Origin of the sequence: Sphingomonas sp. PvP055 (assembly GCF_040546365.1) — a bacterium.
In the GTDB taxonomy this organism is placed as follows: domain Bacteria; phylum Pseudomonadota; class Alphaproteobacteria; order Sphingomonadales; family Sphingomonadaceae; genus Sphingomonas; species Sphingomonas echinoides_A.
Genome location: NZ_JBEPNS010000002.1, coordinates 112474 through 168929, shown reverse-complemented (window position 1 = coordinate 168929; position 56456 = coordinate 112474). Strand labels below are relative to the sequence as shown.

Here is a 56456-nt window from a genome sequence, read left to right as displayed (position 1 = left end):
GCGGCTCCACGACGGCGGCATCCGCGGCGTCCGCTTCAACTTCCTCAAGCGGCTCGTCGACGATGCGCCCAAGGACAGGTTCCTCGACATCGCGCGCCGTGTCGCGCCGCTCGGCTGGCATGTCGTCGTCTATTTCGAAGCGGACATCCTAGAGGAGCTCGAACCCTTCCTCGCCGCGATCCCGACGACGATCGTGATCGACCACCTCGGCCGCCCCGACATCGCGCAAGGCCCCGGCGGCGCCGACATCACCCGCTTCGTAAAGCTGCTCGACGATCACCCCAATATCTGGACCAAGGTGTCGGGCGCCGAACGCCTCTCGCCACAGGGCCCGCCGTTCGACGATTTCGTCGCGGTGATCCGCCCGGTAGTCGAGCGTTTCCCCGATCGCGTGCTGTGGGGCACCGACTGGCCGCATCCCAATATGGAGCACCGCATCCCCGACGACGGCACGCTGGTCGATATCATCCCGCGGATCGCGCCGACCGCCGAATTGCAGCGCAAGCTGCTGGTCGACAACCCGATGCGGCTGTACTGGCCCGAGCAACGGGGTTGAACGCCGTTTGACCTCGGAGCTGCCATGACCCTGCCGACCCGCGCGCTAGGCCCCTTCACCGTCTCGGCGATCGGGCTCGGCGGCATGAACCTCAGCCACGCCTACGGATCCCCGCCGAGTGCGGCGGATGGCGGACGGCTGCTCAACCAGGCACTCGATCTCGGCTATACGCTGCTCGACACGGCCGCGCTCTACGGTGCCGGCGAGAACGAGCGGCTGATCGGCCGGGCGGTGATGTACCGCCGCGCCGAGTTCACTTTGGCGTCGAAATGCGTGCTCGACATGATCGACGGAAAGCGCGGTCTCGACGGATCGCCCGCGGCGATCGCGCGCACGCTGGACGGCGCACTCGAGCGGCTCGGCACCGATCATATCGATCTTTATTACATGCACCGGCTCGATCGCCAGGTGCCCGTCGAGGACTCGATCGGCGCGCTCGTCCGCGCCAAGGAGGCGGGCAAGATCGGCGCGATCGGCCTGTCGGAAATGTCCGCCACGACGATCCGTCGTGCCCATGCCGTCCATCCGATCGCCGCGGTGCAGTCCGAATATTCGCCCGCGGTACGCAACCCCGAAGTGGCGGTGCTCGATGCCTGCGCCGAGCTCGGCATCGCGCTGGTCGCCTTCTCGCCGGTCGCGCGCGGGCTGCTTGCCGGTGCGATCCGCGACGACGCCTATGCCGAGGGCGATATCCGCCGCGCGATGCCGCGATTCGTCGCGCCGCTGCTGACGCACAATGTCGCGATCGTCGCGGAATTCGACGCGATTGCCGTACAGGCTGGCCTCACACCGGCGCAGCTCGCGCTCGGCTGGGTTCTGGCGCAACGCCCGTTCATCATCCCCATCCCGGGCACTGCCAATCCGGCACACCTGATTGAAAACCTGGCCGCCGCCGAGCGCCCGCTCGCGCCGGATCTCGTCGCGGCGGTGGATCGTCTGCTTCCACCCGGCGCGCTCAAGGGGGCGCGCTACACGGCATCGATGCAGGCGCAGATCGACACCGAACTGCTCCCCGACGAGGAGCTGGCCTAAGGCTGACCCCTTTGGTCGGGCGGCGCGCAGACATAGGAAGCGCTGCGCGTGGTGTCCCCGCCGCGATAGCGCGCGCGGCTCGGCCATGCGCACAGCGCACGGCTGAACAGCAGGCGCCCGTCCTGACGCTTCTCGGCCTCGATCCGCTCGGGCGCGCGGGCCTGCTCGACCCAGGCGATCACCGCCCACAGCATGTCGCGCGACGGATCGGCCGAGGGATCGCCATGCCCTGATCCGCCGAAACTGTCGGCACCGGGGCCACCCGCGCAGTGATACATGCCGGGCACCATGAACAGGCGAACCGCGTGCGCCAGTTCGGCCGCCCCGCCATTGGCCGCAGCCAGCCGATGGTAATAATCGATCGTCGGCCCGGCGATCACCGAGGGATCCTGCCAGCCCTGATAAACGATCGCCTTCCCGCCGCGCGCCCGGAAGGGCGTGATCGCGACGCTGTCGGCGCGAAGCTCGGGCATGGTCTTGTCGACCAGCGCCAGATCGCGCGACCGCTGGAAGCCGGACTCGTCCCAGTCGGGTTTGTCGTACACGGCATCCGCCCACATCGCGCGGAGCAGCGGCGACGGCGGACCGGGCCGCGTGCGCACGCCGGGGAGCAGCCCGCGGTCCATCGGATGGCCGCGCTCATCCGGCATCGGTGCGACGATTGCCGCGAGCATCCCGAGCTTGGCTGCGTTTAGGCAATCGTCCGTTTGGCCAGCCTTGCACGCCAGCGCGCGCGGGCGAAAGCGGCAACCGCGCGGATCTTCCATGATCCCGTCCACCACGCCATCGCGCGCATCGCACGCCGCGATCGTCCGGCGTTCGTACAGCGCCCAGTCGCGATCGGTCAGCGCAGCAGCAGGATAGCGCTTCTGCAGCAGCGAGAAATACAGCATCCGGACAGAGATCAGCGGCATGTACGGCCCCGGCGCACCGGCGACGATCCCGTCATAGTCGGCGGGATAGTCCTGCAGTTCCTTGAGCGCCTGCCGGCCGCCGCCCGAGCAGCCGAGGAAGTAGCTGTGCGCCGGGGCCCTGGCGTAATAGGTCGTCGCCAGCAGCTTCGCCGCGAGCGCGGTCAGATGCACCGCGCGATGCTCGTAATCGACACGCGCCTTGGCGTCGCGCATCCAGTGCGCCTGGCTTGCCTTATGCCCCGAATCGGTCGTGACGGTTGCAAAACCCTGCGCAATCCGCCGGCTCATGTCGGCATAGTTGAACACGCCGGCATCGCCGCCGACCCCCGCGCCGAGCAGACGTTGATTCCACCCCGCCGGGTCCGGCAGCCACAATTCGAAGCCGATCGTGCCTTCTATCGTCCCTTCGACGCGGCAGAGCGGACGGTACACCGGCACCGGCCGGTAAACACTGGTCGTTTCCGGGACCCAACCCGCGGCGGCGGGGACCACGCGCGTCGCCTGGGCGACGTGCACCGCGCCCGCGTGGTCACCGACCAGCACGCCGCACACGGCCGCCCGGGCAGGTGTCCCGCAAACGCTGGTCAACGCAAGTGCGGCGACGACCAGCCAGCGCATCAGAATTTTACCCCCGCCGTCACCGCGAGCAGCCGCGGCACCGGATTGACCGACTGCGGATCGTAGCCGAACGTCGTGTCGACGAACGGCGGGCTGGCGTCGAGCAGGTTGCGGACGTCGAACGAGAGCGTGAAACGCTTCGACACGTCGAACCCGATCAGAAAGTCGACCGTGTCATAGGCGGCGACATGCTGGACCGGCGTGACGGTCGTGTTGCGATAGCCCGACAGGTGATTGACCGTCACCCGCGCGTGCAGCTTGCCCGTCGCGACGCCGACGTCTCCCTGAAGGCGGAATTTCTGCGGGAAATTGATCGTGTTGATCACCTCGCTGAAGCCCGCGCCCGGCACGGCCTGGAACTTGTACTGGGTGAAATATGTCCCCTGCACGCCGCCATCGATTCGCCAGTCGCCCGTGGTCCAATGATAGTTCGCACCGAAATCGATCCCCGCCACGCGCGAACGCCCGAGGTTCTGTCGGCGTCCGTCGACGATGAAGGATACCGCCGAACTGTTGATCGGGCTGTTGATCGGCAGCCCGGACGTCACCAGCGCGGCGACCTGCGCCGCGCTGGGCGAAAGATTGACGAAGCTTGCGTAGAGCGGGTTGGTCAGGATGCCGGGGGTGCCGCGCAGCGCCTGGATCTGGTTGCGATAGTCGATGTGGAAATATGTCGCGTTGAGCACCAGCCCCTTGAGGATCCCCGCCGGTGCGAATTCGCCGCCGCCAGACCAGGTGCGTGCGGTCTCGGGCTGAAGATTGGGGTTGCCCCCGGCCAGCCCGATCCCGGTCAGATTGCCGTTCGCGCCGGGCAGCGTGTCGTAATACAGCCCCGCCCCGCCCGCGAGCTGCGACGTCTCGACGAACGTCGGCGCACGGAACGACGTGCCATAGCTGCCGCGCAGCGTCAGCGCGGAAAGCGGTTTCCAAGTAATGCCGAACTTGGGATTGGTCGTGTCGCCGAAGTCGCTGTAATGCTCGTACCGACCGGCCAGCGACAACGAAAGCTGTTCGAAGCCGGGAATGGCGTTGCCGGTGCCGAAGATCGGCACGAACAGTTCGCCGAACACCGCCTTCACGTCACGCGAACCGCCTGCCGCGGTATGGATCTGCGCCGCGCGCGTTCCGGTGGTGAGATCGGTGAAGGTATATTCCTTGCGATACTCGCCCCCCGCCGCGATGCGGACGTTGCCGCCGGGCAGCGCGAGCAACGACCCGTCGAGCTGCACATTGGCGACGTCGAGCCGGGTCGCGCCCGCGATCACGAAGTAATTGTCGCGAATGCGCGCAAGCGTCGCCGGATTGTTCGCGCCCCCGAACAGGTTGAGCGCGGTCGCAGGGTTGGGGTCGGCGAGCGCCGCGTTGAGCGCGGCGGTATTGACCCCCAGCCGGCGGTCCGCGACGTCGGTGGATTCCCCATGCTGGTAATAGAAAGTGCCCTTGAAATCGGCGAACAGCTTGGCCTCGACTCCTCCGCGCACGCTCCAGGACGTCGCATGATAGGGATTGAGATCGGGTCCCAGCTCGGGGAGCAGCGAATAGGGCGCCGTTACCGACGTCGCGCCCGCAACCGGGCTGACGAAGAACGGATTGACCGGGCGTACCGTCGCGGTGAAGGTATCGCCCGTACCCGGGATGATGCCGTCGCGATACGAATAGAAGCCGTCGCCGAACAGCCGTAGCGGCCCCAGATCCTGCGACACCTGGCCGACCACGCTGACGCGCTGCTGCTGCGGGATCACCGCATCCTGACCGTTGTAGAAACATCGGTTCGACGTACCCGCGACGAGCGCCCCCGCCGTCGCGGGCGTCACCCCGCCAACCGGGATCGCAAAGTTCTGCCCGCCGACGGTGATCGTCCCCGGGTTGCAGTTGGTCGTGCGCAGGTCGCGCCCGCCGCGATAGCGATTGTCGTTCTGGTAATAAGGCAACTGGCTGCCATACAGCGCCGCATTGCTGGTATATTCCCCGGCGAGCATCGCCGACCCGCCGTTCCAGTGCGTTCCGGCGATGGCAGCGACCTGCTGCTCCGCATACCCCCCATGGGTGAAGGCGGAGCGCGCGCGCACCTCGACGCCGTCGAGATCCTTGCGCAAGATGAAGTTTACCACCCCGGTGATCGCGTCCGAACCATAAATTGCCGAAGCGCCGTCGGCGACGATCTCGATCCGGCTGAGCGCGATCGAGGGCAGGACCGACGGATCGGTGAACTGTCCCTGCGTTCCCTGTGGAGGAAAGCGCTCGCCATTGAACAGCAGCAGCGTGGCATTGGTGCTGATGCCGCGCAGGTTGATCCCGGCACCGCGCGTCGCATTGGCCTGGCCGTTCTGCGCGCTGCCCCCGTTGCGGTTGGCGCCCAGGCCCACGACCTGCGGCACGCGGCGCAGGATATCGCTGACCGACGTCACCGGTTCCTGCGCGATCTTGCTCTGATCCAACGCGATGACGTTGGAACCGACCGCGGGCACCCCGCGGATCCGCGATCCGGTGACGACGATGTCCTGCGCGGCCGAACCGGCGGCATCCGGCTCGTCGGGCGTGGCTTGCGTCGGCTGCGGCCGCGGCTCGGCGGTCTGCGCAAGAAGGGGACTGGTGGTGGCGGCGGCGAGCGCGGCGAGGCCCACCCGGGTGGCGCGGGCACGGGTATGCAATGTCATCGTTTTCCCTCTCCTTTGCCGATCCGGCCGTCTGGCGGGCCGTGACCGGGATTGACGTGAACTAGGGTACTTGCGGTTCTGGCGCGGCCCTCGCCCGCAGCCGCGGCGCGATCGACAACACCGCGATCGCGGCAATCAGCAGCAGCGCGCCGACGAGTTCGGCTGGCGTCAGCGCGCGCAGCCCCCACCCGGCGGCGAGGATCAGCGATCCGGCGATCCCCGCGAGCAGGCTCGATGCACGCTCGAGCGGCACGCAATAGGCATTCTCGCGCGGGTTGAGCAGGATCAGCACCGAAAAGATCGAGACGACGGTGAGCGTCAGCGCGATCAGCGCGAGCCAGCCGAGGACGCTGTCACCCCATATCCCGACGAAGCCGAAGCTCAGTTCGCCCGCCTGGCCGCCCCACCCCGTCGCCGAGATCAGCGCGAGGAACAGGACCGAAGCGGGCAAGGCGAAGATCTTCTCCTCGACGAAATAGCCGCGCACCTTGGCGTCATCGCCATCCTTCGACACGCGGGTCATTACGGTCAGGCGAATGAAGTAGCCGAGCGTGTACAGCAGCACGACGAGGATCGCGAGCGGCGGCAGGCCGAGTCCGCCCCGGCTGGTCAGCGTGATCGCGAGTGCGAGCGCGACGAGCGCAAGCGCCACCCAGCTCCACCAGCGCACGCGCCGCCCGAACAGCAGATCCACCAGCGGCGCGATAATCAGGATGTCGCCGCGCATCAGCAACTGGATGAACGGTATGCTGACCCCCTCGAAGGTGAAGGACAGCGGTACGGTGAAGACGATCAGCGCGGTCCCGAGCCCCGACAGCAGCGTGTAGCGCGTCGGCATCGGCACGCGCAGCCCGGCGATCCGTACCGCATGGGCATCGCGGTGCCAGCCCGACGCCCAGATGAAGCCGTAGGTCAGCAGCGTATTGAGGATCAGCGACGCGGGGAGCGTCTCGAGCCCGGTCAACGGACGCCCGAGGCTGCCGTGCGGCAGGCTGGTGATCAGCTTGGTGAGGATGACGTTGGGCAGATAGAAGAGGAAATAGAGGCCGACATAGCCCTCGAGCGGAAAGGCGCGGCGGCCGGTCACGCCGCCAGCTCCAGTTCGACCATGTCGACGCCGATGCGGTAGCGGGCGTTGAGTCCGGCCTCGCCGGTGACCGCCGTCATGTAATTGACCACCGCGGCATGGCGCGGATCGTCCGGCGCGACGAAGCGCGGCACCGCGTCGCGACCGATGTGCAGCGGGAGGAACCCCGCGCGCGTCACCCGCCCGCGCTCGATCTCGAGCCGCGCGACGATCGACATCCGCGAGGCCGTCGGAAAATTGTACAGGCTGTCGAAATCGGGCTCCCACGCTTCGGCGAGGACGCGGATTTCGTTGAAGCTGCGCGACGCGGCATGCGCCGGGTCCATCCTCAGATCGGTCGCAAAATTGCACAGCGAGTGGAAGACGGGCTTCCCGTCGATGATCTCGCAGCCCTTCAGGATATGCGCATGCCCGCCAAGGATCGCATCGGCGCCGGCAGCGATCGTCGCCCGGGCGACGTCGCGCTGATAGTCGGCGATCGTCGCGCGGACGAAATGAATACCCCAATGATGCGATACGATCACGACATCGGCCTCGTCTTTGGCGGCGCGGATATCGGCCTCCATCGCGGCCAGATCCTCGCGATGCGGATAGGTGTGGATCCGCGCGGGCGTACCGGGCTGATCGTGCTCGATCTGCTCGTACAGCGTATGCGCGCGCATCGGCGCGCACCCCGGACGGCGCTCGTCCGCCCAATAGGCTTGCGGCAGGATGCTCGAATACGCGAGGAATGCGACACGCGTGCCGTCGGGCAGCGTAAAGCGCTGCGGCCGCCTCGCCTCGCCGATCGTCGCTCCGGCACCGACGACCCGTATCCCCGCCGCCTCCAGATGTGTCCGCGTTTCGAAGAAGGCGGCATTGCCCCAGTCTAGCACATGATTGCCCGCCATCGAGATCACGTCGAACCCCGCGCGGCCGAGCGCGGCGGCGCCGTCGGGCCGCGCGAGCACGGCGTGGCGTGCCTGCGGCAGACGGACGCCGCTCTCGGCAAAGCTCGTTTCGAGCTGCCCGAAGACGATGTCCGCCGCGCGCAGCACGTCGCCGGTCGCCGCGAAGCTTTCGTCGTAGACGTCGCGATCCATCGCGAGGTCGCCCGTCGCGAGGATCACCGCGCTCATGCGGCGGTCTCGAATCGCACCGGAACGCTCAGCGCGCCGATCTCCGGGAAACGCGTCGGCTTGGGCTCGCCGTCGAGGACAAAACCGGGCGCACCAGCAAGCAGTTCCTCGAGCGCGACTTCGAGTTCGAGCCTCCCCAGCGCCGCGCCGACGCACATGTGCGGCCCGCGCCCGAAGGCGAGCGAATCCTTCATATTGGGCCGGTCGATCCGGAAGCTGTCGGGATCGTCGAATACGTCGCCATCGCGGTTGGCCGAGGCATAGACCAACGCGATCGGTTCGCCTGCCGGGATCGTCCGCCCGCGGATCGTCACGTCGCGCACCGCGGTGCGCGCAAAGCCGCGATACGGCGTATAGAGCCGCAGAAATTCGTCGATCGCCGCCGGGATCAGGGCAGGATCCGCGCGCAATTGCTGCTGCAGCGCGCGGTCGCGTCCCAGATGGACCGCAATCGACCCGATCACCACCGTCGGCGCAATCAGGCCGACCACCAGGACCTGGCGGATGGTGCCGACGATCATCTCCTCGGGCAGGGCTTCCCCATCGACGCGCACCGCGAGCAGCGCGCTGGTGGCATCCTCATCGACCGGCAGCGGATCGGCGCGGCGTGCCGCAACGACGCCGCGCGCCATCTCGTACAGCAGCAGGCTCGATTCCTTGGTTGCCGCGACGTCGTTCGACTGGACCGCAATATTGTAGCGCCGCCCGACCTCGGTCAGCGCCGCAACCGAGTCCGCCGGGAGGTTCATCCAGTGCGCGAAGACCGCGATCGGCATGTGCGCCGAATAATCGGCGCATACGTCGCCCGCGCCCCGCGCCGCCATCTTCGCCACCAGATCGCGGCAGATCTCGCGTATCACCGGCGCCAGCCGCTCGATCCGCTTCTGCGACAGCAGCGGCGCAAGCGCGCGACGATAGGCGGTGTGCTCGGGCGGATCGAGGTGCAGCGGCGGCCGCCGCCCGGTGAAGGCGACCTTGGGGATGACATTCTGCTGCGAGGTGATGAACGTCGAGAAATCGGCCGCCGCCGCTGCGACGTCGTCGTGCTTCAGCAGTGCCCAGAAACCGTCCCATGTGTCGCTGTGCGCCACCGGACAGCGCGCCCGCAATTCCGCATATTCGGCATTGGCGCTATCGAAGGTTTCAGGCAGCAGCGGATTGAAGTCATGAGTCATAGCGATTTGCTACACGCCAATGTAAGCGCTTGCAAGAATGTTTTCATAACGGCAAATTTTCGCGTAAGATGCGGGCGATGTCGAACCGCACTCCCCGTCTCGAGGACGTCGCCAGCCAGGCCGGCGTCTCCTCCGCCACCGTCTCGCGCTTCCTCAACGCGCCCGACCGAGTCGCCGAGAAGACCGCGGAGCGGATCCGGGCGGCGGTGGCGGCGACCGGCTACCTCCCCAACCTCAACGCTGGCGCGCTCGCCGGCAGCCGCTCGCGGCTGATCGCCGCGCTCGTCCCCGACATCGCGCAATCGATCTTCAACGACACGATCGAGGCGATGATCGAGGAACTCTCGGCGGCCGGGAACAGCGTGGTGCTGTCGCTGACCGGCGCGGACAACAGCCGTCTTACCGCGCAGATCGACGCCGCGCTGTCGCGCCAGGTCGATGCGATCATCCTCACCGGCATCGTCGCCGACCCGGAGACGCGCGAGCGGCTGCGCGGACATCCGGTGACCGTGATCGAGACTTGGGGCCTGCCGCTCGACCCGATCGACGTCGCGATCGGCTTCTCGCACGAAGCGGTCGGCACCGAGATGGCGCGCTTCCTGCGCGGGCGCGGCTATCGCAGGCCCCATCTCGTCGTGCCGCGCTCGCCCCGCGCCGAGCGCCGCGCAAGCGGATTTGCGCAACGCTGGATGGAGGAGGGCGGCGAGGAACCGACGCGGCTCGAGGTCGCCATCCCGAGCCATTTCGGCCAGGGCCGGCTCAGCTACCGCGCGCTCGCCGATCTCGCCGAGCGTCCGGACGTCGTGGTGTGCGGTTCCGACTGGATCGCGCAGGGGTTGATCGTCGAGGCGCAGGCGGCGGGCGTGCGCGTGCCGGACCAGCTCGCCGTCACCGGTTTCGGCAATCTCCGCCTTGCCGGCGACATGCGGCCGACGATCACCTCGGTCGATGTCGACGGCGCCAGGATCGCGCGAGAAGTGCTGCGCGTATTGCGCACCATCTCCGCCGGTACGCTGCTGGCCGAGCGCCATATCGACGTCGGATTCCGCATCATCGCGCGCGAAAGCGCCTGACGCCCCCTTGCTCATCGTCTTAAGTTATAACAGTATTGTCTCATAACAATGGAGAGGATAGCATGAGGATCACCCTAGCCGCCGTATCCGCACTCGCGCTCGGCATCGCCAGCATCGCCTGGGGTCAGGCCGCGATGCCGCCCGAAGCGCTTGCCAAGATGCGTGCCGACAATGCGGCGTACGATGCCATGCCCGACACCACAGGCACGGGCCCCTACCCCGCCACGCGGATGGTCGAGGCGGGCCTGCCCGATCATATCGTCTATCGTCCGGCCGATCTCGGGGCGCTGGGCGCGCGCAAGCTCGGGGTGCTGGTGTGGGGAAATGGCGGTTGCAGCGACGATGCCGCCAGCGCGCGGCTTCATCTCGCCGAGATCGCCTCGCACGGTTATGTCGTGATCGCGCCAGGTCGGGCGATGACCGGTCCCGGTGCCCCCCCGCGCCCGGACACACCCCCGCCGCCCGGTCCGCTCGGCATCAAGACGACCTACACGCAAGTCGCCGCGGGACTCGACTGGGCGCTTGCCGAGACCGTCCGCAAGGGCAGCCCGCTCTACGGTCGCATCGATCCCAAGCTGGTCGCGGTGTCGGGACATAGCTGCGGTGGGCTGCAGGCACTGCAGATCGCGCCCGATCCGCGCATCCACGCCGTGATCATCCACAACAGCGGCGTGTTCAAGGACAACACCAACCCGATCCAGGGCATCACCATCGCCAAGTCGGCGCTCAAGCAATTGCACACGCCCGTGCTCTACGTGATGGGTGGCCCGACCGATATCGCCTGGCCTAACGGCAACGACGATTTCGACCAGATCGACACGGTGCCGGCGATGATCGTGAGCCTTGGCGTCGGGCACGGCGGCACGTTCCACCAGCCCAATGGCGGGCGCGTTACGCCGGTCGATGTCGCCTGGCTTGACTGGCAGTTGCGCCACGACGCCGCTGCCGGGCGGTGGTTCAAGGGCAAGGACTGCACATTGTGCACCGATCCGCAATGGACCGTGCGCAAGAAGCGGATCGACTGAGCGACCACGCAGGACCGGACAAACCGCTTCCCCCGCGATCGTCGGGAGAAGCGGCCGTCCAAGCCTAGCGGCAAGCGCCCCCGCGAAGGCACGGCCGTAGCATCGGCGGCGGGGTATAAGCGACGAACCCGGCCGGCCGCGCTGGCCACCGCCCGCGGGCAACGCGCCGTTCGAGATGATCGAGCGCGGCAAGCATCGTCCCGGTCGCAAAGGTACAATGCCCCGCCCCGGCAACCCACAGCGCTTCCGCCGCCCCCGGCGCGCGACGCGCAGCGGCCTCGACATAGCTCCGCTGCAGCGACGGCGATGTCAGCCCGTCCCCGATATTCTGTACCGACAGGATCGGCACCAGAGGCCGCGCCGTGGGCGTGTAATGCGCCATCATATAGGCGACTGCGTCCGGTGCCGCCGCCACGCGTGGCCCTGCCGCCAACGTCGCGAGGTCGCGCCCCAGATCGAGCCCGGCCGTCCAGTACAGCCGCGCGACCAGCGCCCCGCGCCCGGACCGGGCGAGTTGCCTGCGATAGTCCACTCCGCTGTTCCACGAGAACCCGCCGCCGCCCCGCCGTTCCTGATCGACCCGGGGGAGGAACACGCCCATCGCAAAGGTCTTCGCCATCTCCGCTTCCTGCCCGACCGCGTCGTCTGCCGCGGGGGCGGGGGCGCCCGGCGTGGTCCAGCCCGGGAGCCCGGCGAGCACCCCGGCGAGCGCCAGCCGCGCCCGGCCTTGCGGCGTCCGCTGCGCCTCGGCCACGACCGCCGCGACCCGCGCGCCATTGGCGCGGTCGTCGTCGACCCCGGTCAGGCGGATCGCACTGCCAAGCGCAAGCAGCATTTTGAAGGCATAGGCCCCGTCGAGCGCCATGTTCATCATTCCCACCGCTCCGCCGATCGACGGGCACAACGCAAGGGCCCCGTCGATCCGCCGCGGCGCGGTCTCGGCGAGTGCGGTGGTGACGAGCCCGCCCATCGACATGCCCCAGGCAATCACCCGCTTGGGGCGGCCATGTACCTTCGCGAACGCCTCGATCGTCGCGAACTGGTCGGGCACGGCGGAGTCGAGTGCCCAGCCGGCATCCGCATAACTCGATCCCGCGAGCGCATAACCGCGCGCCAGCAGCGCATCGCGTACGCTCGCGGGTGCATCCTCGGGCGGATGCGGCACGGGGCTGTAGCCATGGCTCCACAGCAGCAGCGTCCCGTTCCAACGGGCCGGAACACTCGCCGTCCAGCGCGCGCCGTCGGCAAGCGTTGCCGGCGGGGCAGCAGGCGGGGCAGCGACCTGCGACTGCCCGGTGGCTCCGGCACCGAGCATCACTGCGCTCGCGAAAATCATCCAGGTCCGTCGCATCGCTTGCCACTCCCAACCGCTATACGCCATATCCGTAAGCGTTATGAAAGCGCTTGCAGGGATTCGCAACCATGTCGCTGACCGAGACTATCGCGCGGCATATTGCTGCTTATCCTCCGGCCGCCCTGCCGCACGCAACGCGCCACGCCACCGCGCGCGCATTGCTTGACGGTTGCGGCGTGATGCTTGCGGCGACCGCGCTCAGCGACGCCGCGACGCCATACCGCCGTCTCGCCGAGGCGAGCGGAGTCGGGCCGGCACGCCTGCTCGGCAGCCCGCTGCGCGCCTCGCCCGCAACCGCCGCGCTCGCCAACGGCGCGCTCGCGCACGCGCTCGATTTCGGCGACACCTTCGATGCCGGGCCGGCGCACCCGAACGCCGCGCTGATCCCGGCGCTGCTCGCGCTCGCCGATGCCGATCCGAAGATCGATGGCGCACGCTTCGTCACCGCAATGGCGCTCGGCGGCGATCTCGCCTGCCGTCTGTCGCTTGTCGCGGGCCCGGCGATCGAGCACCATGGCTGGTATCCGCCGCCCTTGTACGGGCTGATCGGCGCGGCGGCAGCCTGCGCCTATCTGCTCGGGCTCGACGCCGCCGGAGTGACGAGCGCGATCGGCCTCGCCTTCTGTGGTGCCACCTTCCCCGGCGAGATCAAGCACGACGCGCACGCCCCGCTGCGCGGGATCCGCGACGCTTTTGCCGCACAGGCGGCGGTGACCGCGGCGCTGCTCGCGCGCGCCGGCGCCCAGGCCTTTGCCGCGCCGCTCGAAGGCAAGTCGGGCTTCTTCGCAACCTACGGCGGCGGTACGGGCGACCCGGCTGCCATGCTTCAGGGCCTTGGCACGACCTTCCTCGGCGATCGGGTCAGCTTCAAGCCTTGGCCGAGTTGTCGCGGCACGCATGCCTATGTCGAGGCGGCGCTACGCTTGCGCGCCCGGCGCGGGTTCCGGCTCGACTGGATCGATGCGATTGAAGCCACGATCGGCCCGGTGCAGGAGATGCTGGTCGAGCCGTCCGCGCGCAAGGCCGCGCCAGCCACCGCGATCGACGCAAGGTTCAGCATCCCGTTCACGCTGGCGACCGCGCTGGTCGATGGCGCAGTGACGCTCGACTCGTTCGACGCCGCAGCGCTCCGCGCACCCGAGGTGCTCGCGCTCGCCAGCCGCGTGCGCTGGACACGCCATCCCGACTGGACCCGGGCGCACGCCGCCTCTGGCGCGGTCACGATCATCGATCGGGCGGGCGAGCGCGCGACGATCGAAATCCTCCAGGCGGCCGGTCACCCCGACCGTCCGCTCGACGATGCCGCGCTAATCGCCAAATTCGTCGATTGCGCCGGCCGTGCGGTCGCCCCGATCGCGCCTGCACCCGCCACGACGCTTGCGCACACTATTCTGTCAATCGCGTCGCTGCCCAGCGCTAGCGCGGTGCTGTAGCCGCGAGCGGTGCGATCGCCACCTCGACCCGCCGCTGCGACGCCGTGCGCAGCCCGTCAAAGGCTTCGTCGTCGCGCTCGCTCGGCGCGCCTGTCGCCACGGCAATCCGGTCGCGCGGGACGCCACGCAGCACCAGCGCTTCGACGACGAGATCGGCCCGTTGCTGCGCCAGCCCCACCGGCTCGGCAATCGCCTGCCCCGACACCCTGCTCGGCGTACTCGCGGCATAGCCCGTCACGCGCACCCGCGCCGGCTGGACGTCGAGCGCATAGTTGATCGCTTGGTCGATGTAATAATCCGACAGCTGATAGACGATGAAGCTCTTCCCGAAATCGAACGGGATCATCACCGTCCGCGCCGCAAAGGGCCGATCGGGCCGCTTGCGCTCCTCGTACAGCGGGCGGACGTTGCGCTTTGGCAGGGCGAATTTGCGGCCCGTGTATCCCTCGGCTGCGAGCACGAACCGCGTGCACGGCTGGTCGAGCACCGATGTCCGCACCGGGTCGAGCACGATCCCCCCGCACGGATTGGCCGTCTCGCCCCTCGGACGCCCCTCGACCAGGACCGCGGCATTCCAGTCGGGCTTGCTCGGTGCCCGGCTGACATCGTAGCGCATTCCGCTCGCGGGATCGTCGACCAGCCAGCACCCCGATTTCGCGCCTGCATCGGTATCGCGATAGATCGGGCAGGCGATGAAGCGCAGGTCGCCGGCGGTGTCGCTCGCCGCCCCGCCCAGCACTGCCGCCAGCGCGGAGACGGCCAGCGCCTTCACAGCGCCCTCATCAGATTGACCAGGTCCTGCTTCTCCTGCTCGCTGTACCCGATGCGGTAGCGGCGATCGTAGAAATCGACGATCCCGCGCAGGTCGCGTGCGGATCCGTTCGAGAAATAGGGCGCGCGTGCCGCCAGGCCGCGCATGCTCTGCAACGTGATGCGCCCGACATCGGCGCAACGCCCGGTGGTCAGCGCATAACCGGGATCGCTCGTCAGAATCGTACGACCATAATGCGGGTGCGGCACCCCGGTGCAGGTAATGCGGAACAGCGGCAGCCACGGCATCGGCTCCGCGAACGGGCGGTTGGTCGTGCCGAGATCGACCTGCCCCGGCGCGACATCCATCCCCATGAAGCTCATATTGTGACAGAATACGCAGGCATTGCGCACCGGATTGCCGAAGCCGATCGGCGAGTTGATTCCTGCCGAATCGCTGATGAGAAAGGTCTTGGTACGGAAGATCCTGGCCCCGCGCGCAACCGAGTCGCGGAACGCCACGACCTCGGGCGACAGTGTCGCGCGCTCGGCCGGCGCGGTCTTTTCCCATGCGGCGAACTCGCTCCACACCGGCGTGCCCTGGCTGCCGAGCCGCCCCGGCGGCGACACCTGCAGCTTGCGCGGCCCGCCTTCGGCACCCGCCGCATCGACCGCACCGCCCACGGCATCGCTTTGTTGCGCGACATAGAGCCGGCGTTCGAAATTGAGGATGTGCGCGATATCCCGGCGTGACAGATTCTTGAGGAAGGCAAGATGCGTGCTCGCGGCATCGCGCATCTGCGCGCTGAGGCTCGGCACGCGCGCATCCGCCATCAGGTTTCCGCTCACCGGCTTACCCGTCTCGGGGTCGAGCGACAGCGGCATCCCGGCCTTGGGATCATAAGCAAAGCCCATCGCCTCGATGAACTTGAAATTCGCCACCGGACGCGGCCGGCGATAGACCGAGACGTGCGGGTCGGCGGCAGGAAGCCCCCATTTCGGGTCGGTCTCGCATCCGGTCGGATCACGCACCACCTCGATCGTGAAGTCGGGTGCGATCGGCTGGCCGGACAGATCGCGCGGCGGCCACGGCCGGGCGATGCGGATCAGCCCGTGGTCGAGCAGCAGGGAATGCGACGCGCGTGCCTGCTGTGGCAGGCTGGGGCAGTTCGATCCGTCCGATGCGGCGAACAGCGGGTCGGCAGCGCCGCGCCGCTCCCATTGCCGCTGCACGTCCGCGACCGAGAGGCTCATCGCATCGGCGGGCTGATGGCACGTCACGCAGGCACGACCGCCGGGCCCGCGCGCGGTGAAAAAGGGGTGACCTCTGGTCGGCATCGGCCCGCGGTCGAGCAGCAGGCGGACGGTGCCGGTCGCGTCGCGATAGTCAAGCTGCGCCGGGAAGACGCGGCCCTCGTTCGGCTGCCACCAGCGGTCGGGCGGGGTCGCCCCGTGCGTCAGCCCGACCCCGGCGCAGCACGCCGCGGCGAGCGCGAACAGCGCGGTGCCGACGCTAGAAAGCGAAACGGATCGTGCCATAGATTTCTCGCGGCGCATCGGGAATGGCGACATACTGACCGGTCGGCGCGAGCGTCGCCTTGTAGAAGAAGTGCAGCTTGTCGGTAAGGTTGGTGCCGTCGATCGCCAGCTCGATCCCGCGCAGCGCTGCGGGCTTCCAGCTCAGCCGGGCGTTGACGAGCGCGAATGGCGATTGGTACGAGGTCGGGTCGGCCGCGGTCAGGAACTGGCTCCCCTTGTAGCTTACGTCGCCGCGCAACGCCCAGGCGCCGCCCGCGTTGAAGCGATACTCCGCACCGCCGTTGATCGACCAGTCGGGGATCTGCGGCACGCGGCTGTTCAGGGTGAAACCACTCGTTACTGCCGCCGCGGTCAGCGAATTGAACCTGGCGTCGACATAGCCCATCCCGAGGTTGAGGCTCACCCCGCGCGCCGGCCGTGCGGTCGCCTCGAGTTCAAAGCCCTTGATGTCCGACCCGCCGGCATTCTGCGTCGTGCGGATGTTGGCATTGGTGACGGCGTCGACTCCCTGTACCGTCAACTGGATGTTGCGATACTGGCTGTAGAAACCGGCGAGGTTGAAGGTCAGCCGGTCGTTAAGCCACGACGATTTGACGCCGAGCTCGTAGCTCGTCAGCTTCTCCGGATCATATTCGGGCGTCGGCGTCGAGGCAACCGTCGACGCGCCGAAGCCGCCCGACTTGAAGCCCTTCGAATAGCTCGCATACAGCAGTACGTCGCGCACCGGCTTCCAGTCGAGCCCGATCTTTGGGATGAACGAATTCCAATCCGCCACCGCGCTCGACAGCGGCACGACCGTCATATTGTTCTGTGGCCGGACCACCGAGGTAGCATAGCGCTTGCGGTCATGGTTGAAACGACCGCCGGCCGTCAGACTGACCGTCCTCGTAAGCTTGAGAGTCTCCTGCGTGAAGATCGCCTGACTGTCGGCCTGGGTGAAGAAAGTGGTGTAGGTGTTGCCCGCATCCGCTGCGGTGGGCGTCAGGCCGCGTGCGATCAGCGCCTCGTAAATCCCCTCGAACGACCGTGTGTAGACGCTCGAATTGCCCTTCTCGCGGAACAGATAGCCGCCGATCAGGAAATTGAGCCGGTCGCCGAACGCGGTACCGCCAAGCTGCGCCTCCTCGCTATACTGATTGTCGTACAGCTTGGTGCGCGATTGCTGGAGCGGGTATGGCGTCTGGTCGCCATCGACGTTGATCAGGGCGTCGACGCTGCGCCAGGCGGTGATCGATTTGAGCGTCACGTTGGGCGCGATTTGCGCGCTCAGGACACCCGAAACGCCGCCGATGTCCGAATCATCCTGCTGCAGCCCCAGCGAATAGATGTCGTACGGGCTTTTCGAGACCCAGCGCGCATCATAGACGCTACCCGTCGGAAGGCCGAGCGTACCGTTGAGATAGGGCGCCGCATATTGGTTGTACCGCGCGATCTTGGCGACCGTCGCACCGCTCGGCACGAACGCGATCTCATAGCCACTCGGCGGATTTTGCCGCTGGCGGGTGTAATCGGCATTGACCTTGAAGGTCACGTCGGGGCTGACCTGCCATTTCACGCCGGCGCGAACGATAAAGCGGTTCTCGCTCGCGTAATGGGCACCGTCGAGAATGCGCGTGCCATAGCCGCGGTCGGTCAGATAGCTGACCGACAGCTTCGCCCCGAGCGTGTCGTCGATCAGCGGAGCATTGATCACCGCGCTTCCGTCAACGCGGCCGTAACTGCCGACGCGGCCGCGCAGCTGCCCGGTCGGCCCGCCCGCCAGGATCGGCTCGGTGGTGATGACGTTGATCGCGCCGCCAATCGTGTTGCGACCATAGAGGGTGCCCTGCGGCCCCTTCAGCACCTCGACCCGCGCGATGTCCTCGAGGCTGAGCAGGCCGCCGACCGAACGGGCGAGATAGACGTCGTCGACATAGACGCCGATCCCCGGATCGGTCGGGAACTGGAAATCCCCCGTCCCGACACCTCGGATGTACCCTGCGAACGAGGATCCGCCCCCCGCCGGGCGGTTGGTCGGGTGCAATTCCAGGTTCGGTGCGAAATTGCTTACCCCGGCGAGATTGGTAATGCCGCGGGATGCGAGCGCGGTCGCCGACAGCGCGGTGATGGAAACCGGCGTATCCTGCAGCCGCTGCTCGCGGCGCTGCGCCGTAACGATGATGTCGCCCTCGCCCGGCGGAACGACCGGATCCGTCGCTGCGGGCGGAGGAACCTGCGTGGGGGATGCGGTGGTCGCCGGATTGACGGGACTGGCCTCGGTCGGCGCCCCCGTGCGATCCTGCGCCAGGGCAACGCCCGGTGCGATCAGTGCCAACCCCAGTGTGGACGTTCCCAACGCCGCGCCAATCGCCCGCATCTACCCTCTCCGTGGCCGCGGTCCTTGACGGCCGACGATCTGAGTCGATAGCTATATAGAAAAGCGAATATCGTCAACGATCCATGGTGCCGGCGACGCGGGCGCGGATCGCGGCGATGGCACCGACGGCACACAGCAGCAGCACGGCGAGCGCGAAAACAGGAATGTCGGGGGACCCGCTGCGCTGGATTGCCCAGCCGATCGCAGCCGGTGCCACGGCGCTGCTCGCATTGCCGCACAGATTGATCACGGCGACATTGCCGGGCCGGTCGCTCGGCAGATAACGCGTCGGGATCGTCCAGAACACCGATTGCGCGCCCCCCAGCCCGAGGCAGCCGACCACCAGCAGCGCAAGCGCCGGCGCGCCGCCACCACTGGCCGCCGCCAGCGCAAGCCCTGCCGCGGCAAGCAGCGCCCCGAACGCGACGTGGCGGAATCGCTCGCCGGTGCGATCCGAATGTCGCGCGTTGAGCGCCATGCCGAGCCCGATCGCGATCCAGGGCAAGGCCGCGATCACACCCACCATCACCGGCCGATGGACCCCGCTTGCGGCGATCACGCTCGGCAGCCAGAAGATCAGTGCGTTGGCCCCCGTCACCAGCGCCAACCATGCGAAGGCGCAGAGCCATAGCACCGGATCGCCCCATGCGACGGGCGCCCGCGCCGCGGCACCGTGCTGTTCCGCCGCCAGGCTCGTCGCGATCCAGCGGCGTTCGGCAGCGTCGAGCCAGCGCGCATCATCCGGCGAATCGGCAAACCATATCAGCGCGATCGCCCCCAGCAGCACGGTCACCCCGCCCTCTACCAGGAACATCAGCCGCCACCCCGCGATCCCGCCGAGGTCGAGCCCGACCAGCCCCCCGCACAACGGACCGCCGATCACCACCGACACCGGCACCGCTAGCAGCGTCAGCGCTATCGAACGGCTGCGATACGCCTGCGGCAACCAGCGACTGATGTACCACACCACCCCAGGCGCAAACCCGCTCTCGAACACGCCGAGCAGAACCCTCAGCAGGAAGAAGTGCCACGGCAGCGTGATCGCCGCCATCGCGATCGACACCAGCCCCCAACCGCCGACACTCAGTGCGATCCAGCGCCGCGCGCCCCAGCGCCGCAGCAGCGCGACGCTCGGCAATTGAAAGGCGAGATAGCCGACGAAGAACAACCCCGCGCCGACCCCATAAGCCGTCGGCGACAGGCCAACGCTGCGGTTCATCCGCAACGCGGCAAAGCTGATATTCACCCGGTCGATCGAACTCAGCACGATCAGCAGCGCCAGCACCGCGACCACGCGCACCATCACCTTGCGATATACGCGGTCTCCGATCGCCGCCATTGCATCCTCCGATTTTGTCCGGGCTTGCCAAGCGCAGCGCGCCACGTCAACGAGATCGTCAACGATCTTGATAGAGGCTTCGCGTCATGCAGGACTATGATCCCCTCGCCCACGAGACATTCGAGACGCCGCACCGCGTCTTCGCGGCGCTGCGCGCGACCTGCCCGGTCGCGCATAGCGACGCCTTCGGCGGCTTCTGGATGCTGACGCGCCATGCCGACGTGAAGCGCGTGCTCGATGATCCGATCGAGTTCACCACGCGCGTCCGTAACGTCGTTCCCGGCGCCTCGGCGACTGGACGGCGCCCACCGCTCCACCTCGATCCACCCGAGCATACCCCGTATCGGCGCGCGATCGACCGCGCGATCGGCCCGCGTCGTGTCGAGACGATCGCGCCGCTGATCGCAGACCATGCCCGCCGCCTGCTTGCCTCTTATGTAGCGCAGGGCGGCGGCGATCTGGTGGAGGACTATTCGAGCCCGCTGCCCGCACTGGTCTTCGCCGACTGGTTCGCGCTGAACCCCGCGCAGACCGATCTGCTATGGCGCACCGCGCAGGGCTTTGTGAAAGCATGGGAGGATTTCGACGTCGCGACGGTCAGTCGCACCAGCGCAATCCTCTACGATCTTGCCGGCAGCCTCGTCGCCGCCCGGCGCGCGACGCCGCTCGACCCCGAGCAGGATCCGGTCAGTTCGCTGCTTGCCGCACGCGACGCCGCAGATGCGCCGCTCCCCGACGAGATGCTGGTCGGCTGCGTCCGCCAGATCCTCGTCGTGGGTCTGGTCGCGCCGCCGGTGTTCCTCGGCAGCGTCGCGGTTCACCTCGCGCGCGATCCCGACCTCCAGCAGCGCCTTCGCGCCGACCCGTCGCTGATCCCCGCGGCGACCGAGGAGTTCCTGCGGCTCTACACCCCATATCGCGGCTTCGCCCGCACCAGCGTGTCGGGAGTCGAGATCGGCGGGCGGTCCATTGCCCCGGGCGAGCCGATCGCGCTGGCCTATGCCTCGGCCAATCGCGACGAGGCCGTGTTCGACGCGCCCGATACCTTCCGGCTCGGGCGGCCCAACATCGGCGAACACCTCGCGTTCGGTCGTGGCCCGCATCGCTGCGCCGGCATGGCGATGGCGCGTACCGAACTGCAGATCGCGATCCGCGAACTGCTCGCCGCGACCCGGACGATCGCGCTGGCGGGTGACGTGCGGATGAGCGGGATGCCCGAAGTCGGGCCGATCTACGTCCCGCTCCGCGTAGCCTAGACCGCGATGTCGCTTTCGAGCCGTACCGCCACTTCGAGTGCCTCGGCGATATGCGCGCGCATCAGCCGTTCGGCACGCGCCGCGTCGCCCGCCACGATCGCCACCGTGATCTTGCGATGACCGGCGTTGGCGTCGTCGATCCGCTCCGGGTTCGTAGAAGGTCGAGAACAGCAGGCGATAGAGCGGTACGCGCAGCCGATCGACGAAGGTCGCGACATAGGCGTTGCCGGCACCGGCGATGATCGCGTCGTGCCACGCGTCGTTCAACCGCGCGAACCGGGCATGATCGCCGGTATGCTCGCACCCGTTCATCTGCTCCTGCAGCGCGACGATTTCCCGCTTGACCGGTTCGGGGGCGAGGATCGCACAATCATGCGCGGCGAGTCCTTCGAGCGCCATGCGCGTGCGGTAGATCTGCCGCATCTCGGCCGGCGTGAAACTGCGGACGGAAGCGCCGCGAAACTCCTCCAGCAGCACCAATCCCTCGGTCTCGAGGCGTTGCAGTGCCTCGCGCACGCGGGCGCGCGGGCTGCCGGTCTCGCGAATCAGGTCGGGCTCGACCAGGCGCTGACCCGGCGCGAACCGTCCGGCGCGGATCCCGTCGCGTAGCCAGCCGACCAGTTCGGCGACGCTCATGGCGGGCGCGCGTTGCGGGGTTGGGGAGGCGGTCATCCCGGCCAGTTGGGGAACACCCCCTGTTTTTGTCAACGAGCCATATTGCCGACGGTTACGATTTCCGTTATTCGCCATAACAAATAAGGAGAGGTTCGATGGCTAGCGATGGTTCGATGCTCGCGCCCGACGATGTGGCGCAGGGTGCCCGGTTCGAGCGGCGTAATCCTGTTACCGGAGAGGTCGCCAGCAGCGCGCCCGCCGCGACCGTGGCCGACGCCGATGCCGTGGTCGAAGCCGCGGCGGCCGCCTTCCCCGGCTGGGCGGCGCTTGGCCCCAACGCGCGTCGCGCGGCGCTGATGCAGGCCGCGGTCGCGCTCGAAGCCCGTGCCGACGCCTTCGTCGAGGCAATGATGGGCGAGATCGGCGCGACCGAGGGCTGGGCGCGTTTCAACCTGATGCTCGCCGCCGGCATGGTGCGCGAGGCCGCCGCGCTGACCACGCAGATCAGCGGCGAGGTGATCCCCTCGGACAAGCCCGGCTGCATTTCGATGGCATTGCGCGAGCCGGTCGGCGTGCTGCTCGGCATCGCGCCGTGGAACGCGCCGATCATCCTCGGCGTCCGCGCGATCGCGGTGCCGCTGGCGTGTGGGAACACGGTGGTGCTCAAGGCGTCCGAGCAATGCCCCCGCACGCACGGCCTGATCGTCGAGGCGTTCGAGGAAGCGCTTCCCGCCGGCGTCGTCGGCGTCGTCACCAATGCCCCCGCCGATGCGGGCGCGATCGTCGGCGCGTTGATCGACCATAAGGCGGTCAAGCGGATCAACTTCACCGGCTCGACCGCGGTCGGCAAGATCATCGCCAAGCGCGCCGCCGAGCATCTCAAACCCGTGCTGCTCGAACTCGGCGGCAAGGCCCCGTTGATCGTGCTCGACGACGCCGATCTCGACGAGGCGGTCAAGGCCGCCGCGTTCGGCGCGTTCATGAACCAGGGCCAGATCTGCATGTCGACCGAGCGGATCATCGTGCTCGACAGAGTGGCCGACGCCTTCGTCGCTAAGTTCAAGGAGAAGGTCGGCAGCATGCCGGTCGGCGATCCGCGCGCGGGCAACACGCCGCTCGGCGCGGTGGTGGACCAGAAGACCGTCGATCATGTCCGCGAGCTGATCGACGACGCGCTGTCGCGCGGCGCCGAACAGCTCGTTGGCGGCACGGCGAACGGCGTGCTGATGCCCGCGCACGTGATCGACAAGGTCACCCTCGAGATGCGGCTGTTCCGCGACGAGAGCTTCGGCCCGGTCGTGGGCGTGATCCGCGCGAAGGACGAGGCCGAAGCGATCGCGCTTGCCAACGACACCGAATACGGTCTCTCCGCCGCGGTGTTCACCCGCGACACCGCGCGCGGCCTGCGCGTGGCGCGTCAGATCCAGTCGGGCATCTGCCACATCAACGGGCCGACCGTCCACGACGAGGCGCAGATGCCGTTCGGCGGGGTGAAGGGATCGGGTTACGGCCGTTTTGGCGGGAAGGCCGGGATCGACAGCTTTACCGAGCTGCGGTGGATCACGATCGAAACGCAGCCCGGCCACTTCCCGATCTGAATCGCGCGTGACGCTGCCCCCGCCCCCGCCCGGTCTCGACCATGTCTTCTCGCTGTTCGTCGAAGTCGCCGTCCCGCAGGAGCAGGGGATCATCGACGGTCGGCAGCTACGCTTCGTTGCGATCACCGGGGGCCGCGTCGCGGGGCCGCGGTTGAACGGCGTGGTGCTGCCGGGCGGCGGCGACTGGCAAGCGATCCATGCCGACGGCCTCGCGCTGCTCGAGACGCGCTACGCGATCCGCGCCGAGGACGGCGCGGTGATCGGCATCACCAACCCGGCCGTCCGCGTGGCCAGCGAAGCGGTGACGCACCGCCTCGCGCGCGACGAGCCGGTCGACCCGGCCGACTATTACTTCCGCAGCACGCCGCGCTTCACCGCGCCCGAGGGCAGGCACGGCTGGCTGCGCCGCACCATCTTCGTCGGGGTTGGCATCCGCCGCCCCACGCAAGTCGAGATCCACGTGTTCGCCGTCGCATGACGGCCAGTCTTTACAGGGAGTGATTACATGACACAGACCAGCAGCAACGGCGTCGTCGCTTATGAGATCGTCGACCGCATCGCCTGGGTGCGCTTCAACCGCCCCGACAAGCGTAACGCGATGTCGCCGACGCTCAACCGCGACATGATGGAAGTGCTCGACCTGCTCGAGTTCCACGAGGACGTCGGGGTGCTCGTATTGACGGGCGAAGGCTCGGCCTGGACCGCGGGTATGGACCTCAAGGAATATTTCCGCGAGACCGAAGCCAAGGGCCTCGCCGGCACGCGCAAGGCGCAGAGCGAGAGCTATGGCTGGTGGGCGCGGCTGCGCTGGTACCAGAAGCCGACGATCGCGATGGTCAACGGCTGGTGCTTCGGCGGCGGCTATGGCCCGCTGTTCGGCTGCGACCTCGCCTTCGCTGCCGAGGACGCCAAGTTCGGGCTTAGCGAAATCAACTGGGGCATCCTCCCCGGCGGCGGCGCGACCAAGGTCGCGACCGAGCTGATGCCGCTGCGCAAGGCGATGTATCACGCGATGACCGGCGAGAACATCAGCGGCACCACCGCCGCCGAATGGGGTCTGGTCAACGAAGCCGTCCCGCTCGACCGGCTCAAGGATCGCGTCACCGAAGTCGCGCACGTCCTGCTCGCCAAGAACCCGGTCGCGCTCAAGGCGACCAAGGACGCCGTCCGTCGCGTCGGCGAGATGACCTATGACAATGCGCAGGACTATCTGATCCGCGCGCAGGAAGCCGCCAACAGCTATGACGGCGAGGGCCGCAAGGAGGGCATCCGCCAGTTCATCGACGAGAAGAGCTACAAGCCCGGCCTCGGCACCTACGACACCAGCAAGACGCAGGGCTGAGGACGCCGTGGCCGCCCGCCCGCCCGTCACCGCGCTCGATCGTCTGCTGCGCCCACGCTCGGTCGCGATCGTCGGCGCGTCGGAGAAACCCGGCGCGCTCGGCAACCAGGTGCTCGCCAATCTCGAGCGCCACGGCTTTGCGGGGGAGATCCACCTGATCAACCCCAAGGCACCGGTGATCGGGGGGCGGCGGGCGTTGGCGAGTATCGCCGAGTTGCCCGACGGGGTGGATGCGGCGGTGCTGGCGATCCCGGGCGGCGCGGTGCTTGCCTCGGTCGAGGCGCTCGCAGCGCGCGGGGTGGGCGCTGCCATCATCTTCTCGGCGGGTTTTGCCGAGGGCGGTGCGGAGGGTATCGCAGCGCAACAGGCCGTCGCGCGGATCGCGGCGGAGAGCGGCATGGTGATCGAGGGGCCGAACTGCCTTGGGATGGTCAATTACGTCGACGGCGTGCCGCTCACCTTCGTGCAGACGCCGGCCTATCGGCTGGGCGACAAAAAGGGTGTCAGCATCGTCTCGCAATCGGGCGCGATGGCGGTGGTGCTCGGCACGACGCTGATGGCGAAGGACCTCGGCCTCTCGCTCTCGGTCTCGACCGGCAACGAGGCCGCCTCCGGGGTCGAGGACTATGTCGAACACCTCCTCGCGGACGCATCGACGCAGGTCATCGCGATGATCGTCGAGCAGTTCCGCCAGCCCGCGCGCTTCCTTGCGCTTGCCGCACGCGCGCGCGCCGCGGGCAAGCAGATCGTGCTGCTTCACCCGGGACAGTCGAGCGCCGCGCGCGAATCGGCGGCGACGCACACCGGCGCGATGGCGGGCGACTGGCAGGTGATGAAGACCAAGGTCGAGCGCGCCGGCGTGATCGTCGCGCAGACGCTCGAGGAACTGGGCGACCTCGTCGACATCCTCTACCGCGCCGGCATGCCGCACCCCGGCGGCGCGGCGGTGCTCACCGAATCGGGCGCGTTCAAGGCGCTGACGCTCGACCTGTGCGAAGCCGAAGGCCTGACGCTCCCCGCCCCCTCCGCCGACACGGCCGCAGCCTTGCGCGCCGCAGTGCCCGACTTCATCCCGGTCAGCAATCCGATGGACCTGACCGCACAGGCACTGGTCGATCCCGATCTCTATCGCCGCACGCTGGCGCCGCTGCTGGCGGACGATGCCTTCGCCGCGATCGTGCTCGGCATCATCCAGACCGACGAAGCGACTTGCCGTCTCAAGTTCGACCCGATCATCGCCGCGATCCGCGCGCTCGCCCCCGCCAAGCCGGTGATCTTCGCCGGCCTCGACGATGGCGCGCCGGTGCCTGCCGCCTACATCGCCGGGCTGCGCGATCTGGGCGTCCCCTATTTCCCGGCGCCCGACCGCGCGTATCGCGCGCTCGCCCGGCTGGCGGAGCGCGCCGCGCGGGATTTCGAGACGGTGCAGACCGAAGCAACCGCGCCGATCGTGGTGCCGGCCGGCGTCATCCCCGAATATCGGTCCAAGGCGCTGCTCGCGCCCTTCGGGGTCGCTTTCTCAGACGGCGGACTTGCCACCTCGGCGGAGGAAGCGCAGCGGATCGCGGGCGAAATCGGCTATCCCGTCGTGCTCAAGGCGCAGGCCAGCGCGCTCAGCCACAAGAGCGATGCGGGGGGCGTGATCCTCAACCTGGCCGATGCCGAAGCGTTGGCGCGCGGCTGGGCCGAGATGCATGACGCCATCGCCCGCCACGCCCCCGGCCTGACGCTCGACGGACTGCTGGTCGAAACGATGGGCGCGCGCGGCGTCGAGCTGATCGTCGGCGCGCGGAACGACCCCGACTGGGGCGCGGTGATCCTCGTCGGCTTTGGCGGGGTCCAGGCCGAGATCCTGCAGGACGTCCGCCTGTTACCGTCGGACCTCACGCCCGCCGCGATCATCGCCGAACTACGCAGGTTGAAGAGCGGCGCGCTGCTCGATGGCTGGCGCGGATCGCCTGCGCTTGATCTCGACGCCGTCGCCGGCATCATCGCTGCGGTGGGCAAGGCGCTCGCTGCCGCGCCGAACATCCGCGAGATCGATCTCAACCCGGTGGTCGTCTATCCGCGCGGTCAGGGCGCGATCGCGCTCGACGCGTTGATCCTCGCCGACTGAGCGGTCAGCCTGCGCGCGCCTCGATCCGGGCCAGCAGATCGATCAGCTGCTGTCGGTCGGCGACGCTGAGATCGCGCAGCACATTGGCCTCGTGCGCGCGGATCCGGGCCAGCGCGCGCCGGAACATCGCATGCCCCGCCTCGGTCAGCGACAGGATGAACGCGCGGCGGTCGCTCGGATCGACCTGACGGTCGATCCAGCCGCGCTCGGCCATCTCGTTGACCGGCGCGACCATGTTGGCGCGCTGAATGCCGAGCATCCGCCCGACCGTCCCCTGGTTGATCCCCGGATTGGCGTCGACGATCGATAGGATCCCGAACAGCACCTGGCGAATGCCGGTTCCCTCCAGCGCGCGCGAGAAATCACCCGCCATCACCGCGGAGGCGCGCCGCATGTGATAGCCGATCAGCTCTGCCAGCACGCCCAGGTTGACGGTATCTTCAGTCGGTGTCGGCGCGATTTCGGCCAAGGCTTGCTCCCGTTCAGTCGCGGCGACGCTAATCGACATTGCCGACCGGCTCAATGCCGCCCGACAACGCCGCGAACCGCGCCCGTGCGCCGAGCAGCGCGGCGGCCGCGATCAGCGACCCCGCGCCCATCAGCGCCGAAACCAGCGGAAGCCCATAGCCCGCCGCGAACAAGACCCCTGCCAACGCGGGGGCGAGCGCCGACCCACCACGTCCGACACCGATCACCAGCCCGGTCGCGCTCGCGCGCAAATGGGTCGGGTAAGCTTGCGCCAGCAGCGCATAGATGCCGACGACGCCGGCATTGGTCGCGAAGCCCACGACCGCACCGGTCAACGACAGCCAGCCGAGGCTGCCCCGTTGATAGCCAAACAGCAGGACGAGCGCGGTCGAGGCGAGCATCGCCGCTATCGTGAGCCAATAGACGCGCGCGCGCAGCGTGAGCAATCCGAGCGTCAGCGAGCCGAGCGCACCGCCGACGCTTGCCCAGACCAGCACGCCCGCCGCCATCGGGGGCGGGAAGCCGAAATCCACGACGATCTTGGGGATCCATTTCAGGATATAATAAAAGGTCATGATATGGGAGAGATAGGCAAGGGTGAGCAGCACGGACAGCATGCGATGGGGCGGCGATAGCAAGGCCGCCATGCTGACCCGCGCCGGCCGCGCCGCGGGCACCGGCAGCGCCGCGACGGGCGCATGTCCCATTCGCGCCAGCGTACGGTTCACCCGTGGCAGGGTGGTAGCGCCCGGCCGCTGGAGCAGGAACGCGATCGACTCCGGCACGCGCCACAGCACCAGGGGGACGAAGCACAACGTCACGATGCCCCCGAAGACGAACACCGCGCGCCAGCCATAATGGCCGAGCAGCACCGCCGCGATCATCCCCCCGATGATCGTGCCGACCGGATAGCCGCCCGCCATCAGGACCACCGCAAGGCTTCGCCTCTGCCCGTTTGCCGCTTCCGCCACCGCAGCATTGGTGGCAGCGAGCATTCCGCCGATCCCGAGCCCGGTCAGGACGCGCCACGCCGACAGCGCCATCACATGCTGCGCGGTCGCCGCGCCGAACATGCCGAGCGACATCGCGCCCAGACATCCGAGGATCGTCACGCGCCGACCGAAACGGTCGGCGACCCCCCCGAGCAGCAGCGACCCGACCGCCATCCCGATCAGCTCCATCGACAGGACGAGCCCGAGCGCGCTGCGGTCGATCTGCCAGTCCGCGGCGATCCCCGGCGCGGCAAAGCTGATCGAGAGCACGTCGAACCCGTCGAGCGCGTTGAGCCCGACCATCACCGCGACGACGATCCACTGAAAGCGCGACATCGGCGCACGCTCGATCGTCGTGCGGGGATCCTCGGTCATCATTCTCTCCTAGCCGCCGAGACTGTAGAATTTTGCTATGACACGCAACCGGTTTGCACGGGCTGGCGATCACCGCGTCGGAAGGACGGTCGGATCCGCTCCGCCTCGGTCGCGCGACGACGGGGTTACGGTTGCCGGAGGATGACCCAGTCGTCCGCCCAGACGCGATCGAGCGGTGGGAGGCCGGTCGCCTGTCCGATCCGATCGATATACGCCGCGATCGTCCCGGCCCTGGCGCCCCGCGCGCGTTGGGGGCGCCCCGGCGGCGCGAACCACATCGGCATGAACCCGGTCTCGATCGTACCGTCGGCGCCGATCCTGCAGCGCCCGATCATCCCGTTGACCGCTTCGGGATGGAACGGCGCGAGCACGTACGCCGGGTCGGGCTCGAACCCGAACATCGCCTTGCGCCGCTCGGCCCATGCGGCGCGCGCCGGATGGTCCTGTGCCGGACTGAGCGCATGGGTGACGACCACACCGTTGCCCAGGCCGTGGAAGATCGGCTTGCCGCGATACAGCTCGATCCCGCGGGCGATATGCGCGTGATGGCTGGCGACCACGTCCGCGCCGGCGTCGATAGCGGCCTGCGCGACCGGTCGCTCGTACGGCGCCAGCGTCGCCGGCCGGTGCGTGATCCCCTTGTGCAGCGCGACGATCACGATATCGGCACGCGACCGCACCGCGCTGATCTGACGCGCCATCAGCGCGAGCGACGCGGGATCGGCGTCGCGCAGATCCGCCTGCGGGCGCGCGGGGCCGCCATCGGCGGCGCGGATCACGATGTAATTCGCCCCCGCCGTGTCCGCACCGGCCCAACCGAGCGCAGGACCCACGCAATTGTAGCTCAGCAGCGCGATCCGCCGCCCTTCGCGCACGACGATCGCAGGCGATTGCGCCGCGGCGAGCGTCGCGCCGGCGCCGGCATGCGCGATCCCGAGCGCATCGAGCCCGGCGATCGTGTCGGCGATCCCTTGTGCCCCGCAATCCGCGATGTGATTGCCCGCGAGCGACACCAGACCGATTCCCGCGCGGGCCAGCGCGGCCAGATGCGCGGGCTCCGCGCCCGGTGCAGGCACGTCGCCGACCATTTCCTGCCTGTGGTGCGTATGCGGCACCTCGAGATGGCCGATCGCGAGGGTGGCGGCGCGGGTGACGGGCGCGATCCCGGCGAGCCAATGGTCGGGTTCGGGAACGTCGAGGATCAGGTCGCCGAGAAACAGCAGGTCGATCATGCGACGACGCCCGCCTCCCGCAGCGCGGCGATCGTCGCGGGGGTCAGCCCGAGCGAGGCGAGCACCGCATCGGTCTGTTCGCCGAGCCGCGGTACGCGTGGCATCGGGCCGCGCTCGGTCGCAAACCCCGCGCCGACCACGGCAAGCGGGCGATCCGCGCCGGGCAATGCGACCGGCTCGAGCGTAGCGCGCCATGCAACGTGCGGATCGGTGGCGATCTCGCCGACGGTACGCAGCTTCGCCGCAGGCACGCCGCGCGCAACCAGATCGCACTCCAGCGTCGCCGCATCGCAAGCCGCCACCCGCTCGACCAGCCAGTCGCGCATCGCAGCATAATGCGCCACGCGGGCACCATGCGTCGCAAAGCGCGGATCATCGAGCAGGGCGGGATGGCCGAGCACCGCGAACAGCGCGGCGACCTGCGCCTGTTCATTGGCGCCGAGCGCGATCCACCCGTCGCGCGTCGCATAGAATTCGGAAGTCGCGACCAGCCGGAAGCCGCGATTGCCCGTACCGCCCGGTGTCACGCCGCTGTACGAATGCACCGCGACCGTCGTATTGACGAGCTTGAGCGCGGCGTCGAGCATCGCGACGTCGAGATGCGCGCCCTCCCCCGTCGCGTCGCGCGTACGCAGCGCGGCGAGCAATGCGATCACCGCGAGATACCCCGTGAAGGAATCGATGATCGGGATGCCGATCTTGAGCGGCCCGTCGGCGGTCGCATTGAGCATCGCGATGCCCGACATCGCCTGCGCGATATGATCGTAGGCACCGTGCTGCGCGAGTGGACCGGTCTGCCCGAATCCGCTGATCGACACGACGATGAGACGCGGGTCGGCCGCGCGCAAGGCATCGGGCGCGAGATCGAGCCGCGCGAGCACACCGGGGCGGTAATTCTCCACCACCACGTCGGCGCGCGCGATCAGGTCGCGCGCGATCCGCTGCCCCTCCGCGCTCTTCAGATCGATCGCGATCGAGCGTTTGCCGGCGTTGATCGACGCGAAGGGAATGCTGAGCAACGCCGCTCCGCCATGTTCGGTGTAATGCCGAAAGCCGTCGCCGCGTCCGGGAGGCTCGATCTTGATCACCGTGGCGCCAAGCTGCGCGAGCATGTTGGTGCAGGTCGGCCCGGATATGGCATGGGTGAAGTCGATCACCACGAGACCGTCGAGCGCGGTCACGCCGCGCCCGTCGTGCTCGAGAACAGGCCGGCGCGTTCGAGCCGGGCGATCGCATCGGCATCGAGCCCGATCTCGCCCAGGATCGCATCGCGGTCGGCGCCCGGCGCGGCCGCGGCGCGGTGCAGGCCGGGCATGATCCCGCCGATCGCAAACGGCGTCCCGATCTGCTCGACCGCGCCACCGTCCGCTACCGGCAATATGACATGCATCCCGCGCGCCGTCGCATTGGGCTGCCGGAGCGCCTCGCCCGCCGTCAGCACCGGCATCGCCTGCGTATCGGCGGTTTCGAACAGCGCGAGCCATTCCGCGCGCGGGCGCGTCGCGAACAGGTCCGCGAGCTCGCGGGCGATCTGCGGATACGCCGCCACGTCGAACTGCCGCTCCACCAGATCGATCCGGTCGATCGCGGCGCAGAAACGCGCCCAATAGCGCGGTTCCATGTCGGTCGTGCACAGATATTGCGCGTCCGCGCATCGCCACACCCCGCCCTTGGGGTGCCACGCGCCGTCGGGCAGGCCGATCGTCGCGGGATCCTCGGCCCGGCCAAGCGCGACCATCAGTAACGGCATCGCCGCATCGATCATCGCGACATCGACATGCGCGCCCCGCCCGCTCGCCTCCCGCGCGGTCAGCGCGAGCAGGATCGCGATCGTCGCATGCGCCCCCGCCAGAACGTCCGCGACCGGCAGGCCCGGAAGCGTCGGCACCGGCTGGCCGTTCAGGCGGGAGAGAACCCCCGCTGCGGCAAGCGCCGCCGGATCGTGGCCGGCGCGGTGCGCGAGCGGACCGTCCTGCCCGGCAAAACTCACCGAGGCATAGACCAGTCGCTGGTTGATCGCCGCCGCCGCATCATAGCCGAACCCCATCGCCGCCATCGTGCCCGGGCGGAAATCCTCGACCAGCACGTCGGCGCGCGCGATCAGCGCATCCAGGATCGGCTTCGCGTCGGGATGCCCGGGATTGATCGCGAGGCTGCGTTTGTTGCGCGTTTCGGTCGGGCGCGCGCGGGCGCGCAGCCGCGCGGCCGGATCGGCCCGGCCGCCAAGCATCGTGTCGCGCTTGGCCAGTTCGCGCGGATGCTCGATCCGGATGACGTCCGCCCCCATGTCGCCCGCGATCCAACCGAAATAGGTGCCTGGCAGATAGCGCGAGAATTCGAGCACGCGACGGTTGGCGAGCGGACCGGTCATGCGAAGCGCCGCGCCGCATAAGCGCTGGCCGGACCTTCGATGAACGCCGTAATCCGCCCGTGCAAGCGATCGAGATCGTCGCCTTGCAGCCCGAAATTGTCGACCCCCAGTTCGAGCACCGGCACCCCCGCCGCGACCAGCGCGCGCACCACGAACGGATCGGCATCCGCCAGCGCCAGCGCACCGTCGATCTGATGCGTCTGCGCCTCATGGACATGCCATGGCCCGGCCCAGCTCGGCATGCGCAATTCATCGCCCATCGTCAGGAAGCGCGCCGCAAGCGAGCGCAGCGGATCGCGCCCGCGGTCGAAATGCCGGATATATCCGTCGGCGGCGAGGGCGAGATACATCGACCAGACGAACACTGCGCCATGGCTCTCCTCCCAGCGCTGGTAGAAAGCGGTATCGCTCCACAGCCCGCGTCCAACCCACATCAGCCGCACCTTTTCCTGCGCAACCACCCCCTGCCCCGCTGCCGCGCGCGCCACGACCTCGTCATGGAAGGCACGCGCCGCATCGCGCGCCCACACGCTACCACGGTGCCATTGCGGCACCATCGTCGCCGGCATGCTGTCCACGATGCTGATCGGCGCGGGGACGGTCCGCGCGATCAGGTCACGGGTGGCGCGGTAATAGCCTTCCTGTTCGTTGACGAGATCGAGGATCGCGCGGAAGCGCATGGTGTCGAACGGCTGCCCCGTCGCGGCCTCGAGCTGCGCGATCACCGCGCGCAATTCTTCGACGAGCAGGTCGATCCGTTCGGGCTCGAGCGCGCTGTCCCAATCGTCGGGCATCACCTCCCACCAGCGCGTCTCGATCGTCGTGCGCGGATCGACGGTGCGTTCGTAGACGAAGCCAGCCGCGCCGCTGGCCTCGGCCATCGCCTCGTAGATCGCCGGCGTCGGATCGGACGAGGCGATCGCGTGGACGAAATCGGGTCGCGGCAGCCCACCCCACGGCGCCTGGTCCATATCCGTGTCGAACACCGCCGCAAGCGCCTGCGTGCTATAGGCTTCCACCTCGGCCGGATACCCCTGCTCGACGAGCAGGCCGCGATAGCGCTGCGACTGCTGCTTGGCGGCGACGATCGACGCCCACCATTGGTTGACGACGAACGGCAGGTCGAAGGCGCGCAATATCTCCTGCGGGGCATTGGCGTTGACCACCGCGAATTTGGCGCCATCGGCGACCCGCGCCCGCACCGCGCCGAACCATTCGCGCTGGTACGTTCCGAAATCGGCGTTGGCCTGCAACAGCTTGCGGCTGCGTGCCGGGCGCGACGCCGGTGTCGGGCGTGCGGCCGGCAGGGCGCGGTCGGGTTCGGGTTCGGGGCGGATCCAGGGTTCGATCGGTGTCGCGCCTGCACGCGCGCGCAGCGGGCGGACCAGCCACGGCGCGACTTCGTCCGCGTCGAGCGTCAGCGCGACGATCGCGTCCGCGCCGGCGGCGTGCGCCTCGGCGACACAGCGGTCCGCCACTTCGGCGAGCATGCGCGCTGCCAGCGGGGCGCGGCGTCGCGGATCGGCGAGCGCGTCGAGGCTTGCCGCGGGCGGCGCGGCGAAGCGGTTCCAGCCCCAATCGTGCGTCTCGCCGACGATCACCGCATCGTCCTGCTCGAGTTCGGCATAGACGCGATCGTCTTCGGGCGCACTGCCGGTGACCCACAAGCGCCGGGCGCACGCGATCGGCGCCGGCACGTCGGCCAGGATCGTATCGAGATGCGCGATCGTCTCGGCGATCGGCAACGTGCTGGATGCGCCGACGATATGCAGCAGGTCCGTACCCGACAGCCGCGGGTTCGCCGCCTGACGCAACGCTTGCGCGGCGATCACCCGCTCGCGCAGCCGGACTTCGTCCGCGGCATGCGCGGAAATCGCCGCATCCGACGCAAGGGTGCCGCCTTCCGCGACGAGCCATGCGCCAAGCTGGGCAAGACGTGAGCGGTTATAGCGCCGCGAACCGTCGCGTGGTTGATGCAGCAGGTCGAGCATCGCGAAACGGCGCGGCCCGCCTTCGCCCAGACGGCGCAGTTCGCGCAGCGCGGCGAACAATTGGGGTTGCTCGCTGTCGGCGCGGGTGATCAGGATCGGCACCGCGGCGTGCCGCGGGTCGAGCAGCCACTCGAGCAGCCGGTGCGCCCGGCGGCGGCCGGTCGCGGGGCCGATCAGCGCATCGGCGCGTGGCGTCTCCGCCAGATCGGGGGGGGCGACGCGCACCGGGGTGAAGCCTGCCGCGCGCAGCAGCGCATCGGGGGCATCGCTCCCGATCGTCCGGATCACGCGCGCGCCCCGGTCGCGCAACGTCGCCGCGACCATATCGGGATCGCGATACGCCGCGCGCATCGCCGCCAGCGCCGCCGCCGAACCGGTCATCAGATCGCGCCTTCCAGCGCCAGCGCGGCGATCCGCGCATCGTCATAGCCGAGCAGCCCGCGCAGAATCTGTTCATTATGCTCGCCGATGCGGACCGGAAGCGCCGGATCGAACCCCGTACGCGCGCCCGAGAAGGTGATCGGAACGCCCACGCTGCGCAGGTCGACGTCGGAGGGATAGGCGGGATGCTGCACCGGCATCGTCTCGTTGCGCGCCACCACGCGCGGATCGAGCAACGCTTCCTCGGGATGGCGGACCGGCGCGGCGGGAACGTCCTCGGCCTGCAACGCCGCGACGACGTCGGCGACGCTGTGCTGCTTCGACCAGGCGGTGATTTCCAGTTCGAGCGGGATCGCATTGGCGACGCGCAGGTCGCGTCCGGCGAAGCGCGGATCGTTGGCAAGCTCGGGTCGCCCCATCGCGCGGAACAGCCCGCGCGCGAGCTTTTCATGGACCGCGACGATGGCGACATAGCCGTCGGCGCATTCGAACACGCCGAACGGGGAGAGCCGCTGCACCGTCAGCCCGGTGCGCGCCGGCATTCCGGCGGCGGCCAGCGCCGACCAGTTCTCGATCGCGACGAACGACGTCAGCGCGCCGAGCATCGAGACGTCGACATGCTGCCCCTCCCCCGTGCGGTGGCGTTGTTCGAGCGCGGAGAGGATGCCGATCACCGCGAACACCGGCGCGAGCATGTCGGCGACCGGGATGCCCATCCGCACCGGCGGCGTACCCGGCTCGCCGCTTGCATACATCGCCCCCGACAGCGCCTGGATGATGACGTCCATCGCCTTGCCGTCCGGGCTGGCCGCGCCGAAGCCCGAGAGCGAGCAATAGATGATGTCGGGCTTTGCCGCCTTCGCCACGGCATAGCCGACGCCGAGGCGATCGGCGGTGCCGGCGGCGAAATTCTCGACGACGATATCGGCGTGCGCACACAGGTCGTGAAACACCTGCCGTGCGCTCTCCAGCTTGAGGTTGAGCGAGACACCGTGCTTGCCCCGCGCGCGCGACAGATGCGAGATCGAGATATCGTCGTCGTGGAGCTTCTCGACCGTCACGCCGTCGCGACCGACATACGGGCTGTTGTCGCGCGCGAGATCACCGCCCTGCGGATCCTCGACCTTGATCACTTCGGCACCGAGGCCGGCAAGCAGCAGGGTCGCATAGGGACCGGCGAGCGCGCGGGTCAGGTCGATCACGCGCAATCCCTCGAGCGGTCGCGGGGTGGTGTGCTGGGTCATTGGATTTCCTGCGGAAGGGAAGGGCCGGCCGCGCAGCGGGGCGCGGCACCGGCCGGAGACTGGTGGATCAGCGCCTGGGCCGCGCGGAAGATCGGCAGGCCGTCGATCCCGAAGCGCGCGAGTGCCTTTGCGGTCACGGCGGAATCGCGATTGTAGAGCGCGTCGAAGCGCGCTTGGTCGCCGGCCAGGATCGGCGTGAAGACGACGCCGTGCTGATGGCCGAACGCCTGTCCGGTCTGTTCGGCGCGCACGATCGTCCGCGCGAGCGCGGCCTCCCAGACCAGCTGGCTGCGCGCCAGCAGCGCCTGGAACTCGGCCGGCAGCGCGTTCCAGCGCGCGGCGTTCATCGCCCGCGCAGGATAGGCGCCGCGACTGATGCGAAGCGTGACGAAGTGATGCGCGACCTCGGCGAAATCGAGGCTCTTGAGCGTGTCGGCGGGGGCGACCACGCCGTCGATCACGCCCTTGGCGAGCGCCGGATAGACGTTGCCCATCGGCATATCGACCGGATCGGCGCCGAGCTGGCGCAGCACGCCGGTATTCTCGGCCGGTGCGCGCAGGCGCAGCCCGCGCAGATCGGCCAGGCTCCGGATCGGCCGGTTGCGCGTGACGATGCCGGGCAGATTGCCGCCCTGGACCGCCAGCACGCGCAATCCGTCGAGTTCGTCGCGGAGCACGGGGAAGGTGGCGATCAGGCATTTGTACACGCCGACCTGCTGCTCGATCGACCCGACATGGCCGTAGAAACCGACCTGCGCCCGCTGCGCATGGGCGTTGCCGAGCGTGTAGATCGGCGTGATCAGCCCGACATCGGCGACTCCGTGGCGGATCTCCTCCATGCTCTGGTTGCTCGACAGCAGCGCACCGCCCCAGAAGGCGTGGATCTTGATGCGGCCGTGCGATTCCCGCTGGACCCAGTCGATCCATTGCTGATCGGCCTGGCTGAACGGATGGCTCGGCGGGTACGGCGTGGCATAGGTCAGCACGACCACGTCGGGATCGCGCCGCGCGCACCCGGCGAGCGCGCACAGCGCTAGGATCAGGCAGACGAAGCGCATCATCCGAGCATCCTCGGCAGCCACAGCGCCACCGCCGGCACGGCGATCAGCAGGGCGAGGTGGAGGAAATCGACCACCAGGAACGGCACGATGCCGCGGAAGATCGTCGCGAGCGGGATGTCCTTCGCGATCTCCTGAATGACATAGACGTTGAGCCCGAGCGGGGGATGGACGAAGCCGATCTCCATTGTCCGCACCAGGAAGATGCCGAACCAGATCGGGCTCATGCCGAGATCATGGATGATCGGCAGGAAGATCGGCGTGGTCAGCAGCATCAGCGCGATCCCGTCGAGGAACGAGCCGAGCACCAGCAGCGCCACCGCCATCGCGACGATCGCGAGGATCGGCGAGGCATGCAGGCTGGTCACGCCGTGCGCCAGCCACGCCGCGATCCCGGTCACGCTGACGAAGGTCGCGAACAGCAGCGCACCGATGATGACGAGATAGATCATTCCCGTCGTGCGCAGCGTCGCGTCGAGCGCCCCGCGCACGCCGGCCACGCTCAGCCGGCCGCGCCACCAGCACAGCAGCAGTGCAGCGACCGACCCGACCGAGGCCGCCTCGGTCGGGGTGAACCAGCCGATGAACAGCCCGCCGATGACGAACACGATGAGCGCCAGCACGTCGATCACCTGCACCAGCGCGGCCCCCCGCTCGCGCCACGGCACGCGTACCGTGCGCGGGCCCAGCGACGGGTTGATCCGGCAGAGCACCGAGATCGCGACGATGTAGAACAGCGCCTGGGTGATGCCGGGAATGATCGCGGCGGCGAACAGCTTGCCGATCGACTGTTCCGCGACGATCCCGAACACGATCAACGCACCCGACGGCGGCACCAGCGAGCCGAGCGTCCCGCCGGCGGCGAGCGCCCCCGTCGCGAAGGACGGGGCGTAATTGGCCTTGCGCATCTCCGGCAAGGCGACCGCGGTGACGGTGGCGACGGTCGCGAGGCTCGATCCGCTGATCGCGCCGAACCCGGCGCACCCGCCGATCGAGGCGATCGCGAGCCCGCCGCGGCGATGCCCGACGAACTTGGCGGCAACGTCGAAGAAGTCACGGCTTGCCCCCGCCGCGAAGCAGAGATGCGCCATCAGCACGAACAGCGGCAACACGCCGAGCTCGTAACGGCTGATGGTGTCGAAGCCGATCACGCCGAGCTTGATCAGCGCCGCCTCCGGGGAGATCAGCACCGACAGCCCGATCACCGCGACCAGGATCAAGGCGATGCCGATCGGCAGGCCCAGCGCGAGCAGGCTGAGCAGCCCGATCAGCCCCAGCACCCCGACGATTTCGGGAATGAGCACGCTCATCGCGGCCGCGCCCACGCGCGCGCCGCGAACAGCGCGGCGGCCACCGCGGCACCCACGGTCCAGAACAGCCGGAACCAGCGCAGCGGCAGACCGAGCACCTCGGTCACCTCATGGCCATTCCACAGATCGGCGGCGAGCCAGATCGACCCGGCGATCAGCACCAGCATGATCAGCGCGCTAGCAAGGCTCGCGGCGCGCTCCAGCGCATGCGCGACGCCGTCGCCGACCTGCTCGAGCAGGATCCGGACGCGGGCATGCGTGCCGTCGATCGTTGCAATCACGATCGCCGACGTCGCCGCCACCACCACGCAGGCCTCGACGATCTCGATCGCGCCGAGCAGGCTGACGCCCAGATGCCGCCCGGCCACCGCCAGCGCGTCGGTTGCCATCGCCAGCAGCAAGGCGGCCGACCCCGTGCCGAGCGCGATCGCGCGGATCCGGGGATGCGAACGGTCCGCCGGGGTTTCCGCCGGCATCGCGATGTCGGTCGCGCCCGGGAGGTCAGGATCGGTGCGGGGCAGATTTTCAACCATGGAGATACGCTACCATGGACCGCCGGTAGGATTGCGCCTGCCGACAATCGCGCTTTGTTTGTGCCGAACGATTGATTAAGCGCCGGACATGTCTTCCCCGCTGCGATCCGCCAATGCCGTCAACGACGAACATCTCGATCTTGGCAGGCTCGGCGACTTCATCGGCTTCCGGCTGCGCCGTATCCAGAACCAGCTGTCGAGCGCCTTCACCACCGAGAGCGTCGACCATGGCCTGCGCCCCGGTGAATTCTCCGCGCTGGCGCTGATCTCCGCCAACCCCGGCCTGTCGCAGGTCAAGCTGGCGCGCGAGGTCGGGCTCGACAAATCCGCCGCGGTGACGGTGGTCGACGATCTGGAACGGCTCGGTTTCGCCGAGCGGCGCCGCTCGCCCGGCGACCGCCGCCGCCACGCGCTGCACACCACGGCGAGCGGCGAGGCGGCGCTGGAGAAGATGTTCGCCCGCCTCGAAGCGGTCGAGCAGGACGTGCTCAACGCGCTCGGCCCGCACGACCTGCATGTGCTGAGCGCGCTGCTCGACCGCGTGTACGATTCCTGCTTTCGCCGGTAAGCCGTTGCACCGCATGACGTCGCTCGGCGGACGCGGCGCGATCACAGCGACACGATCGCCGAGATCGAGATCAGACGACCGATCGGGTTGGCCAGGGTGGGATCGAACCCGCCGCCGCCGTTCGGGCTCTGCGCGATATTCACGAATGGCGGATCGACGTCGAACAGGTTCGCGACGTCGAGCGCGAGGATAAGCTTGTTCTTCGCGCTGAGGCCACCGTCGAAGCGATGGGCGATGTGGAGATCGAAGGTCGAATAGTCGCTGACCTGCTGCGTCGGGGTCGCGCGGTTGTTGTCGTAGGAATTGGTATAGTTCCAGAACAGCACCGCGCTGGTGCCGCCGCCGTCATAGCCGACCGAGCTGCGCGACCGGAACCGCGGCGGATTGAAGATCGTGTTCAGCGCGTCGGTCAGCGGCGCGCTCGTCGATACGGCCGTCTTGTATTTGGTGAAATAGGTGCCGTTGGTCGCCACGTTGAACCCGCCCAGACGGTAAGCGACCTGGAAATCCAGGCCTTCCGCCATCGTCTTGCCGGCGTTGACGTTCTGCCCGTAGACGAACAGCGTCGGGTTGTTCGGCAGCACGCCGCGCACGGGATAGCCGGCCGCGACGAAGGACTGGATCAAGGCCGTCGCCGCCGCCCCCTGAACGATGCGATCGGCATAGCGGGCGGCGATCGCCGGGGTCTGCAGGATCGACAGATCGGACAGGATGGCGTTGATCTGGCCGGTATAGTCGATGTTGAAGTAATTCACGCTCGCCCGCAGGTTCGGCACCGCGCTCGGCGCGAAGTCCGCGCCCAGCGAGAAGGTGCGCGCCTTTTCCGGGGTCAGCGCATTGCCGGTGGCGAGCCCCGACAGCGTCACGCCCTGGACGATCCCGGCCGGAGTCGAATAATTCTGCACGTACAGCGCGTTCGATGCACCGCGGATCTGCGTCAGGATCGGCGCGCGGAACGACGTGCCGTAGCTGCCGTGCAGTTTGAGCCCGCGCACCGGCTGCCAGTTGATCCCGATCTTGGGGTTCTTGGACGAGCCGACGTCGGAATAGTCGCTGATCCGGCCTGCGAGCGAGATATCCAGCGATTGGAAGCCCGGAATCGCATTGCCGTCGCCGAAGATCGGCAGGCGGATTTCACCGAATACCGACTTGATCGTCCGCGCCGAATAGGCACGCGCCGACGTGACCGCCCCGACGGAGCCCGAATCGAGACCGGTATAGATGCTCTCGCGCAGGATCTCGCCGCCGATCGCGACGCGCAGCTTGCCGCCCGGCAGATCGACCACCGAGCCCGAGAGGTTGAGTTCGCCTTCATGCAGCTCGTTGGTGCCCGGCGCGCCGAACACCGCGTTGAAATTCGAATTGAGGATCGCGGCGCTGTTGTTGCCGAACGGGTTGAGCGCGGTCGCCGGATTGGAGCTCGCCAGCGCGGCCGCGATCGCGGCATTGTTGGCGCCGCGGGTCGACAGGCTGTAGCTCTCGTCGCGGCCATAGGTGTAATCGGCGTCGAGCTGGAAATCGCCGAACGCCTTCCAGTTGAGCCCGACCGTGCCCTCGATATCGTTGGAATAGCCGCTCGACGGGTTGAGCACCTGATTGCCGAAATTGGTCTGCACCGTCTCCGACGTGGCGACCACGCCTGCCGGCAGGACGAAATACGGATTGGTGTTGGGCACCGTCACCGTGCCGGTGGTCGGCGCTGCGGTGAAGATGAACTTGCGCTTGGTGTAGAGGATGTCGCCGGTCACCGTGATGCGCGAGCCGATCGACTGCGTGATCGACCCCATCGCGCTGTCGCGCACCTGCAACGGGATCAGGTCCTGGCCCTTGAGCGTGTCGCACCGGTTGACCGTATTGGCGACGAGGCCGGGCTGCGCATAGGTCACGCCGTTGATGCCGATGTTCGCCGGCCCGCACTGCGTACCGCGGAAATCGCCGCCGCCGCGCGACCGGAGATCGGCCGCATAGAAGGAGCGATCCGCGCCGTTCAACGCGGAATGGCCGGCGTGCTCGTACGACGCCGTGATATTGCCGGTGGCCCAGCTATGCCCGCCGATGATGCCGAGCGAATATTGGTTATAGGCATTGTCGTTCGCCAGCCCATATTGCGTGCGGGCTTCCAGACCATTGAACTTGCGCCTGGTAATCAGGTTGACCACGCCTGCCACAGCGTCGGATCCGTAGATCGCCGAGGCACCGTCGGCGACGACCTCGACCCGCTCGATCGCGATCGTCGGGATCGCGCTCGGGTCGGGCAGGCCGCCCGACGAGCCCGACTGGACGATCCGGTGTCCGTTGAGCAGCGTCAGCGTGGCATAAGGTCCGATGCCGCGGATGTTGAAGCCCGAACTGTAGGTGATGTTGCCGGCGCCGCCCGACGTGTTGCGGCTTCCTTCGCTCACGCCCTGGTTGATGACCTGCGGCAGGTTCTGGACGAGCTGGGTCGTGCTGGTCGCGCCCGTCGCGAGCAGGTCGGTGCGGGTCTGCTCGATCAGCGGGGAGCCGACCGGCGCGACGCCGCGGATGCGGCTGCCCGTCACGACGATGTCGGTGGCCGGGGCCGCGGTGTCGGCGGACGCGGGCGGGAGCGGCGTGCCGCTGCTGCTCGCCTGCGCGCGTGCCGCATCGGTGTCGTCGGGGACCTGCGTCGCAGGGGCGGTCTGCCCGGCGTCGGGCACGGCCTGCGCGCACGCGACGCTGGACCAGGCGAGCGCCGCCAGCGCGACGCCGGTTTGCATGCCCAAGGGAATGAGGCTCTTCGGCTTGCTGTTCATATCGCTCTCCTGCCTGCTTTATTGGACGCCGGTCTCGAACTGGACTGTGGTGGTAAAGGGAATGTCGATGCGCGACGCCGCCGCGCCGCCGTAGAGCATCCAGCGCTTGGTCAGGCCGCTCTTGATCTCCGCCAGGTTGCGCTGGCGCGGATCGGCACCGGCGAGCGCGACGCGCAGGCGATGGTGCGGCTGGACGACATAGGATCGCGGCGACAATTCGAAGGTGAGCGTGACCGGTTCGCCCGGCACCAGCGGTGTCGCGTCGCGCTGCAACCCCGAATGATACGGCAGATCCAGATCGGCGTACGGCGCCTTGGCGAGCTTCCGATGGCTTCCCGCCAGCCGCCCCTGCGCCAGCACGACCGCCTTGCCGCTGGGATCGACGTCCTCGAGATAGGCGAACAGGTCGCCTTCGGGCATGTCCGCCGCGGCCTTGATCGACACGATCGGATACCCTTCGATCGTCGCCGGTGCGGCGAGCGGTGCGGTGGTGAACAGCGCCGCGCGCGCATCGGGCGTATCGGGCCAGAACGGAAAATAGGCGTCGGTCGAGATGTCATACTCGACGCGATAGTCGAACCGCCCTGCGCCCGGCGCGGTGCGCGCCAGCGTTCCGGCGCTCGCCTGCCCGGCCATGCCGAGGAACAGCGTCGTCCGCTTGATCCCGACACCGGGGAGCCGGTTCGATCGGATCAGTGCGCCGCCGCTACCGTCCTGCCGCCACCAGGCGTATTTCGGCTCGGTCTCGATACCGTTGCGCACGCCCTTCAGATATCGGTCGAAGAACGTCTTCTGGATCGCGTTGATGTCGATCTGCTTGGGCATCTCGCAATGGCTGCCCGGCCCGATGATCATCTTGGCGGGCAGATTGGCGGCGGTCCGGATGACCTGTTCGGTCGGCTCGTCGTTCCAGTTACCCCAGACATACCAGGCGACGCCGGGACGCGCCAACGCCGCCTTGTGCGTATAGGGACCGACCTCTTCCCAGAACCGCGTGCCCGTCAGCGCGGACATGCTGTCGCGATACGGGATGCCGTACCACAGCGGTGCCATCGGCGTATTGCCGGCATGCTGGGCCACGGCCTGCTTGAGCAGGGCGCCACCGGCGTCGCCGTCGACCGGCACGCTGGCGTAATCGCCCGTCAGCGGGTCTTCTGGCCGTGTGTTGAACTGGCCGGTGATGCCGCCGCGGCGCACGAATTCATATTTGTCCCAGTCGGTCGCAGCGGAGAAGACCGCCTTGACCGCGGGCGGCTGCGCGCTTGCAACCAGCATTGCCGTGCCGCCGAGATAGGAACAGCCGATCAGCCCGACGTCGCCGGTCGCATAGGGTTGCCGCGCGAGCCACTGGACGATTTCCGCGCCGTCCCTGGCTTCGGTCTGGTCGAGGAACCCGCGCCGCGCGCCGAAGGACGCGCCTTTGCCGCGAATGTCGGCGGTCGCCACAACATAGCCGCTATGGACCAGATCGCGCAGCCCGAAGGTCGGCTGGTCGACCAGTTCGACGAGCTTGCCCTTGTCGACGTAGCGCGCACGATAGGGGGTGAAGGCGAACACCACAGGGGCCTTGGTCGCGAGCGCCGCGCCGTCCTTCGCCGGGCGATAGACGTTCACCGCGATCCGGACGCCGTCGCGCATCGGCAGGTAGAAGGACTGGCGCGCCACGCGGGGATCGGTCGGTGCCGCATCCTGGCCCGGTGCCCCCACCGGGATCAGCAATGCGGCCATGGTGCAACCGGCCGTCAGGCGCCTTTTCAGGCGCCGGCTAATTCGCTGAACCACCACGCATCTCTCCTGCTCGGGCGATCTTCGCGCCTGACAGGAGAGGGATATCGCCTACTGTTGGAATTATCAACTGCTATGATATAAATCTTTAATCAACGGTCGCGACACCGCCGATGCGCGGCGTGGCCGCGCCGTCCAGCGGATGATTTTCGGGTTTTCGGGCGGGCGAGTCGGGGAAACGGGCTCCCCGGGCGGAGCCGCGGCGACCGCGCGGCACGCCCTGCCCGTCCGTCCGTCCGTCGCCGCATCATCGTATGCGTGCTCGGGCGGAATCGCCCGTTTCCTGCTGAAATTGCCTTAAAGTCGGGTGAAAAGCACCACCGGCCCCAGCAGACCGGAGGGTCGCAGCGTGGCATCGGCGCGATAGGTCGGCAGGGTCGTGTAGGTCACTTTCGTCACATTCGGCTGCGCATCGCCGATCAGGCGATTGACCCAGAGGTTGGCAACCCGCACTTCGATCGTGTTCCGCCCGGCCCGGACCGCACTCGCGATATCAACGCGGTACGGCGCCTGCCAGAGCGTCCCGACGCGCACGCCGTTGATCCGCACCTCCGCCACGTCCCCGACGCCGCCCAGATCCAAGAGCAGCGGCGTCGCCCCGCCCGCCCGCCCCAGGTCGAACCCGCTGCGGTACGTCGCAATCCCGGAGAAATAGCGGATCCCGGGATCCGCGTTCCGATCGAGCGGCTGCAGGCTGCGCATCGTCGTCCCGGCAGGTGCGCCGCGCCCCGGCTCGAACGTCACCGACCATGGCGCGTTCAGCGTTGCGACCGGCGTCTCAACGGCTTGCGCGACCGTCTGGCCGTCGAGCGATGTCGGCTTGCGGAACACGACGAAGACCGACTCGTGCGCCCGTAACGTCAGCGGAATCACGGTCGAATCGCCGAATCGTTGCCAGGAGAGCGCCTCGCTTTGACCGGTCTCGGCGTGCCACAGTTCCGGAACCCTGCCGCTGACCGCGAAGCGCGCATCGATCCGCGCGACCCCGCCTTTGCGGTCGTCGACCCAATAGATATCGGCGTCCGCAGTGCGCCGATGCACGAACGCCACCTCGGCGTCGGCGGGTCCGCTGTAGGGGAAATCGGGTGCGATGCCGGCCCGTGCCAGCCCCTGCGCGACGCTGTCCACGGCGATCACGCGACCGGCCCCGACCCGCGTCTCCTGCCCCCCGGCCCACAACCGCCCGACGAGCTTTGCGAACGCTCCGGGGTCGTCGGCAAGGCTCGGGCTGCCGTGCGGCGCCTTGCCGATCACGGTCGCCCCCGCTTCGGCGAGCGCGGCAATGCGGCGCAGGGTCGGCAGCGTCATGCGGCTGGAAGTGCCGCCGAGATAGAGCGCCTTGTAGCGGGCACCGCCTTTCGCGACGATCACCCCGTGTTCGACCGTGACCGCGTCGGTCAGGGCGGCGGCATTGATATAGTCCCAACCCCAGCCCGGCGGCACGTCCGTCAACGGCGAGACCGCGTTGAGCGCGGTGATCGGCGCAAACCGCCAGAAGCGCGGCGTCGTCCTTGGGCTGAGCGTAGATCACGTTCGCCGAGCACAACCCGGCTTGCGCCAAGCCGGGGGCGTAGAGATCGTTCCGGCAGCTTGCCCAAAGCACCGGGGCACGCGTGTTCCGCGCTTCTCGCGCGGCGACACCGGCAAGGAACAGCGTGGCAGCCGCATCATCGACCAGGGAACAGGTGCGTGCGGCGACCTCGTGCAGCGCTCCAGCCCGGAGCCCTCCCCCGTTCAGACGATTGTCCAGGCCGCCAACCCCGAACGGCAGGACGCGGTAATCGGCGAGCGGCATCGCGATGCTTCGCAGATGGGCGATGCTGTGGGGAAGCGAATCGAGGACGGCTGACATGGTGGCTAGACTCTACGTGTTCGCTTTATGTTCCGTTACCGTCGACGCTTGGTCAACGGATTTATGTCGGCCGGATCGAGTCTTTGGGCTTGACCGCAGCCGAGAGCCGGACGGTACGAAGTCGTAACGAATACGAGGTCTACAGCGCGATCTCGAGTACGTTGCCAGTATCGCCGCGCACGATCACGGGCATCGGCACGAAAACTGACGGTACGCACCGCGTGGAACGGTTACACAACAGACCAAAAACAAACCAAGAAGATTTCGCTTTCGTTCTGCCATCGGCTGACTCATAGAATCGAGATGCCGATCCGCCCTGAAAACCGCTGGCTTTACCCGATCGACTGGCGCCAGCTGTCGGACGTGATCCGGTTCGATCGGGCCGGCGCGCGCTGCGAGCACTGCTCGAGGCCGCATATGCGTCGGGTTGCACATCTAGGCGATGGTCGCTGGTGGGATGCCGATGCCGTGTGTTGGCGCTCCGGCCGTGGCAAGCGGATCGCGCTAACGGCTGGCTTCATTCTGGCGTCGGTACGAACGCACCTATGTCGTGCTGGCTTGTGCGCATCTCGATCACGATCCAGGCAACAGCATGCCCGGCAATCTCGCGGCGCTCTGCCAGCGTTGCCATATGATCCACGATGCGGCCGAGCATCGATGGCAGCGCTGGTGGAACGTCTTTCGCCTGCGCGCGATCCGCGACCTGTATGAAGATCCGCGCGTCACGCGAGAGCGCAGCGCGCATTAGAAACCCGGCCGAAGTCTTTGCGTTGGCTCGGGCGCCAGCTCGGCGATCGCCCCCTGCCCGCACCCGGGCTGATACACCTCGACCACGTCATGATTAGCCAGTTTGCGGACCATCAGGTGGGCGCCCGCGACATGCGCATCGTCGAGGAGCATCATTGTATCGGCGCTCGGCACGGCTAAGGTCCGGCCAGATCCACTAGGGAGAGTAAGTAGCATGAACATCGGTGAACTGGCGAAGGGCGTCGCTGGGACGACAGGCACGAGCGAGGCAGAAGCCAAGGCCGCAATCGCCGCCGTGTTCGACCAGATCGCAAGCGCGGCCGCAAAAGGCGAAGAAGTATCGATCGCCGGCTTCGGCAAGTTCTCGGTCAAGGATCGTCCCGAGCGCCAGGGCCGCAATCCGTCGACCGGCGAGGCGATGACGATCGCTGCATCGAAGAAGGTCTCGTTCACGCCCGCCAAGGGTCTGAAGGACAAGCTCTAAGGCCAGAGTGCCGGCGGGCGGAGCTTGCCGGCACCGAAAGGGTGCTCGGATGTGCAATCGATACAGGCTGACCGCGAAGCAGGCGGAGATCGCCGCTACATTCGGCATCCGCCCGCCTTACGAGCCCGACGAGACGTATCCGGTCCCCGACATCTTTCCAACGGGCAAGAAGACGCCGTTCTACGGGCAAGTGGTCATCCAGGACGGCGCCGACCGGAAGATCGAGCGGATGGAGTGGGGTGTACCGACGCAGGTGCCGAGCAAGCGCGATCCAGCGATCAAGCTCACCAAGTACGTGACCAACGTGCGCAATCTCAGTTCGAGCTTCTGGCGGTCGATGCTGACAACGCCGGGGCGTCGTTGCCTGGTGCCGGTGACGGCGTTCTCCGAGTTCGGAATCGCGCCTGGCGAGGACGGAAAGAAGCCGCTGCACTGGTTCGACGTGCCTAGCCGCCCGATTTTTGCCTTTGCCGGAATCTGGCGACCGACCGAGCGCGGGAATGCCTATGGGTTCTTGACCACCGAGCCGAATGCGATCGTCGCGCCGATCCATCCAAAGGCGATGCCGGTGGTCCTTCACGACGACGATTATGATCGCTGGCTATCGGCACCATGGGACGATCTGAAGGGGCTCGTCGCCCCCTACCCTTCCCAGTTGATGCGGCTCGGCTGACACGCCCATGATCCGCGTAATTCAGCTGCCGCAGTTGCGGTTTCATGCGCTCCGCTGGTGCGCGCGCCAGGCGTCGTTCCAGTCGTCATGATTCTCGGGCACGCGGCTGATGAGCTCGCGCCCGTTCGCTGTCAGGTGATCGCGTGCCTTTTCCAACAGGCGGTCGGCCGCGCGGCCTCGGTCACCGTAAACGATCACCCGGCGGACCTTCTCCGGGATCGCGACGAAGGCTAGCCGTTCGACACCGCCCAGCGCCCACGTCGGCGTCCCGAACCATTCAGTCGCCGACCGAGCGTCCTCGATCCCTTCGGCGAGGCCCAGCTCGTCGGTCGCAGGCGCAAGCCGGATTGCTGCTGTGCCGAGCAGTCCGAGCGCAACCTTCGGTTTTGGGATGGGCTTGCGCAGCACATCGACAGGATCGAGGAAGGTTCGCTGGACGGCAACCAGTCCGAGGTCGTTTTCGACCGCGGCGATCATCGCGGGCATCACGCGTCTGTCGGCACCGGAGCCGAATATGGTCGCCGGGTTGAAGCGCAAGGCCTTGGGATAGGGCGCGGAGAGGCCGCGAGCGACGAGATAGGCTTCGGCGAGCGTGCCCGCGACCGGCACGCTGGCATTCCAGAGACGCAGGGCGAGTGCACCCATGTCGCGCTTCGGCTTGCCCTCCGGCATTGCCACCGCAGAACGGTCATGGAGCTTTTGGCGCTGAAGCGCCTTCAGCACCTCGAGCGCTGTACAGCCGGCAAAACAGTGGAAGAGGATCGCCGAATCGCCGAGGCGGACGGACAGGCTGGGTGAGCCATCGTCATGGGCCGGGCAGCGGCATTCGCCGCGAGTGCCGCGCCACACCCCGCCGAGCTGTTCGACGATGTTCTTGGCTCGGATTTCGGCATCGAGCGGTAGTCTCGTCATCGGCCACGTCCTGTGAAGTTGGTCGGTTTCGGTCACTTTAGCCTTCGGAAAATATCACCGAAGGCGCAGGCGGCATCCTCCACTCTGGATGGTCGGCATGAGAAGGTGGGCCGCGCGCGGCGCGACGATCTCTTTCGTCCGGGGTGACAACCAAGCGAGGATCGTCACCCGACCGGGTTGGAACGGCCACGCTGGCTCGACCGCAACGCGGCGGAGGTGGAGCCGTGCCGCCAACCCACTCCCGCCCCCAATCAGCTATGCTCGGCTTCGGCCTTGGTCAGGATCGAGAAGGTGTCGGCGATCAGCTCGGTGCGGTAGGAAACCTCGTTGCCTTCGCCGTGGTTGCTCTCGCGGACCCGGCCGGTGACATGCACCAGATCACCCTTCCCGGCTGCTTCGACTTGGGGTCCGACATTGGAGAAGCACACGACGCTGTTCCACAGCGTGTCGGTCTTCCAGTCGTCGCCGTCGCGCCGGTTATAATTGGCGGCGACGCTCACATAGGTGACCTTCTCGCGCGCCGTGATTTTGCCGATGCGACCGATGATCCGGAACTCGGCAATATTCTGTGGCATGATGTCCTCCTTCGTTGATGTTCGGATCGGATCCGGCGGGCCTGTGCGAGCCTAGTCGCGCTCCTCTTGCCGGTGCGCAAAGTGGTAGCGCGCCACATTCTCGGGCGTCGCGTATGTGTCATAGGCCTTCGTCCAGTCGCGCCGGATGGTCCTGCTGCGCCGTCCGAAGTGGCACGCGGCGCTCGCAAACCAATCGCCACAAGACATAGGCCAAGGCATTCTTGTCGGCCGCGTTCGCCTGGCCGCGCCGGGGCTGGAGCCATAGATCACGCAGGTCGAGCGGCGCACCGCCAAGCGAGATCGGGATCAGATGGTCGAGTTCGTAATCGGCGAAGGACTCGCCTGGATGCTGCGCGTCCATCAATCGCCGTTTGACGGGCGCGGTAACCGCGAAGGAGGGGCGGACCGATCGCGCATAGCCGGGTCGGCAGATCGTCGTGCCGATGTTCGCCTGAGTGATAGAGGGATCGACGGCCCCTGGCGTATCGCGGGGCGGCAGGATGCTGGTTCGGTCCACCCGCAAGAAGGGATTGCGGAGCGCCGTCGATAGGCCGGAAACGGCATCGCAGAAGTCATGGGTCGCAGCGACGCTGCAGGCCGAAACCTCAACGCGCCTGCCAGCCCGCTTGTCGTCGAACGGCCGATACCAGAAGCCGATGGCGATCAAGAGCGCCAACCCGCCTGATATAGCTTGCAGCTTCAAGAGCGCATGGCCCGTATATCCACCGTCGTCCCAGTCACCTCGAAACCACTCGACAACTGCATCAGCTAGGTGCTGGCCTAGCTGACAATTGCCTAAGGCCGTTTGAAACACATCTCCTATGGTCATGGTGCAATACCGTGCCTCTAGTCGCAATAGATTATGCCGTATCACTCCATAATCGCGGCTGGATCGCTCCAGATGTGTTGTTGTTTGCCTTCTGCTTCAGGCTTAACCTTTTGATGTCGACGTCCTGTAGTCGCTGACATCTGCTTGGGTTCAATTCAGCATTGGTGCATTGATGTGCTTCCGGCGAGTATCGTAGCGAAGGCAATTCAACTCTGTGCCGCCGGGCTAGCCGGGGCCGGAACGCCATCTCCCGCGTCGCTCGCAGTCTTCGTGCGTTCGGGTGCGGTCCTCGCTCGGCAGCCGGTCAACGCAGCTGACGCAGAGGCGACGGTGCGTGATCTGATCGCGTTGGGCGCGGACTTCGAGGCGGGGCCGCTGGCGATCCGCGGCCGTGATTTCGCGACTTACGGTATCACGCCGGCAACGGTTTTTGATGCCTGCGCGCTCTCGCATATCGACGACGACCGGTCTTCTATCGGCTCCGTGGGCGCGCTCTCGGCGTCGAACGTCGCAGCCCTCGTTCGTGGTGCCTTTGGCTCGCGGATCACCGATACGATCCGCCCAATGAACGCAAGCTACGGCGCGCGGTATAGCTGGCACAAGTTCGGCCAGGCGGTCGATTTCGTTCCCGCAGGCGGCGTCCACGCGATCGACCGCGAGAAGATCCGGGCCCTCATGGCACAGAGCGGTATCCGTATCATCGAGCTGCTCGGGCCGGGGGATCGCGGTCACTCGAACCACTGGCATGTGGCGTTCGCGCGACCCGGACAGGTCATCGACCGGACCCGACCGATCGAAGGCGACGAGGACTGGATCATCACCGTCGCACAGGGCGACGCGCCGTCCCCACCGACGCCCGCCGGAGTTGAGGCGGCCCCCGCACCGACCGCGCCGGCCTCGGCCCTCGCCCTTGCCGCCAATGCACCGGCGCAGTGGGACGTGTTCGCAACCGAAGAGTGGCGCGCAACGCATGGAGGTGGCTCATGATCCGATATCTGATGACCAAGCTGGGCGGCACTACTGGCGCCATCGCGCTTTGCGGGGCCGGCGTCGTAGCGGTCGCGGCCCCACAACCCGCCTACGCGTCGGACTGGGGGTGTCAGGTGGTCCTCTGCCTCGCGACACCAGGTTCGCCGACGAAATATGTCGAGTGCGTCCCGCCGATCACGAAACTCTGGAACGCCCTCGATATCGGCGGCTCGTTCCCGACCTGCACCGGGGTCGGCGTCAAGATGAAAAAGGCCAAGCACGGCTACGACCTGACCGTGACGCAGGCCGATGGCGGAACGTCGCGGTACGCGCTCGACACCCGCTACCAGACGGTGACGCAGCAATGATCCACGCCATCGCCGCGATCGCCATGCTTGCGCAGCAATGCGCGCCTGAGATCGCGACCGAGGCGGTTGTTCCCCTCGTCGTGACCGAAAGCGGCGGCGACGATCTGGCGATCAATATCAACAAGGGGCCGCGTGTCCGCGCCGCGTCGATCGCCGACGGTGCCGCGCTGGTGCGGCGGTACATGGCGGCCGGCTATACGGTCGATGTCGGGTTGGCTCAGGTGAACTCCGCCAATTTCGCGCGATTGGGTGTCACCGTCGAGCAGGCCTTCGATCCTTGTACGAACCTGCGGCTCGCATCCTCGATGCTGCGGGCGGGATATGGCCTCGCGATCCAGCATTATACGGGGCTGGACGCGATCTCCGCGACCTATTCGCTCTACAACACCGGCACGCTGACACGCGGTTTCCGCAATGGTTATGTCGGTCGCGTTTGGTCGGGCGCGAGCGGCATGGGGACGATCCAGACACCCCCGCCCATCCCGGGCTCGGCGTCCGCGGCGGTTCCGACGGCGATACCGGCCAAGCCAGCGGTCGGCAACGATAGCTGGGTGGTGGGGCAGATCGCTTCCAGCGCGGTCCAGGTCTTCGAATGAGCGCGGATAACAGCGTTGCGCGGGGCGGCCTCGACGCGGAGACGCAAGCCGGACAGGCGGCTTTCCAGATTCCGCCTGAGCTGGCGACACGTTATCAGGTGCGGATCATCGAGCCGTCCGACGGCAGCGAGCGCCGCGTTGGCATGTTCCTGCCGACGGATCGTGAGAACCCGTCGATCGAGATTGCCGGCGATCGCATCATTGCTCGAAACGAGTATCCAGAGACCGTCTCGGCTCTGGTCACGATCGCCAAGCACAATGGCTGGGCGGGGATCGACGTCGAAGGTTCGCCTGAGTTTCGTCAGGCCGTGTGGACGGCGGCGTCGCGCGAAGGCCTGACCGTGCGCGGCTATGAGCCGAGCTTCGACGAACAGGCGCGAATGGAAGAGCTGCGTCGCGCCGATGCTGCACGACGCGACCGTGAGGTGGCGGAGACGCCGGCGCCGACTGTCGAACCCGTCGCTCCGACGGCGGCTGTCGGGGCGACGGAGGCGACAGTCCTCGCGCCGTCGGCCGACGCGGAGAGGGAGGGCGCGCCTCGGCCGTTGCCAAGCGGAAGCAGCACCGGATTGTCCGACGCAGACAAGCGCCTCCTGTTGACGGTGAGCGTCCACACGCAGGATCGCAAGGCGCTCTACGCGTCCGTCAGCGAGGACATGGAGCCCTTGCGGAGGGATGTTCAGGCCGAACGTATCGATCTGAACAGGGGTGCGCTGAACGGGGCGCTGGAGCGGGCCTTGGAAAGCCCGACGCTGGTCAGCGCCTTCTCAAGGTCCGGTTATGAACCCGACGGTCTGCGCCAGATGGCGCGCGACGGCGCGTGGGACGGCGAGGTCGCCGATGCGATCTACATCGTCCGCTCCGGGCTCAACCGGCACGAAGTCGCCCGCGAAGCCGGTGTGAACGTGCCGCCCGGCGGCGCGCTCGCCGCCACGCCCGAAGACCGCCTGGCCGGCGAAGCGACGGCTGCGCCCGAGCGACAGCCCGAACAGGAACCCCATATCGTTCGGGAGGAGCGCCTTCATCAGGCCGCGCCTGAGCGACGTCACGAAAATGACGAACTGGCCGAACTGTTCCTTCATGGCGGGGCGGAGCGTATTGCCGCCGAGCCGCGGCTCGCCAACGCGCTACAGGCGCAGGCGGCGATGGATCAGCACCTTGGTGCGGCGTTCGATGGCGACGCGGAACGGATGACGTCCGCGAGCTTGGAGAGCCGCCACATGATCTCGGACGTGCTGCGGCGCGGCCTGGATGTTTCGGTCCGCGAGCCGACGCCTGTTCGGCAGGTCGAGCCGATCCGCCCCACCCACGATCTCGAGAGGTAAACCCCAAGCCATGGAGACCCGTATGAAGTTCACTCAAGGCATGGGCCGGATGTTGTCCGACGCCCGCGCGCGGCAGGTCATCGGCTTTGTCGGTGCGCTCGCCCTCATTTCGATCGCCCAGCCGGCCTTTGCCGATGGAACAGCGATCGAAGGTGGTCTCAACACTATCAAGGGATGGATGACCACCGTCGCGTCCGTGGTCGGCGTCATCGCCGTCATGGCGGTCGGCTATGCCAAGCTGACCGGCCGGATGGACTGGGGAAAAGCGGTCACGGTGCTGATCGGCATCGGCATCATCTTTTCGGCCACGACGATCGTCGGCTGGATGAGCAGCTCGGGTGGCTGACGGGGAGAGGCTCGCCGAGGATAAGGTGTTCCTCGCCCTGACCAGGCCATCGGTATTCATGGGACTGCCGCTCGAGGCGATCCTGCCGATCATCATGGTCTGCATGGTGATCTGGGGGATTTTCCACAATCCGTTCTACCCCCTGGCCTTGTTCGGCGCGCTCTACTTCCCGGCGCGCATGATCTGTCACTACGACTTCAATGCGTTCCGGCTGTGGGGCCTGTGGTTCCAGACCGGCTTTCTATCCAAGAACCGCAAGTTCTGGGGGGGCGGGAGCTACTCTCCCGTTCGCCTCGCCAAAGGCGTGAAGCGGAAGCATTTCGGCAATGACTGATTCCAGGCTCAAGCATAAGAAGATCGCGGTTCGCGAGACGGATGACATCAAGTTCATTCCCTACACGCGGCACGTCGATGACACGCTGGTTGCTCTCGAAGACGGCTCGCTCATGCGCATGTACCGCGTCGATGGGCGGCCGTTCGAGACCAGCGACATCGGCGACCTCAACACCTGGCATAACAAGCTCAACATCGCGTGGCGCTCGATCGGTGACGATCGCGTTGCGCTGTGGACCCATCTCGTGCGCACCGCGACCGATCCCGTTCTCGGCGGCGACTTCCACTCCGACTTCGCGCGAACCTTGCAGGAGAAATACGCCGACACGCTGAAGGAGAAGGTCCTCTACCACAACGAGTTCTACGTCACGATCATCGTCCGGCCGTCGAGCATGGCCGGCGAGCAGGTGACGCGGCTTTTCTCCAGGCGCAAAGCCAACGCCGAGATCGACGATCGCGCGCTCACGATCATGGCGGACAAGTGCCGCGACTTCGAAACGCTGCTCGCTGATGTCGCACCGGAGCCGCTCTCGCTGTATGAGCACAACGGCATCCTTTTTTCACGACCGATGGAGGTGCTGCACTTCATCCTGACCGCCGACCGCATCCGCGTGCCGCTGCTCGACGGCAGGCTGGGCCAAGCCCTGTATACCTCACGGGTCGTATTCGGTCGCGAGGCGGCCGAAATCCGGCTGCCGCACACGTCGCATTTCCTCGGAATGTTCGGCGTGCGCGAGTATGTCGCCAGCACGCGGACAGGTCAGTTCAACAGCCTGCTCACGCTCGACTTCCCGTTCGTGCTGACCCAGAGTTTCGCGCCGTTGGTGAAGTCGGTCGCGAGCGAGCGGTTCACCAAAAAATACAAGCAAATGGTCTCCTCGGACGATGCCGGCGTCAGCCAGGCGGAGGAACTGCTCGACGGCGTCGACGATCTCATGGCGAACCGCTTCGCCATGGGCGAGCATCACCTCTCGATCGCGGTAATCGACGAGAACCCGAAGCGGCTGCTGGAACGCTTGTCGATCGCACGATCGGCAGCGGCCGATACAGGCATGGTGATGGCGCGCGAGGACGTCGCGCTGGAGGCCGCCTTCTGGGCGCAGCTTCCCGGTAATTTCAGGATGCGCGCGCGCCCCGCGGTCATCAACACGCGCAATTTCGCAGGCTTGAGCCCGTTCTACACCTTCCCGGCAGGCCGCAAGTCTGGAAACCACTGGGGCGACGCGGTAACGTTGCTCAAGACGCGCGCGGGCTCGTCCTTCTGGTTCAATTTCCACCGGACCGACATCGGCCACACGCTAATCATCGGGCCAACGGGTGGCGGCAAAACGGTGCTGCAGAACTTCCTGCAAGCGCAGCTCGAAAAGACCGGCGCAAAACAGGTGTTCTTCGACAAGGACCGCGGTGCCGAGATCTTCGTGCGCGCCTGTGGCGGCACCTATCTGGCGCTGCGCGACGGCGAGCCCACCGGCTTCGCGCCGTTGAAGGGTCTCACCCCGTCTCCGCACGACATCGCGTTTCTGCGGCAGTTCATTCGTGTCCTGGTACGCCGGGACAACCGGCCGCTCAGCGTCGCGGAAGAGCGACTGATCGACGAGGGTATCGAGGCGGTGATGCGGCTGCCAGCGCCGTCGCGCTCCTTCAGCGCCCTGCGCGAGATGCTCGGCTACGCCGATGCCGAGGGCATCGGCGCCCGGCTGGAGCGCTGGTGTCTGGGCGGCCCGCTCGGCTGGGCCTTTGACGGTCCCCAGGACGAAGTGTCGATGTCGGCGCGGTTCATCGGCTTCGACATGACGGACTTCCTGGAGAACCCTGAGATCCGCACTCCCACGATGTTGTACCTCTTCCACCGTGTTGACGAGTTGCTGGACGGGCAGCGTGTCGTGGTCGACGTCGACGAGTTCTGGAAGGCGCTTCAGGACGAGGCCTTTCGGGCGTTCGCGCAGGACGGTCTCAAGACCTTCCGTAAGCGCAACGCCTTCATGGTATTTGGCACGCAGTCCCCGGCCGATGCGCTGCGCTCGCCGATCGCGCACTCGATCATCGAGCAGACCGCAACCAAGATCCTGCTTCCAAACTCGGACGCCAAGCGATCGGATTATTGCGACGGGCTCGGCCTGACGGATGCGGAGTATCGGCTGATCCGTGAAGACCTGACGCCGGAGAGCCGGACCTTTCTGGTCAAGCAAGGGCATACCTCGATCGTTGCGAAGCTCGATCTCGGCGGGATGCCCAATGAGCTGAAAGTGCTTTCTGGCCGCGAGGAAACCCTCGTCGCCATGGAGGAGGCCATTGCCCTGGCGGGCAACGATCCTGCGGCGTGGCTGCCGCATTTCTATGCCAACCAAAGGAGAAGCTGACATGTCGCTCAAGCGCATCATCTTGGTTGTAGCCGCGCCGGTCGCGATCGTC

At 67.6% G+C, this 56456-nt stretch carries 50 protein-coding genes and 1 pseudogene (2 of these 51 only partly in view); 23 read left to right on the top strand and 28 right to left on the bottom strand.

The features are described 5' to 3' along the window. Together ABIC16_RS19505 and ABIC16_RS19500 are read left to right on the top strand one after the other, a co-directional pair. Positions 1 to 556: the 3' portion of an amidohydrolase family protein gene (locus ABIC16_RS19505; protein WP_354292519.1), read on the top strand. 323 nt of this gene lie to the left of the window's left edge; 556 of the gene's 879 nt are visible here — the last part of the coding sequence; its start codon lies off the left edge, out of view; it ends in the stop codon at positions 554 to 556. A 24-nt stretch (positions 557 to 580) separates the two neighbouring features. Then, complete coding sequence (locus tag ABIC16_RS19500) at positions 581 to 1588, top strand: aldo/keto reductase (protein WP_354292518.1); 1008 nt, start codon at positions 581 to 583, stop codon at positions 1586 to 1588. Here the strand turns inward: ABIC16_RS19500 and ABIC16_RS19495 are convergent. The 5 genes from ABIC16_RS19495 to ABIC16_RS19475 all read right to left on the bottom strand — a co-directional run bounded on the left by ABIC16_RS19495 (position 1585) and on the right by ABIC16_RS19475 (position 9157). Beyond that, a complete protein-coding gene (locus tag ABIC16_RS19495) occupies positions 1585 to 3120 on the bottom strand; it encodes a tannase/feruloyl esterase family alpha/beta hydrolase (protein WP_354292517.1) in 1536 nt (511 codons plus the stop codon). The two genes, ABIC16_RS19500 and ABIC16_RS19495, sit on opposite strands and share 4 nt — an antisense overlap. Next, positions 3120 to 5777 carry a TonB-dependent receptor domain-containing protein gene (locus ABIC16_RS19490; RefSeq protein WP_354292516.1) on the bottom strand — a complete coding sequence of 886 codons (2658 nt, stop codon included), beginning with the start codon at positions 5775 to 5777 and terminating at the stop codon, positions 3120 to 3122. The genes ABIC16_RS19495 and ABIC16_RS19490 overlap by 1 nt, the downstream gene beginning before the upstream one ends. Positions 5778 to 5838: 61 nt before the next feature. After that, positions 5839 to 6864, bottom strand: a complete 1026-nt coding sequence (locus ABIC16_RS19485) for a hypothetical protein (RefSeq protein ID WP_354292515.1) — start codon at positions 6862 to 6864, stop codon at positions 5839 to 5841. Then, entirely contained in the window at positions 6861 to 7982 is a 1122-nt protein-coding gene (locus ABIC16_RS19480; protein WP_354292514.1) for a CapA family protein, read from the bottom strand. Before ABIC16_RS19480 ends, ABIC16_RS19485 begins: the two co-directional genes overlap by 4 nt. After that, positions 7979 to 9157, bottom strand: a complete 1179-nt coding sequence (locus ABIC16_RS19475) for a cytochrome P450 (protein ID WP_354292513.1) — start codon at positions 9155 to 9157, stop codon at positions 7979 to 7981. Before ABIC16_RS19475 ends, ABIC16_RS19480 begins: the two co-directional genes overlap by 4 nt. Positions 9158 to 9234: 77 nt before the next feature. Between ABIC16_RS19475 and ABIC16_RS19470 the strand changes: the two genes are divergently transcribed. Together ABIC16_RS19470 and ABIC16_RS19465 are read left to right on the top strand one after the other, a co-directional pair. After that, positions 9235 to 10230 (top strand): LacI family DNA-binding transcriptional regulator, encoded by a 996-nt coding sequence (locus tag ABIC16_RS19470; RefSeq protein WP_354292512.1) that lies wholly within the window; start codon positions 9235 to 9237, stop codon positions 10228 to 10230. A 62-nt stretch (positions 10231 to 10292) separates the two neighbouring features. Further along, positions 10293 to 11255, top strand: coding sequence for an alpha/beta hydrolase (locus ABIC16_RS19465; RefSeq protein WP_354292511.1), 963 nt, complete (start codon positions 10293 to 10295; stop codon positions 11253 to 11255). A gap of 64 nt (positions 11256 to 11319) precedes the next feature. Here ABIC16_RS19465 and ABIC16_RS19460 read toward each other — a convergent pair whose 3' ends face one another. Continuing rightward, positions 11320 to 12606 (bottom strand): alpha/beta hydrolase family protein, encoded by a 1287-nt coding sequence (locus tag ABIC16_RS19460; protein WP_354292510.1) that lies wholly within the window; start codon positions 12604 to 12606, stop codon positions 11320 to 11322. Between the two features lie 71 nt (positions 12607 to 12677). On the opposite strand from ABIC16_RS19460, the gene ABIC16_RS19455 reads away from it, so the two are divergent. Then, a complete protein-coding gene (locus tag ABIC16_RS19455) occupies positions 12678 to 14042 on the top strand; it encodes an MmgE/PrpD family protein (RefSeq protein WP_354292509.1) in 1365 nt (454 codons plus the stop codon). Here ABIC16_RS19455 and ABIC16_RS19450 read toward each other — a convergent pair. The 4 genes from ABIC16_RS19450 to ABIC16_RS19435 all read right to left on the bottom strand — a co-directional run bounded on the left by ABIC16_RS19450 (position 14026) and on the right by ABIC16_RS19435 (position 20026). Then, positions 14026 to 14814, bottom strand: coding sequence for an OmpA family protein (locus tag ABIC16_RS19450; protein WP_354292508.1), 789 nt, complete (start codon positions 14812 to 14814; stop codon positions 14026 to 14028). The two genes, ABIC16_RS19455 and ABIC16_RS19450, sit on opposite strands and share 17 nt — an antisense overlap. Beyond that, positions 14811 to 16331 (bottom strand): hypothetical protein, encoded by a 1521-nt coding sequence (locus ABIC16_RS19445; RefSeq protein ID WP_354292507.1) that lies wholly within the window; start codon positions 16329 to 16331, stop codon positions 14811 to 14813. The genes ABIC16_RS19450 and ABIC16_RS19445 overlap by 4 nt, the downstream gene beginning before the upstream one ends. Beyond that, positions 16306 to 18687 (bottom strand): TonB-dependent receptor, encoded by a 2382-nt coding sequence (locus ABIC16_RS19440; protein ID WP_354292506.1) that lies wholly within the window; start codon positions 18685 to 18687, stop codon positions 16306 to 16308. Before ABIC16_RS19440 ends, ABIC16_RS19445 begins: the two co-directional genes overlap by 26 nt. A 73-nt stretch (positions 18688 to 18760) precedes the next feature. Further along, entirely contained in the window at positions 18761 to 20026 is a 1266-nt protein-coding gene (locus tag ABIC16_RS19435) for an MFS transporter (RefSeq protein WP_354292505.1), read from the bottom strand. An 86-nt stretch (positions 20027 to 20112) separates the two neighbouring features. Between ABIC16_RS19435 and ABIC16_RS19430 the strand changes: the two genes are divergently transcribed. Further along, positions 20113 to 21282 carry a cytochrome P450 gene (locus ABIC16_RS19430; protein WP_354292504.1) on the top strand — a complete coding sequence of 390 codons (1170 nt, stop codon included), beginning with the start codon at positions 20113 to 20115 and terminating at the stop codon, positions 21280 to 21282. On the opposite strand, the pseudogene ABIC16_RS19425 reads toward ABIC16_RS19430, so the two are convergent. Next, a pseudogene (locus tag ABIC16_RS19425) lies at positions 21279 to 21918 on the bottom strand (GntR family transcriptional regulator). The gene ABIC16_RS19430 and the pseudogene ABIC16_RS19425 sit on opposite strands and share 4 nt — an antisense overlap. A 134-nt stretch (positions 21919 to 22052) precedes the next feature. Here ABIC16_RS19425 and ABIC16_RS19420 point away from each other — a divergent pair. Genes ABIC16_RS19420 through ABIC16_RS19405 form a run of 4 tightly spaced genes read left to right on the top strand, consistent with a single transcriptional unit; the run spans position 22053 to position 26953 of the window. Continuing rightward, positions 22053 to 23495, top strand: coding sequence for an aldehyde dehydrogenase (locus ABIC16_RS19420; RefSeq protein WP_354292503.1), 1443 nt, complete (start codon positions 22053 to 22055; stop codon positions 23493 to 23495). Positions 23496 to 23502: 7 nt separating this feature from the next. After that, positions 23503 to 23973, top strand: coding sequence for a DUF3237 domain-containing protein (locus ABIC16_RS19415; RefSeq protein ID WP_354292502.1), 471 nt, complete (start codon positions 23503 to 23505; stop codon positions 23971 to 23973). 27 nt (positions 23974 to 24000) lie between these two features. Next, the gene (locus ABIC16_RS19410; protein ID WP_354292501.1) at positions 24001 to 24837 is read left to right on the top strand and encodes a p-hydroxycinnamoyl CoA hydratase/lyase; all 837 of its coding nucleotides are present in this window, start codon (positions 24001 to 24003) and stop codon (positions 24835 to 24837) included. Between the two features lie 7 nt (positions 24838 to 24844). Further along, on the top strand, positions 24845 to 26953 hold the full coding sequence (locus ABIC16_RS19405; protein WP_354292500.1) for an acetate--CoA ligase family protein: 2109 nt from the start codon (positions 24845 to 24847) through the stop codon (positions 26951 to 26953). A gap of 4 nt (positions 26954 to 26957) precedes the next feature. Here ABIC16_RS19405 and ABIC16_RS19400 read toward each other — a convergent pair whose 3' ends face one another. The 10 genes from ABIC16_RS19400 to ABIC16_RS19355 all read right to left on the bottom strand — a co-directional run bounded on the left by ABIC16_RS19400 (position 26958) and on the right by ABIC16_RS19355 (position 38908). Beyond that, on the bottom strand, positions 26958 to 27422 hold the full coding sequence (locus ABIC16_RS19400) for a MarR family winged helix-turn-helix transcriptional regulator (protein WP_354292499.1): 465 nt from the start codon (positions 27420 to 27422) through the stop codon (positions 26958 to 26960). 28 nt (positions 27423 to 27450) lie between these two features. Next, on the bottom strand, positions 27451 to 28788 hold the full coding sequence (locus tag ABIC16_RS19395; RefSeq protein ID WP_354292498.1) for an MFS transporter: 1338 nt from the start codon (positions 28786 to 28788) through the stop codon (positions 27451 to 27453). Between the two features lie 125 nt (positions 28789 to 28913). Continuing rightward, a complete protein-coding gene (locus ABIC16_RS19390) occupies positions 28914 to 30020 on the bottom strand; it encodes a CapA family protein (protein ID WP_354292497.1) in 1107 nt (368 codons plus the stop codon). Continuing rightward, positions 30017 to 31201, bottom strand: a complete 1185-nt coding sequence (locus ABIC16_RS19385) for a CaiB/BaiF CoA transferase family protein (RefSeq protein ID WP_354292496.1) — start codon at positions 31199 to 31201, stop codon at positions 30017 to 30019. Before ABIC16_RS19385 ends, ABIC16_RS19390 begins: the two co-directional genes overlap by 4 nt. After that, on the bottom strand, positions 31198 to 32391 hold the full coding sequence (locus ABIC16_RS19380) for a CaiB/BaiF CoA transferase family protein (RefSeq protein ID WP_354292495.1): 1194 nt from the start codon (positions 32389 to 32391) through the stop codon (positions 31198 to 31200). Before ABIC16_RS19380 ends, ABIC16_RS19385 begins: the two co-directional genes overlap by 4 nt. Then, positions 32388 to 34763, bottom strand: coding sequence for a 2-hydroxyacyl-CoA dehydratase (locus ABIC16_RS19375; protein WP_354292494.1), 2376 nt, complete (start codon positions 34761 to 34763; stop codon positions 32388 to 32390). Before ABIC16_RS19375 ends, ABIC16_RS19380 begins: the two co-directional genes overlap by 4 nt. Next, positions 34763 to 36007 (bottom strand): CaiB/BaiF CoA transferase family protein, encoded by a 1245-nt coding sequence (locus ABIC16_RS19370; RefSeq protein ID WP_354292493.1) that lies wholly within the window; start codon positions 36005 to 36007, stop codon positions 34763 to 34765. The genes ABIC16_RS19375 and ABIC16_RS19370 overlap by 1 nt, the downstream gene beginning before the upstream one ends. Beyond that, positions 36004 to 37068: a TRAP transporter substrate-binding protein DctP gene (dctP, locus tag ABIC16_RS19365; RefSeq protein ID WP_354292492.1), complete on the bottom strand. Its 1065-nt coding sequence runs from the start codon at positions 37066 to 37068 to the stop codon at positions 36004 to 36006. Before dctP ends, ABIC16_RS19370 begins: the two co-directional genes overlap by 4 nt. Next, a complete protein-coding gene (locus ABIC16_RS19360) occupies positions 37065 to 38375 on the bottom strand; it encodes a TRAP transporter large permease (protein ID WP_354292491.1) in 1311 nt (436 codons plus the stop codon). Before ABIC16_RS19360 ends, dctP begins: the two co-directional genes overlap by 4 nt. Continuing rightward, positions 38372 to 38908 carry a TRAP transporter small permease gene (locus ABIC16_RS19355; protein WP_354292490.1) on the bottom strand — a complete coding sequence of 179 codons (537 nt, stop codon included), beginning with the start codon at positions 38906 to 38908 and terminating at the stop codon, positions 38372 to 38374. The genes ABIC16_RS19360 and ABIC16_RS19355 overlap by 4 nt, the downstream gene beginning before the upstream one ends. Positions 38909 to 38996: 88 nt before the next feature. Here ABIC16_RS19355 and ABIC16_RS19350 point away from each other — a divergent pair, with 88 nt between their 5' ends. Next, a complete protein-coding gene (locus ABIC16_RS19350; protein ID WP_354292489.1) occupies positions 38997 to 39476 on the top strand; it encodes a MarR family winged helix-turn-helix transcriptional regulator in 480 nt (159 codons plus the stop codon). Positions 39477 to 39517: 41 nt separating this feature from the next. Here ABIC16_RS19350 and ABIC16_RS19345 read toward each other — a convergent pair whose 3' ends face one another. The 3 genes from ABIC16_RS19345 to ABIC16_RS19335 all read right to left on the bottom strand — a co-directional run bounded on the left by ABIC16_RS19345 (position 39518) and on the right by ABIC16_RS19335 (position 45478). Next, positions 39518 to 42250: a TonB-dependent receptor plug domain-containing protein gene (locus tag ABIC16_RS19345; protein WP_354292488.1), complete on the bottom strand. Its 2733-nt coding sequence runs from the start codon at positions 42248 to 42250 to the stop codon at positions 39518 to 39520. 18 nt (positions 42251 to 42268) lie between these two features. After that, entirely contained in the window at positions 42269 to 43978 is a 1710-nt protein-coding gene (locus ABIC16_RS19340; protein WP_354292487.1) for a CocE/NonD family hydrolase, read from the bottom strand. A gap of 354 nt (positions 43979 to 44332) precedes the next feature. Beyond that, positions 44333 to 45478 carry a glycosyl hydrolase gene (locus tag ABIC16_RS19335; protein WP_354292587.1) on the bottom strand — a complete coding sequence of 382 codons (1146 nt, stop codon included), beginning with the start codon at positions 45476 to 45478 and terminating at the stop codon, positions 44333 to 44335. A gap of 22 nt (positions 45479 to 45500) precedes the next feature. On the opposite strand from ABIC16_RS19335, the gene ABIC16_RS19330 reads away from it, so the two are divergent. Both ABIC16_RS19330 and ABIC16_RS19325 read left to right on the top strand, forming a co-directional pair. Next, a complete protein-coding gene (locus ABIC16_RS19330; RefSeq protein WP_354292486.1) occupies positions 45501 to 45884 on the top strand; it encodes a hypothetical protein in 384 nt (127 codons plus the stop codon). Positions 45885 to 46437: 553 nt separating this feature from the next. Next, positions 46438 to 46635, top strand: coding sequence for a hypothetical protein (locus ABIC16_RS19325; RefSeq protein ID WP_354292485.1), 198 nt, complete (start codon positions 46438 to 46440; stop codon positions 46633 to 46635). Here ABIC16_RS19325 and ABIC16_RS19320 read toward each other — a convergent pair. Further along, entirely contained in the window at positions 46632 to 46790 is a 159-nt protein-coding gene (locus tag ABIC16_RS19320; protein WP_354292484.1) for a hypothetical protein, read from the bottom strand. The genes ABIC16_RS19325 and ABIC16_RS19320 overlap by 4 nt on opposite strands. A 58-nt stretch (positions 46791 to 46848) precedes the next feature. Here ABIC16_RS19320 and ABIC16_RS19315 point away from each other — a divergent pair, with 58 nt between their 5' ends. Both ABIC16_RS19315 and ABIC16_RS19310 read left to right on the top strand, forming a co-directional pair. After that, the gene (locus ABIC16_RS19315; protein ID WP_037533376.1) at positions 46849 to 47118 is read left to right on the top strand and encodes an HU family DNA-binding protein; all 270 of its coding nucleotides are present in this window, start codon (positions 46849 to 46851) and stop codon (positions 47116 to 47118) included. A 49-nt stretch (positions 47119 to 47167) separates the two neighbouring features. Further along, complete coding sequence (locus ABIC16_RS19310) at positions 47168 to 47791, top strand: SOS response-associated peptidase (RefSeq protein ID WP_354292483.1); 624 nt, start codon at positions 47168 to 47170, stop codon at positions 47789 to 47791. Positions 47792 to 47833: 42 nt separating this feature from the next. Here the strand turns inward: ABIC16_RS19310 and ABIC16_RS19305 are convergent, their stop codons facing one another. The 3 genes from ABIC16_RS19305 to ABIC16_RS19295 form a co-directional block, all read right to left on the bottom strand. Continuing rightward, a complete protein-coding gene (locus tag ABIC16_RS19305; protein ID WP_354292586.1) occupies positions 47834 to 48703 on the bottom strand; it encodes a DUF7146 domain-containing protein in 870 nt (289 codons plus the stop codon). 251 nt (positions 48704 to 48954) lie between these two features. Further along, a complete protein-coding gene (locus ABIC16_RS19300) occupies positions 48955 to 49278 on the bottom strand; it encodes a single-stranded DNA-binding protein (protein ID WP_037533373.1) in 324 nt (107 codons plus the stop codon). Positions 49279 to 49396: 118 nt separating this feature from the next. Beyond that, positions 49397 to 50107: a hypothetical protein gene (locus ABIC16_RS19295; RefSeq protein ID WP_354292482.1), complete on the bottom strand. Its 711-nt coding sequence runs from the start codon at positions 50105 to 50107 to the stop codon at positions 49397 to 49399. Between the two features lie 270 nt (positions 50108 to 50377). Between ABIC16_RS19295 and ABIC16_RS19290 the strand changes: the two genes are divergently transcribed. The 8 genes in view from ABIC16_RS19290 to ABIC16_RS19255 are tightly spaced (at most 22 nt apart) and all read left to right on the top strand, a layout consistent with a single transcriptional unit that may run on beyond the window. Then, positions 50378 to 51094, top strand: a complete 717-nt coding sequence (locus ABIC16_RS19290) for a lysozyme family protein (protein ID WP_354292481.1) — start codon at positions 50378 to 50380, stop codon at positions 51092 to 51094. Then, positions 51091 to 51444: a hypothetical protein gene (locus ABIC16_RS19285; RefSeq protein WP_354292480.1), complete on the top strand. Its 354-nt coding sequence runs from the start codon at positions 51091 to 51093 to the stop codon at positions 51442 to 51444. Before ABIC16_RS19290 ends, ABIC16_RS19285 begins: the two co-directional genes overlap by 4 nt. Continuing rightward, positions 51441 to 52040: a lytic transglycosylase domain-containing protein gene (locus tag ABIC16_RS19280; RefSeq protein WP_354292479.1), complete on the top strand. Its 600-nt coding sequence runs from the start codon at positions 51441 to 51443 to the stop codon at positions 52038 to 52040. The genes ABIC16_RS19285 and ABIC16_RS19280 overlap by 4 nt, the downstream gene beginning before the upstream one ends. Further along, positions 52037 to 53365: an LPD7 domain-containing protein gene (locus ABIC16_RS19275; RefSeq protein WP_354292478.1), complete on the top strand. Its 1329-nt coding sequence runs from the start codon at positions 52037 to 52039 to the stop codon at positions 53363 to 53365. Before ABIC16_RS19280 ends, ABIC16_RS19275 begins: the two co-directional genes overlap by 4 nt. Before the next feature lie 22 nt (positions 53366 to 53387). Next, on the top strand, positions 53388 to 53711 hold the full coding sequence (locus ABIC16_RS19270) for a TrbC/VirB2 family protein (protein ID WP_354292477.1): 324 nt from the start codon (positions 53388 to 53390) through the stop codon (positions 53709 to 53711). Further along, entirely contained in the window at positions 53704 to 54045 is a 342-nt protein-coding gene (locus ABIC16_RS19265) for a VirB3 family type IV secretion system protein (RefSeq protein ID WP_354292476.1), read from the top strand. The genes ABIC16_RS19270 and ABIC16_RS19265 overlap by 8 nt, the downstream gene beginning before the upstream one ends. Further along, positions 54038 to 56404, top strand: coding sequence for a VirB4 family type IV secretion/conjugal transfer ATPase (locus ABIC16_RS19260; RefSeq protein ID WP_354292475.1), 2367 nt, complete (start codon positions 54038 to 54040; stop codon positions 56402 to 56404). The genes ABIC16_RS19265 and ABIC16_RS19260 overlap by 8 nt, the downstream gene beginning before the upstream one ends. A gap of 1 nt (position 56405) precedes the next feature. After that, positions 56406 to 56456 carry the start of a TrbJ/VirB5 family protein gene (locus ABIC16_RS19255; protein ID WP_354292474.1) on the top strand. 675 nt of this gene lie beyond the right edge of the window, so the window shows 51 of its 726 coding nt (coding positions 1-51); it begins with the start codon at positions 56406 to 56408; its stop codon lies beyond the right edge, outside the window.

What these genes read in the sequence shown, in the direction of transcription:
- ABIC16_RS19375 (WP_354292494.1), bottom strand. Translation starts at nt 34,763, where the DNA reads ATGACCGGTTCGGCGGCGGCGCTGGCGGCGATGCGCGCGGCGTATCGC.
- ABIC16_RS19435 (WP_354292505.1), bottom strand. Translation starts at nt 20,026, where the DNA reads ATGGCGGCGATCGGAGACCGCGTATATCGCAAGGTGATGGTGCGCGTG.
- ABIC16_RS19300 (WP_037533373.1), bottom strand. Translation starts at nt 49,278, where the DNA reads ATGCCACAGAATATTGCCGAGTTCCGGATCATCGGTCGCATCGGCAAA.
- ABIC16_RS19410 (WP_354292501.1), top strand. Translation starts at nt 24,001, where the DNA reads ATGACACAGACCAGCAGCAACGGCGTCGTCGCTTATGAGATCGTCGAC.
- ABIC16_RS19270 (WP_354292477.1), top strand. Translation starts at nt 53,388, where the DNA reads ATGAAGTTCACTCAAGGCATGGGCCGGATGTTGTCCGACGCCCGCGCG.
- ABIC16_RS19465 (WP_354292511.1), top strand. Translation starts at nt 10,293, where the DNA reads ATGAGGATCACCCTAGCCGCCGTATCCGCACTCGCGCTCGGCATCGCC.
- ABIC16_RS19370 (WP_354292493.1), bottom strand. Translation starts at nt 36,007, where the DNA reads ATGACCCAGCACACCACCCCGCGACCGCTCGAGGGATTGCGCGTGATC.
- ABIC16_RS19275 (WP_354292478.1), top strand. Translation starts at nt 52,037, where the DNA reads ATGAGCGCGGATAACAGCGTTGCGCGGGGCGGCCTCGACGCGGAGACG.
- ABIC16_RS19355 (WP_354292490.1), bottom strand. Translation starts at nt 38,908, where the DNA reads ATGGTTGAAAATCTGCCCCGCACCGATCCTGACCTCCCGGGCGCGACC.
- ABIC16_RS19260 (WP_354292475.1), top strand. Translation starts at nt 54,038, where the DNA reads ATGACTGATTCCAGGCTCAAGCATAAGAAGATCGCGGTTCGCGAGACG.
- ABIC16_RS19295 (WP_354292482.1), bottom strand. Translation starts at nt 50,107, where the DNA reads ATGACCATAGGAGATGTGTTTCAAACGGCCTTAGGCAATTGTCAGCTA.
- ABIC16_RS19280 (WP_354292479.1), top strand. Translation starts at nt 51,441, where the DNA reads ATGATCCACGCCATCGCCGCGATCGCCATGCTTGCGCAGCAATGCGCG.
- ABIC16_RS19430 (WP_354292504.1), top strand. Translation starts at nt 20,113, where the DNA reads ATGCAGGACTATGATCCCCTCGCCCACGAGACATTCGAGACGCCGCAC.
- ABIC16_RS19340 (WP_354292487.1), bottom strand. Translation starts at nt 43,978, where the DNA reads ATGGCCGCATTGCTGATCCCGGTGGGGGCACCGGGCCAGGATGCGGCA.
- dctP (WP_354292492.1), bottom strand. Translation starts at nt 37,068, where the DNA reads ATGATGCGCTTCGTCTGCCTGATCCTAGCGCTGTGCGCGCTCGCCGGG.
- ABIC16_RS19495 (WP_354292517.1), bottom strand. Translation starts at nt 3,120, where the DNA reads ATGCGCTGGCTGGTCGTCGCCGCACTTGCGTTGACCAGCGTTTGCGGG.
- ABIC16_RS19445 (WP_354292507.1), bottom strand. Translation starts at nt 16,331, where the DNA reads ATGGCACGATCCGTTTCGCTTTCTAGCGTCGGCACCGCGCTGTTCGCG.
- ABIC16_RS19475 (WP_354292513.1), bottom strand. Translation starts at nt 9,157, where the DNA reads ATGACTCATGACTTCAATCCGCTGCTGCCTGAAACCTTCGATAGCGCC.
- ABIC16_RS19310 (WP_354292483.1), top strand. Translation starts at nt 47,168, where the DNA reads ATGTGCAATCGATACAGGCTGACCGCGAAGCAGGCGGAGATCGCCGCT.
- ABIC16_RS19460 (WP_354292510.1), bottom strand. Translation starts at nt 12,606, where the DNA reads ATGCGACGGACCTGGATGATTTTCGCGAGCGCAGTGATGCTCGGTGCC.
- ABIC16_RS19380 (WP_354292495.1), bottom strand. Translation starts at nt 32,391, where the DNA reads ATGACCGGTCCGCTCGCCAACCGTCGCGTGCTCGAATTCTCGCGCTAT.
- ABIC16_RS19345 (WP_354292488.1), bottom strand. Translation starts at nt 42,250, where the DNA reads ATGAACAGCAAGCCGAAGAGCCTCATTCCCTTGGGCATGCAAACCGGC.
- ABIC16_RS19420 (WP_354292503.1), top strand. Translation starts at nt 22,053, where the DNA reads ATGGCTAGCGATGGTTCGATGCTCGCGCCCGACGATGTGGCGCAGGGT.
- ABIC16_RS19500 (WP_354292518.1), top strand. Translation starts at nt 581, where the DNA reads ATGACCCTGCCGACCCGCGCGCTAGGCCCCTTCACCGTCTCGGCGATC.
- ABIC16_RS19315 (WP_037533376.1), top strand. Translation starts at nt 46,849, where the DNA reads ATGAACATCGGTGAACTGGCGAAGGGCGTCGCTGGGACGACAGGCACG.
- ABIC16_RS19350 (WP_354292489.1), top strand. Translation starts at nt 38,997, where the DNA reads ATGTCTTCCCCGCTGCGATCCGCCAATGCCGTCAACGACGAACATCTC.
- ABIC16_RS19285 (WP_354292480.1), top strand. Translation starts at nt 51,091, where the DNA reads ATGATCCGATATCTGATGACCAAGCTGGGCGGCACTACTGGCGCCATC.
- ABIC16_RS19455 (WP_354292509.1), top strand. Translation starts at nt 12,678, where the DNA reads ATGTCGCTGACCGAGACTATCGCGCGGCATATTGCTGCTTATCCTCCG.
- ABIC16_RS19360 (WP_354292491.1), bottom strand. Translation starts at nt 38,375, where the DNA reads ATGAGCGTGCTCATTCCCGAAATCGTCGGGGTGCTGGGGCTGATCGGG.
- ABIC16_RS19390 (WP_354292497.1), bottom strand. Translation starts at nt 30,020, where the DNA reads ATGATCGACCTGCTGTTTCTCGGCGACCTGATCCTCGACGTTCCCGAA.
- ABIC16_RS19320 (WP_354292484.1), bottom strand. Translation starts at nt 46,790, where the DNA reads ATGATGCTCCTCGACGATGCGCATGTCGCGGGCGCCCACCTGATGGTC.
- ABIC16_RS19440 (WP_354292506.1), bottom strand. Translation starts at nt 18,687, where the DNA reads ATGCGGGCGATTGGCGCGGCGTTGGGAACGTCCACACTGGGGTTGGCA.
- ABIC16_RS19395 (WP_354292498.1), bottom strand. Translation starts at nt 28,788, where the DNA reads ATGACCGAGGATCCCCGCACGACGATCGAGCGTGCGCCGATGTCGCGC.
- ABIC16_RS19480 (WP_354292514.1), bottom strand. Translation starts at nt 7,982, where the DNA reads ATGAGCGCGGTGATCCTCGCGACGGGCGACCTCGCGATGGATCGCGAC.
- ABIC16_RS19470 (WP_354292512.1), top strand. Translation starts at nt 9,235, where the DNA reads ATGTCGAACCGCACTCCCCGTCTCGAGGACGTCGCCAGCCAGGCCGGC.
- ABIC16_RS19305 (WP_354292586.1), bottom strand. Translation starts at nt 48,703, where the DNA reads ATGACGAGACTACCGCTCGATGCCGAAATCCGAGCCAAGAACATCGTC.
- ABIC16_RS19490 (WP_354292516.1), bottom strand. Translation starts at nt 5,777, where the DNA reads ATGACATTGCATACCCGTGCCCGCGCCACCCGGGTGGGCCTCGCCGCG.